51 protein-coding genes, 1 tRNA gene, 1 rRNA gene, 1 other RNA gene and 2 riboswitches are annotated in these 53,159 nt (G+C 48.0%); of the genes, 15 read left to right on the top strand and 39 right to left on the bottom strand.

The genetic code is table 11. The features are described 5' to 3' along the window. Window positions 1–244: 244 nt before the first annotated feature. From ACFQ3W_RS24200 to ffs, 6 genes are all read right to left on the bottom strand, one after another. The gene (locus ACFQ3W_RS24200; protein ID WP_379321799.1) at window positions 245–508 is read right to left on the bottom strand and encodes a pro-sigmaK processing inhibitor BofA family protein; all 264 of its coding nucleotides are present in this window, start codon (window positions 506–508) and stop codon (window positions 245–247) included. 24 nt (window positions 509–532) lie between these two features. Then, the gene (locus ACFQ3W_RS24195; protein WP_379321802.1) at window positions 533–751 is read right to left on the bottom strand and encodes a DUF2508 domain-containing protein; all 219 of its coding nucleotides are present in this window, start codon (window positions 749–751) and stop codon (window positions 533–535) included. Window positions 752–963: 212 nt separating this feature from the next. Continuing rightward, window positions 964–1,563, bottom strand: coding sequence for a recombination mediator RecR (gene recR / locus ACFQ3W_RS24190; protein WP_379321798.1), 600 nt, complete (start codon window positions 1,561–1,563; stop codon window positions 964–966). Between the two features lie 26 nt (window positions 1,564–1,589). Next, window positions 1,590–1,901 carry a YbaB/EbfC family nucleoid-associated protein gene (locus ACFQ3W_RS24185; protein ID WP_379321797.1) on the bottom strand — a complete coding sequence of 104 codons (312 nt, stop codon included), beginning with the start codon at window positions 1,899–1,901 and terminating at the stop codon, window positions 1,590–1,592. Between the two features lie 68 nt (window positions 1,902–1,969). Then, window positions 1,970–3,727, bottom strand: coding sequence for a DNA polymerase III subunit gamma/tau (gene dnaX / locus ACFQ3W_RS24180; RefSeq protein WP_379321796.1), 1,758 nt, complete (start codon window positions 3,725–3,727; stop codon window positions 1,970–1,972). A 165-nt stretch (window positions 3,728–3,892) separates the two neighbouring features. Further along, an RNA gene (gene ffs, locus ACFQ3W_RS24175) (signal recognition particle sRNA large type) lies at window positions 3,893–4,160 on the bottom strand. A 184-nt stretch (window positions 4,161–4,344) separates the two neighbouring features. Between ffs and ACFQ3W_RS24170 the strand changes: the two genes are divergently transcribed. After that, window positions 4,345–5,598, top strand: coding sequence for a stalk domain-containing protein (locus ACFQ3W_RS24170; RefSeq protein ID WP_379321795.1), 1,254 nt, complete (start codon window positions 4,345–4,347; stop codon window positions 5,596–5,598). 523 nt (window positions 5,599–6,121) lie between these two features. On the opposite strand, the gene rpmE is transcribed toward ACFQ3W_RS24170, so the two are convergent. The 8 genes from rpmE to rpoE form a co-directional block, all read right to left on the bottom strand. After that, a complete protein-coding gene (rpmE, locus tag ACFQ3W_RS24165; RefSeq protein WP_379321794.1) occupies window positions 6,122–6,319 on the bottom strand; it encodes a 50S ribosomal protein L31 in 198 nt (65 codons plus the stop codon). Between the two features lie 130 nt (window positions 6,320–6,449). Further along, a complete protein-coding gene (locus ACFQ3W_RS24160) occupies window positions 6,450–7,718 on the bottom strand; it encodes a radical SAM protein (RefSeq protein WP_379321793.1) in 1,269 nt (422 codons plus the stop codon). Between the two features lie 80 nt (window positions 7,719–7,798). Beyond that, window positions 7,799–9,154 (bottom strand): transcription termination factor Rho, encoded by a 1,356-nt coding sequence (gene rho, locus ACFQ3W_RS24155; RefSeq protein WP_379321792.1) that lies wholly within the window; start codon window positions 9,152–9,154, stop codon window positions 7,799–7,801. A 123-nt stretch (window positions 9,155–9,277) separates the two neighbouring features. Next, window positions 9,278–10,531, bottom strand: coding sequence for a UDP-N-acetylglucosamine 1-carboxyvinyltransferase (locus ACFQ3W_RS24150; RefSeq protein WP_379321791.1), 1,254 nt, complete (start codon window positions 10,529–10,531; stop codon window positions 9,278–9,280). 213 nt (window positions 10,532–10,744) lie between these two features. After that, window positions 10,745–11,599 (bottom strand): class II fructose-1,6-bisphosphate aldolase, encoded by an 855-nt coding sequence (gene fba / locus ACFQ3W_RS24145; RefSeq protein ID WP_379321790.1) that lies wholly within the window; start codon window positions 11,597–11,599, stop codon window positions 10,745–10,747. Between the two features lie 271 nt (window positions 11,600–11,870). Beyond that, the gene (locus tag ACFQ3W_RS24140) at window positions 11,871–12,248 is read right to left on the bottom strand and encodes a response regulator (RefSeq protein WP_379321789.1); all 378 of its coding nucleotides are present in this window, start codon (window positions 12,246–12,248) and stop codon (window positions 11,871–11,873) included. A 156-nt stretch (window positions 12,249–12,404) separates the two neighbouring features. After that, entirely contained in the window at window positions 12,405–14,006 is a 1,602-nt protein-coding gene (locus ACFQ3W_RS24135) for a CTP synthase (protein WP_379321788.1), read from the bottom strand. Window positions 14,007–14,308: 302 nt separating this feature from the next. Further along, window positions 14,309–14,884, bottom strand: coding sequence for a DNA-directed RNA polymerase subunit delta (gene rpoE, locus ACFQ3W_RS24130; RefSeq protein ID WP_379321787.1), 576 nt, complete (start codon window positions 14,882–14,884; stop codon window positions 14,309–14,311). A 460-nt stretch (window positions 14,885–15,344) separates the two neighbouring features. Between rpoE and ACFQ3W_RS24125 the strand changes: the two genes are divergently transcribed. Then, the gene (locus tag ACFQ3W_RS24125; protein ID WP_379321786.1) at window positions 15,345–16,496 is read left to right on the top strand and encodes a S8 family peptidase; all 1,152 of its coding nucleotides are present in this window, start codon (window positions 15,345–15,347) and stop codon (window positions 16,494–16,496) included. A gap of 100 nt (window positions 16,497–16,596) precedes the next feature. Here the strand turns inward: ACFQ3W_RS24125 and argS are convergent, their stop codons facing one another. The 5 genes from argS to ACFQ3W_RS24100 all read right to left on the bottom strand — a co-directional run bounded on the left by argS (window position 16,597) and on the right by ACFQ3W_RS24100 (window position 21,798). Next, window positions 16,597–18,276, bottom strand: a complete 1,680-nt coding sequence (gene argS / locus ACFQ3W_RS24120; RefSeq protein WP_379321785.1) for an arginine--tRNA ligase — start codon at window positions 18,274–18,276, stop codon at window positions 16,597–16,599. Between the two features lies 1 nt (window position 18,277). After that, entirely contained in the window at window positions 18,278–18,697 is a 420-nt protein-coding gene (locus tag ACFQ3W_RS24115; protein ID WP_379321784.1) for a DUF1934 domain-containing protein, read from the bottom strand. Between the two features lie 174 nt (window positions 18,698–18,871). Beyond that, window positions 18,872–19,921, bottom strand: coding sequence for a hypothetical protein (locus tag ACFQ3W_RS24110; RefSeq protein WP_379321783.1), 1,050 nt, complete (start codon window positions 19,919–19,921; stop codon window positions 18,872–18,874). A 602-nt stretch (window positions 19,922–20,523) separates the two neighbouring features. Then, entirely contained in the window at window positions 20,524–21,351 is an 828-nt protein-coding gene (gene speE, locus ACFQ3W_RS24105; RefSeq protein WP_379321782.1) for a polyamine aminopropyltransferase, read from the bottom strand. 171 nt (window positions 21,352–21,522) lie between these two features. Next, window positions 21,523–21,798: a hypothetical protein gene (locus ACFQ3W_RS24100; protein WP_379321781.1), complete on the bottom strand. Its 276-nt coding sequence runs from the start codon at window positions 21,796–21,798 to the stop codon at window positions 21,523–21,525. Between the two features lie 238 nt (window positions 21,799–22,036). On the opposite strand from ACFQ3W_RS24100, the gene ACFQ3W_RS24095 reads away from it, so the two are divergent. Next, entirely contained in the window at window positions 22,037–24,124 is a 2,088-nt protein-coding gene (locus ACFQ3W_RS24095) for a transglycosylase domain-containing protein (protein ID WP_379321780.1), read from the top strand. A 73-nt stretch (window positions 24,125–24,197) separates the two neighbouring features. Continuing rightward, window positions 24,198–24,878: a DNA-3-methyladenine glycosylase gene (locus tag ACFQ3W_RS24090; protein ID WP_379321779.1), complete on the top strand. Its 681-nt coding sequence runs from the start codon at window positions 24,198–24,200 to the stop codon at window positions 24,876–24,878. A gap of 304 nt (window positions 24,879–25,182) precedes the next feature. On the opposite strand, the gene ACFQ3W_RS24085 is transcribed toward ACFQ3W_RS24090, so the two are convergent. Beyond that, window positions 25,183–25,410 carry an Imm74 family immunity protein gene (locus ACFQ3W_RS24085; protein WP_379321778.1) on the bottom strand — a complete coding sequence of 76 codons (228 nt, stop codon included), beginning with the start codon at window positions 25,408–25,410 and terminating at the stop codon, window positions 25,183–25,185. Window positions 25,411–25,769: 359 nt separating this feature from the next. On the opposite strand from ACFQ3W_RS24085, the gene ACFQ3W_RS24080 reads away from it, so the two are divergent. Then, window positions 25,770–25,910, top strand: coding sequence for a hypothetical protein (locus tag ACFQ3W_RS24080; RefSeq protein WP_379321777.1), 141 nt, complete (start codon window positions 25,770–25,772; stop codon window positions 25,908–25,910). A gap of 208 nt (window positions 25,911–26,118) precedes the next feature. Here ACFQ3W_RS24080 and ACFQ3W_RS24075 read toward each other — a convergent pair whose 3' ends face one another. Continuing rightward, complete coding sequence (locus tag ACFQ3W_RS24075; protein WP_379321776.1) at window positions 26,119–26,631, bottom strand: YwhD family protein; 513 nt, start codon at window positions 26,629–26,631, stop codon at window positions 26,119–26,121. A gap of 183 nt (window positions 26,632–26,814) precedes the next feature. Here ACFQ3W_RS24075 and ACFQ3W_RS24070 point away from each other — a divergent pair, with 183 nt between their 5' ends. The 6 genes from ACFQ3W_RS24070 to ACFQ3W_RS24045 all read left to right on the top strand — a co-directional run bounded on the left by ACFQ3W_RS24070 (window position 26,815) and on the right by ACFQ3W_RS24045 (window position 32,716). Then, complete coding sequence (locus tag ACFQ3W_RS24070) at window positions 26,815–28,818, top strand: M1 family metallopeptidase (protein WP_379321775.1); 2,004 nt, start codon at window positions 26,815–26,817, stop codon at window positions 28,816–28,818. Window positions 28,819–28,866: 48 nt separating this feature from the next. Then, window positions 28,867–29,697, top strand: a complete 831-nt coding sequence (locus ACFQ3W_RS24065; protein ID WP_379321774.1) for a hypothetical protein — start codon at window positions 28,867–28,869, stop codon at window positions 29,695–29,697. A 221-nt stretch (window positions 29,698–29,918) separates the two neighbouring features. Further along, a riboswitch (cyclic di-AMP (ydaO/yuaA leader) is annotated at window positions 29,919–30,056 on the top strand. A gap of 4 nt (window positions 30,057–30,060) precedes the next feature. Next, a complete protein-coding gene (locus ACFQ3W_RS24060; RefSeq protein ID WP_379321773.1) occupies window positions 30,061–30,552 on the top strand; it encodes a C40 family peptidase in 492 nt (163 codons plus the stop codon). Between the two features lie 248 nt (window positions 30,553–30,800). After that, window positions 30,801–30,941: riboswitch (cyclic di-AMP (ydaO/yuaA leader) on the top strand. A 4-nt stretch (window positions 30,942–30,945) separates the two neighbouring features. After that, window positions 30,946–31,428, top strand: coding sequence for a C40 family peptidase (locus tag ACFQ3W_RS24055; RefSeq protein ID WP_379321772.1), 483 nt, complete (start codon window positions 30,946–30,948; stop codon window positions 31,426–31,428). Window positions 31,429–31,693: 265 nt separating this feature from the next. Further along, a complete protein-coding gene (locus ACFQ3W_RS24050; protein WP_379321771.1) occupies window positions 31,694–32,182 on the top strand; it encodes a GNAT family N-acetyltransferase in 489 nt (162 codons plus the stop codon). 171 nt (window positions 32,183–32,353) lie between these two features. Beyond that, window positions 32,354–32,716 (top strand): c-type cytochrome, encoded by a 363-nt coding sequence (locus ACFQ3W_RS24045; protein WP_379321770.1) that lies wholly within the window; start codon window positions 32,354–32,356, stop codon window positions 32,714–32,716. 79 nt (window positions 32,717–32,795) lie between these two features. Here the strand turns inward: ACFQ3W_RS24045 and ACFQ3W_RS24040 are convergent, their stop codons facing one another. After that, window positions 32,796–33,095, bottom strand: coding sequence for a 4a-hydroxytetrahydrobiopterin dehydratase (locus tag ACFQ3W_RS24040; protein ID WP_379321769.1), 300 nt, complete (start codon window positions 33,093–33,095; stop codon window positions 32,796–32,798). Window positions 33,096–33,346: 251 nt separating this feature from the next. Continuing rightward, window positions 33,347–33,640, bottom strand: a complete 294-nt coding sequence (locus ACFQ3W_RS24035) for a hypothetical protein (RefSeq protein WP_379321801.1) — start codon at window positions 33,638–33,640, stop codon at window positions 33,347–33,349. Window positions 33,641–33,833: 193 nt separating this feature from the next. Between ACFQ3W_RS24035 and motA the strand changes: the two genes are divergently transcribed. Then, entirely contained in the window at window positions 33,834–34,637 is an 804-nt protein-coding gene (motA, locus tag ACFQ3W_RS24030) for a flagellar motor stator protein MotA (protein WP_379321768.1), read from the top strand. Continuing rightward, window positions 34,621–35,427 carry a flagellar motor protein MotB gene (gene motB, locus ACFQ3W_RS24025; protein ID WP_379321767.1) on the top strand — a complete coding sequence of 269 codons (807 nt, stop codon included), beginning with the start codon at window positions 34,621–34,623 and terminating at the stop codon, window positions 35,425–35,427. The genes motA and motB overlap by 17 nt, the downstream gene beginning before the upstream one ends. 79 nt (window positions 35,428–35,506) lie before the next feature. Here motB and rluF read toward each other — a convergent pair whose 3' ends face one another. Together rluF and ACFQ3W_RS24015 are read right to left on the bottom strand one after the other, a co-directional pair. Continuing rightward, window positions 35,507–36,211 (bottom strand): 23S rRNA pseudouridine(2604) synthase RluF, encoded by a 705-nt coding sequence (gene rluF / locus ACFQ3W_RS24020; protein WP_379321766.1) that lies wholly within the window; start codon window positions 36,209–36,211, stop codon window positions 35,507–35,509. A gap of 42 nt (window positions 36,212–36,253) precedes the next feature. Next, window positions 36,254–38,149 (bottom strand): ATP-binding protein, encoded by a 1,896-nt coding sequence (locus ACFQ3W_RS24015; protein WP_379321765.1) that lies wholly within the window; start codon window positions 38,147–38,149, stop codon window positions 36,254–36,256. 364 nt (window positions 38,150–38,513) lie between these two features. Between ACFQ3W_RS24015 and tadA the strand changes: the two genes are divergently transcribed. Together tadA and ACFQ3W_RS24005 are read left to right on the top strand one after the other, a co-directional pair. Next, window positions 38,514–39,005 carry a tRNA adenosine(34) deaminase TadA gene (tadA, locus tag ACFQ3W_RS24010; RefSeq protein ID WP_379321764.1) on the top strand — a complete coding sequence of 164 codons (492 nt, stop codon included), beginning with the start codon at window positions 38,514–38,516 and terminating at the stop codon, window positions 39,003–39,005. A 99-nt stretch (window positions 39,006–39,104) separates the two neighbouring features. Beyond that, the gene (locus ACFQ3W_RS24005; RefSeq protein WP_379321763.1) at window positions 39,105–39,749 is read left to right on the top strand and encodes an SGNH/GDSL hydrolase family protein; all 645 of its coding nucleotides are present in this window, start codon (window positions 39,105–39,107) and stop codon (window positions 39,747–39,749) included. A gap of 103 nt (window positions 39,750–39,852) precedes the next feature. Here ACFQ3W_RS24005 and ACFQ3W_RS24000 read toward each other — a convergent pair whose 3' ends face one another. From ACFQ3W_RS24000 to rrf, 14 genes are all read right to left on the bottom strand, one after another. Next, window positions 39,853–40,926: a DUF6612 family protein gene (locus ACFQ3W_RS24000; protein WP_379321762.1), complete on the bottom strand. Its 1,074-nt coding sequence runs from the start codon at window positions 40,924–40,926 to the stop codon at window positions 39,853–39,855. A 103-nt stretch (window positions 40,927–41,029) separates the two neighbouring features. Continuing rightward, a complete protein-coding gene (locus ACFQ3W_RS23995) occupies window positions 41,030–41,989 on the bottom strand; it encodes a YitT family protein (RefSeq protein WP_379321761.1) in 960 nt (319 codons plus the stop codon). A gap of 215 nt (window positions 41,990–42,204) precedes the next feature. Then, entirely contained in the window at window positions 42,205–42,363 is a 159-nt protein-coding gene (locus tag ACFQ3W_RS23990; RefSeq protein WP_379321800.1) for a small acid-soluble spore protein P, read from the bottom strand. A gap of 133 nt (window positions 42,364–42,496) precedes the next feature. Then, window positions 42,497–43,375 (bottom strand): alpha/beta fold hydrolase, encoded by an 879-nt coding sequence (locus ACFQ3W_RS23985; protein ID WP_379321760.1) that lies wholly within the window; start codon window positions 43,373–43,375, stop codon window positions 42,497–42,499. Window positions 43,376–43,380: 5 nt separating this feature from the next. Then, the gene (locus ACFQ3W_RS23980) at window positions 43,381–44,010 is read right to left on the bottom strand and encodes a TetR/AcrR family transcriptional regulator (protein ID WP_379321759.1); all 630 of its coding nucleotides are present in this window, start codon (window positions 44,008–44,010) and stop codon (window positions 43,381–43,383) included. 160 nt (window positions 44,011–44,170) lie between these two features. Further along, window positions 44,171–44,259 (bottom strand) — tRNA-Ser (locus ACFQ3W_RS23975). 61 nt (window positions 44,260–44,320) lie between these two features. Continuing rightward, the gene (gene serS / locus ACFQ3W_RS23970) at window positions 44,321–45,604 is read right to left on the bottom strand and encodes a serine--tRNA ligase (RefSeq protein WP_379321758.1); all 1,284 of its coding nucleotides are present in this window, start codon (window positions 45,602–45,604) and stop codon (window positions 44,321–44,323) included. A 185-nt stretch (window positions 45,605–45,789) separates the two neighbouring features. After that, window positions 45,790–46,368, bottom strand: a complete 579-nt coding sequence (gene pdxT / locus ACFQ3W_RS23965) for a pyridoxal 5'-phosphate synthase glutaminase subunit PdxT (protein ID WP_379321757.1) — start codon at window positions 46,366–46,368, stop codon at window positions 45,790–45,792. Between the two features lie 117 nt (window positions 46,369–46,485). Next, window positions 46,486–47,367: a pyridoxal 5'-phosphate synthase lyase subunit PdxS gene (pdxS, locus tag ACFQ3W_RS23960; protein ID WP_379321756.1), complete on the bottom strand. Its 882-nt coding sequence runs from the start codon at window positions 47,365–47,367 to the stop codon at window positions 46,486–46,488. Between the two features lie 90 nt (window positions 47,368–47,457). After that, window positions 47,458–48,882, bottom strand: a complete 1,425-nt coding sequence (locus tag ACFQ3W_RS23955) for a D-alanyl-D-alanine carboxypeptidase family protein (protein ID WP_379321755.1) — start codon at window positions 48,880–48,882, stop codon at window positions 47,458–47,460. 122 nt (window positions 48,883–49,004) lie between these two features. Continuing rightward, window positions 49,005–50,462, bottom strand: a complete 1,458-nt coding sequence (guaB, locus tag ACFQ3W_RS23950; RefSeq protein ID WP_379321754.1) for an IMP dehydrogenase — start codon at window positions 50,460–50,462, stop codon at window positions 49,005–49,007. Window positions 50,463–51,057: 595 nt separating this feature from the next. Beyond that, complete coding sequence (gene clpP / locus ACFQ3W_RS23945; RefSeq protein ID WP_379321753.1) at window positions 51,058–51,660, bottom strand: ATP-dependent Clp endopeptidase proteolytic subunit ClpP; 603 nt, start codon at window positions 51,658–51,660, stop codon at window positions 51,058–51,060. Between the two features lie 18 nt (window positions 51,661–51,678). After that, window positions 51,679–52,461: an RNA polymerase sigma factor gene (locus ACFQ3W_RS23940; protein WP_379321752.1), complete on the bottom strand. Its 783-nt coding sequence runs from the start codon at window positions 52,459–52,461 to the stop codon at window positions 51,679–51,681. A gap of 611 nt (window positions 52,462–53,072) precedes the next feature. Further along, window positions 53,073–53,159, bottom strand: a 5S ribosomal RNA gene (gene rrf / locus ACFQ3W_RS23935); the annotation flags it as partial.

Here is a 53,159-nt window from a genome sequence, read left to right as displayed (position 1 = left end):
ATTAGCTCATTTCGTACTGACGAGAAATTAATTCTCTTTTAATACTCACTCGTTGTTCAGTTTTCAAAGATCAACTTCGTTTTCGCCGCCGCATTTTCGTTTCAGCAGCGACCTTTATAATATATCATCTTGCCTTCTCTTTAGTCAAGCTTTTTTTTCGAGGAAGTTTTTTTCTTCAATGCTTGGCTTGTCCTATCGGAGAAGCGATTTATAATGTACCATACACACAATTCTGCGTCAACAGTTAGATAATGGCTAATTTTAAGGCTAACAGTAAAACAACGCCAGGCAGCCCCAGCAGGAGCACCGTACTCATTGTTACAGGGTTTAAAGGAATATAAACTTCGGTAAGCAAACCGGAAAAATTAATGAGATAAATTCCTAAAGCCGCAAGTACAACATGAAGCCCTAACCTTGTAAGCCAAGCGAATCCGGCTTTTCGCGAAAACACAATATAAAGAAGCAGTATAAGCGATACAATTAGGATACCAGCTAGCACAAGCCTCATACCTCAGTTCCTCCTATGTTCAGACTAGTTCATAAAAGAACCTTGCCTAAAAACATCCCATTCTAGTTTTGCCTGTTTAGCCGCCTTTAGCTGGATCTGATATCTTCGTTCAGCGGCTTCCAGTGTGTATATCGCGACATCGACCTCATCATGACCTACAGCTTCTTGAAAAGCATTATAGGCTCGCTCCCATTCTTTAAACGCAATCATGACATCTTTATAAAGTAAACGTTTGTATTCCATCGCTTCCTTCAACTGTACCGCCCTGGCACGCTGCTCAAGCCGAAGCTTCCACCATTTCAACTTATATCCCCTCCTTAATAGCCTGTCTATTTCATGTGTATCGGGGAAAGGACAAACTTAGAACTAGTCGCAGAAAATGAAAAAAGAACTTTGAAACCCAAATCAATTGGGATTCAAAGTTCTTCTATTCTTAGTCGCTATTTACCCGGATATCAATTCAGTTCCCGTCGCCCCTCCAGCGCTTTGGACAGCGTAACTTCATCCGCATATTCCAAATCTCCGCCGACCGGCAATCCGTGAGCGATCCGGGTCACGCGAATATCAAAAGGCTTGACGAGGCGAGAAATATACATAGCCGTTGCCTCACCTTCGATATTCGGGTTGGTCGCTAATATCAGTTCCTTGACGCGTTCATCGCTAAGGCGGTTAAGCAGTTCCTTGAGCCGGATATCGTCTGGGCCAAGTCCCTCCATTGGCGAAATAGCCCCCTGCAGCACATGATAATAACCATCAAACTCTTTTGTCCGTTCCATCGCCACTAAGTCTTTGGGCTCTTGCACCACGCAAATGACAGATGGATCGCGGGTCTTATCTTGGCAAATTCGGCAAGGATCGGTGTCTGTGATATTGCAACAGACAGAGCAATAATGAAGATTGCGCTTAACACTCACCAACGCTTTCGCAAAGTCGATGACGTCATCCTCTTTCATGTTCAGCACGTGAAAAGCCAGCCTTGCTGCCGTCTTCGGCCCAATGCCGGGCAGATGGGTAAATGCATCGATCAGCTTTGCGATCGGTTCGGGATAATACAATGGGGCCTTCTCCTTCAGTCAGTAAATTAGAACAGGCCAGGAATCTTCATTCCGCCTGTAAATTTGCCCATATCCTGATTAGCAAGCTCTTCAGCTTTGTTCAGGGCATCGTTAACAGCGGTCAGGACCAAGTCCTGTAGCATTTCTACGTCATCCGGATCTACCGCTTCAGGTTTGATAGTCAGGGACAGCACCTTTTTATGTCCATTGACTTCAACGGTAACTACACCGCCGCCTGCGCTTCCTTCCACCGTTTTACTCCCTAGCTCTTCCTGGGCCTTTAGCATTTGCTCTTGCATTTTTTTCACTTGTTTCATCATTTGGTTCATATTGTTCACGTTGTTCACATCTCCTTTAATTGATTTTATATTATGTCACAGATTGCGAAGCTGGTAAATCAATTCACTCATTCCTTGATAACGACTAAATCGTCACCGAATATCTGGATAGCCTCGTCAACCCAAGGCTCTTTGCTGCCCCCCCCATCCTCTGGCAGGGGTTCCAGCTCAAATGGCTCTTTAGGTGCTTCAGCGGCCCCTTGAATGGCATCGTTCCAATCCTTCAGCATCATCGTAACTAGATGGTACGGCGCACCGAGCTGACGCTCCAGTACGCTTTCGATCAGCTGTTTGTTGGCCGGCTTCTCCGTCGTTTCACGGTGGATGTCATTCTTGAAAGCAACGAGTACGGAATCATCCGAAGCAGAAACCGGCTCTCCGTTCATAAACCAGGCGTGAATCGTAACCTTCTCCTCTTTGACGGCCTGTAGGATCTGGTTCCATTTATTCTGGATTGTGATAAAAGACGGGCTATTTCGCTCGGCAATATAGCGATCCATACCGGCAGGTATTTTCGCCTTGGATGCAACCCTGGGAGTCGAAGCACGACTCGCACGCTGGTTGGATGAGTTCGCTACAGCGGTTCCCGAGCCGCCTGACGCTAGTCCTGCCTGCAGCGCCCGGTCCAGCTTGGCCTCCAGCTCGGAGACCTGGCGACGAAGCTGAGTTACCTCGGCAGCCCCTGCAGCCGCTCCTGAGCTTTGACTCTGAGCAGGTTCATGGGCGGTGGCATCTTCCTCATTTGTAATGGTACATAGCTTTAGCAGAGCCACTTCAAACAAGGTTTGCGGCTGCAGCGCGTACTTCATCTCTGTCTGATAACGATTCAGCGTTTCGATGATTTGGAACAGCTGGGTACGGGAGAAGTCTTTCGCGATCTCTCCAAAATCCTGCGGATCAAGGACTCGTTCCGTCAGCTTGTCCGCTTTAGGCACCATCTTGATCATCAACAGATCGCGGAAATAATACAAGAGGTTCTCCATGCATTTATCGGCACTTTTACCTTCCTGCATAAAGCCGTCGATCATCTGCAGCATGCTACCGATGTCGCCCTCGAGCAGCGTTTTGGCCAGCTCGGCGAACTGCCGGGAAGCAATTCCTCCCGTCATCTCCAGAACCTGCTGATAGGAAACCTTCCCTCCTGAAAAAGAGGCTATCTGATCCAAAATACTCAGCGCATCGCGCATTCCGCCGTCGGACAACCTGGCGATATACCCGATAGCATCATCCTCAGCCTGGATTCCCTCTTGCTCGCAAATAAACTTCAGCCGCTCACTTTGCTCCTCCAAAGATACTCGGCGGAAATCGAAGCGTTGACAACGCGATATAACGGTAGCCGGCAGCCGATGAGGTTCGGTTGTCGCCAAAATAAACATCACGTGAGGCGGCGGCTCCTCCAACGTTTTTAACAGCGCATTAAATGCTTCCGTCGTCAGCATGTGAACTTCATCAATAATATAAACCTTCTGCCGCACTTCCGTTGGGGCGTACTTTACTTTTTCGCGGAGATCGCGAATTTCTTCAACCCCCCGGTTGGAAGCGGCGTCAATTTCAAGCACATCCATTACAGCGCCCGCAGTAATCCGTCGGCATGAATCGCACTCGTTACACGGCTCCACCGCCGGGCCTCTTTCGCAGTTCACGGCTTTGGCCAATATTTTCGCGGCACTCGTCTTACCGGTTCCACGGGGTCCGCTAAACAGATAGGCATGCGACAATCGCTGTTCGCGAATCGCATTCTGCAGCGTGCGGATGATATGCTGTTGACCAACCATGTCCTGAAACGACTGCGGCCGCCAAGCACGGTACAGCGCAATATGCTCCATATGCGGCACCTCTTTCTTTCCTTCAAAAACATCTGTCGTTTCCTTATTATACTATACTCCCGTGATGAGCAAAACTTCTATTCGCGTTTGCACCCTATTCCACTTTTTGCCCATAAAAAAACATCTCTGTCCAAGGACAAAGATGTGTCTGTTATCTAGTATAAACCGTGCACCTGTTATTGATCGTTGCGATCCGGGCGGCATCTTTACAGCACGACTCGGGACAGGCAACCCTCCGGCACAAGAGTAACACTGCTTATGGCTGCTTCCTTCCGGACCTGACCAGGTTCACAGGTACTCCTTGCGGAGGACCCGTCCGTCAACATCTGCTATAAATGCCAGACCCCACATCGGCAAGACCTCTAACAGGACTTCAACCTCGCTACAGCGGATTGCGAGTTACAGGGCACCGCTACCTCCCCATCTAGCACGGTGAAACTAAGTATATCTCATGCTTGTTTAAAATGCAACCGAGGGGAAGAAGTTGGCTATCAGCCCGCAAAAATCCTCCATATAAGTTAGCTATTGGCCCATCCTCGCATGCAACCCTATTGATATTTTGGTATATTAATAGAATAGAAATAGACATGGAGATCATAGAATGAGAGGAGAAACGAATGAAACATTTGGGGAAAGTAGTTCTGGCCGCTTCTATTCTTATTGGAGGATTCACCGGACTTCAACCTATACAAGCAAAAGCGGCGCCTTCTGTGCAGATCCTATTAGATGGATATCCAATGTCATTTTCAGGACAACCTGTCGTTATCAATGGAACCACGATGGTTCCCTTCCGGTCGATCTCTGAGGCTTTGGGCATTCCTGTAACCTGGAACCAGGCTGCAAAAACTATTTCTGCTGTTAAAGGCGAAGGTCCTGATGCAGTTCGTGTTCAATTAAAATTAAACAACAAAGTCGCAACTGTTAATAATACTTCAGTGAAATTAGCGGTAGCTCCGCAATCGATTGCCGGAAATACGCTGATTCCGCTTAGCTTTTTCAGCCAGCAATTCGGGGCAAAGGTAAGCTGGGATCAAGTATCCCGAACGGTTACCATCGCATCTCCGCAAAAAAGAATGTATACACTCGGCTTCTATGCGATTTCCTCCTATTCGGAAGCATCGGCTATTCCGAGCCTGGATTCCGTAGCCTTTGGTTGGAGCCGAATCGATGAGAACGGGCAATTCACACTAACGGGCAAAGATTTTAAAATGCCGCAGCCAGCCGGAGATGTTACAGCTGAAAGTCTGGTCAGCTCCGCTGCAGAAAGCCATACTTCGCCATATCTCATGGTATATTCCAGCGACAGTAAAGGCGAATTGACCAAACTGCTCAGCAGTTCCGAATTACGTCAAAAAGCGATCAGCGATATGATTTCCGCCGCGACGGAAAAATCATTTCAGGGCATTATGCTCGATTTCGAGGGCCTCGGACTCACGACAGATAGAAAAACGACGCAGGACTCTTTTACCGCATTCGTTAAGTCGCTTGCCAAGGAAACCGATGCTGCCGGTCTCAAGCTATCGCTCGCCCTTCATCCGCTGAATTCGTCGTATCATGGGTATGATTATAAAGCGCTTGGCAATATTGCTGATGAACTCGTTATCATGGCCTATGATTACCAGGCAGGACAAAGCGCAAAAACGCCGGAGCCCACTAATAAAGTGGATGAAGCAATCCGTTTAGCGTTAAAGGAAACGACTAAGGATAAGCTTATTTTGGGACTTAACCTTAATAATGAGGACGGAAACTCCGTAACGACGCTGGCCGGTCTCGCCAAGCGGTATGATTTGAAAGGAATCGCGCTTTGGAGACTTGGGCTAATTCAAGCCGAAGAATGGACTAGCCTGAAGCAGAGCGTTGAATTTAAGTAATAGAAAAAATGGCCTGGCGGCATTCAATGATCGTCAGGCCATTTTTATGCGAAGTGGTCCCATATTGAGTTAACCGTCCTGATGACCGTTCAGGCGCTCCATATTGTGGAGTACCGCCTGTGCTTATAAAATATGAATCCCTCATCCTACGTGATTTTTGAGGAGGCCTAGGAAACTGAGTTTAGTTGTATTTTCTACATCTAATTGATGGATTTATATCGCTTTTGTTCGTTTAGTTGTAGAAAATGCATCTAAACCAACTCAAAACTATAGGTTGCATCAATTTACCTCGATTTAGATGCACTTTTTGCAATTATTTACGCTATATGGCCTAAATGGTTAAAAATAAATGTAATAAATACATTTAAATTGCCGCGCTGCTGATCCTGCCAACGCCGACACCACTGGATACGACGAGAAACAGAATCCCTTGTACAAAGCACACCGCAGCTCGGAGCCACTAGAAGTTATTTATTCACAAAAAACCCCTGCTCGTAGGAGCAGGGGCTCTTCACTTATAACCTTACAGACCAAATTTCTTCTTGAATTTATCCACACGTCCACCAGCATCCAGGAATTTCTGCTTACCTGTGAAGAATGGATGGCAGTTGGAGCAAATTTCAACGCGCAGGTCTTGTTTTACGGAACCAGTTTCAAACGTGTTACCGCAAGCGCAAGTCACCGTAGTCACGTGATATTTCGGTTGAATAGCTTCTTTCATCACTTTCACCTCTTTCCGCCCTGGGCCTCAATCGTGCACAGAGTTATAATGACACATAAACGCATTATAGCACGGCCAATGCAACTTTTGCAATTGGATGTTTCCAGAAGAGATAGGCGCCGATTTCCGTTTAACCGCGCACCTTCACTCGCGCCAACTCCGTGGGAGGAACATGTGTATAAGAACCGATGACGACATCCGGTAGCTCCTCCTGGAAAATCTCAATCATCTGCTTCATGCCGAGAATATCGCCCTTGGCCTTTGGAATAAGCTCCAAATAGCTCTCGGGATCGATGTTCAAATTGCGGAGCTGAATCAGCTTCAGCTTGCTGCGTCTCGCGAATTCGATCATCGCCTCAACTTCCTCCTCACGGTCGGTTACGCCAGGGAAGATCAGATAGTTAATCGAGGTATAGACCCCTTGCTCCGAAGCATAACGCAAAGATTTCTCAACGTTAGCGAGCGTGTAACCCCGAGGTTTATAGTAAGCATTATAATGATCGTCCAAAGCGCTGATCGTACTCACTCGCATCAAGTCCAGCCCGGCATCGACGATGCCGCGAATATGATCGGTCAGCCCGGCGTTTGTATTGATGTTGATATACCCCATATCGGTCTGGCGCCGAACCTCGCGGATTGACTCGATGATAAGCTTGGCCTGGGTGGAGGGCTCACCTTCACAGCCTTGCCCAAAGCTAATGATCGATTCCGGCGTTTTTAAGTGCTCCAGCATCACTTGGACTAACTCCTCAACACGAGGCCGAAAATTCATCCGGGTCTGGGGCGATACAAACCCGCTGTCATCCGGTTGTTCGGAAATACAACCAAAGCAGCCGGCGTTACAGGAATAGGAAACAGGTACCGCGCCTTCCCAACGGTTCAAAAATGTGTTGGAAGCCGTCAAGCATTCGTAGCCAAGCGCACAATTGGATAAGTGCTCGTAAAGCCGGTTTTCCGGATAACGGGACGTAAAATCTTTAACCTGTTTTTTCAATTCAAGCGGATCACAGTTAAGCGGGTTCCACTTCTCAGGATCGTCCGACAGCCGGGCGGTCACATAAAATTGACCATCCTTCCATACAACAGCCGAATACCCGAATAGCGGCAGCTTATATTCCTTATCCGTTTTGACGTAACCTGGCAAACAAAGCCGGGTGTATCCTTGCGGCAGCAGAGCCCCAACAGCCTGCACATTCCCGGGGAGCGGCTTCATTTCACCGGTGTCCGGATCCATTCCAATCGGCCTGGTAGAGGGTAGACCTACCAATGTAGCCCCCTCAGGGAGCGGAATAAGCTCGTCTTCCATAATCTCTACAATCATATCCGCACTGCGCGCTAAACCATACAAAGACGGATGATCGTAAACTTGTCCTTGTTCATCAGCATATACTAATTGCATGTCATTCTCCTTATTCGCTTAAAAAGGGTTATCCCTTAAATCCAATGAGCCTGTTTAAAGTTACCTTACGAAACTGTTATCTAAACGCCAGATCCAGGTGTCGTTCCTGGACTCTTTGAAGATCCAGTCCGCGGAGCTGAGGATGCCGAGCGAACCGGACGGCGCGTAGTTCCTGTGCTTTCGGCCGCATTCCCTGCGGTATCGAACGAAGCCAGGAACTCTGCATTCGTCCTGCTGTCACGCAGCTTTTTCAAGAATCCTTCCACAAAATCGTAGGAATCATTCATATTTTTACGAATCGACCAGATTGTATCCAGCTCTTCCTTCGTCAGCAACACTTCTTCGCGGCGCGTACCGGAGCGGCGAATATCGATTGCCGGGAAAATGCGGCGTTCCGCCAGCTTCCGATCCAGATGAAGCTCCATATTGCCCGTACCCTTAAATTCTTCGTAAATGATATCGTCCATACGTGATCCTGTATCTACTAGCGCTGTCGCCAAAATCGTCAGGCTTCCGCCCTCCTCTACGTTACGAGCCGACCCGAAAAACCGCTTCGGACGGTGGAATGCCGCCGGGTCAATCCCCCCGCTCAGCGTGCGGCCGGATGGAGGAACAACAAGGTTGTACGCCCGGGCCAACCGAGTGATACTATCCAGCAAAATCACGACATCCTTCTTATGCTCGACTAGACGTATAGCGCGCTGTAGTACGAGTTCAGCCACTTTGATATGATTTTCCGGAAGCTCATCAAACGTGGAAGCGATAACCTCCCCTTTGACCGACCGCTGCATGTCTGTAACCTCTTCAGGACGTTCGTCGATTAGCAATACGAATAACTCGATCTCGGGATTGTTGGTGGAAATGCTGTTGGCGATTTCTTTAAGAAGTAGAGTTTTTCCTGCTTTAGGCGGCGCCACGATCAAACCGCGTTGTCCGAGTCCGACCGGGGCAAGCAAATCCATAATGCGAGTGGATAAATGATTTGGGGATGTTTCCAGCACTAGCTTCTTCTGCGGATAAAGTGGAGTAAGGGCCGGGAAATGCAGCCTTTCTGCGGCTATGGCAGGATTCTCTCCGTTAACAGCATTGACCTGAAGCAGTCCAAAATATCGTTCATTTTCCTTCGGCGTTCTACACTTTCCGGAGACCAGGTCACCGGTACGCAGGTCAAATTTGCGGATTTGCGAAGCGGATATATAAATATCTTCCGTGCTGGGCAAATAGTTGATCGGCCTTAGAAAACCGTACCCTTCCGGTAATATTTCGAGCACGCCCTCCATAAACATGAGTCCGCTTTGCTCGGCTTGCGCTCTTAGAATAGCAAAAATCAATTCTTTCTTTTTCAACTGACCGTAATATGGAATTTGATATTGCTTCGCCAGCTTGTACAGCTCGGTGAGCTTCATCCCTTCCAAATCGGCGATTTGAAGATCCATAATAAAATAACCACCTATTCGATTTTTTTCACTTTAATGCAATCTATGAAGTACAACCGATTTTGATAGACTTACTGGCATAGTATTCCCTTTCTCAGGCAACTTATGCGAAAAATAGCGTAGTTATTCTGCCTGACGCCAAACGTCTGCACCTAAAGCCCGTAAGTTCGGAACCAGGTTGTCATATCCGCGATCGATCAGCTCTACGCCCGATACCTCGGTAATGCCTTCCTGAACCGTAAGCCCGGCAACAACAAGTGCTGCACCGGCGCGCAAATCCGCGGCCTTTACTTTGGCGGCGTTCAGCGGTCCACCCTCGATAATTGCAGAGCGACCTTCTACCCGGATTTTTGCCCCCATGCGAATTAGCTCGGGTACATGTTTGAATCGGTTGCTGTACACAAAATCGCTTAATACACTAACGCCACGTGCTTGAGTAAGCAAGCTGGTCATCGGTGATTGAATATCGGTAGGAAACCCTGGATATACTAAAGCCTTGACATCGACATGTTCATAATTTGAATGGCCGATGACACGAATGCTTTCATCCAGCTCCTCAACGCCAACACCCATTTCCAGTAACTTGGCCGTAAGCGCCTCCAGATGTTTAGGTATAACCCCGTCGATCAGTACATCGCCGCGCGTAGCCGCTGCCGCAATCATATAAGTACCGGCCTGGATCCGGTCGGGAATAATAGAGTGGCGGCACCCTTTAAGTTCAGATACCCCTTCAATCCGAATGGTCTCTGTTCCGGCACCTTTAATGCTTGCTCCCATAGCATTTAACAAAGTCGCTACATCTATAATTTCAGGCTCTTTGGCCGCATTTTCGATCACTGTTGCACCTTTGGCTCTTGTAGCCGCCAGCATAATGTTTATCGTTGCTCCAACGCTACTGACATCCAAGTAGATCTTGGCGCCGCGCAGCTCATCCGCGTGCAAATGAATAGCCCCGTGCTCATTGGTCACAGTAGCTCCAAGCGCTTCAAATCCTTTGATATGCTGATCAATCGGACGAGGCTCAAAATTACAGCCTCCCGGCAATCCAACCGTTGCTTCTTTAAACCGCCCTAGCAGAGCCCCCATCATGTAATAGGAAGCACGCAGCTTTTTCACAGGTCCATTCGGCATTGGAACCGATACAATCGCGGAAGGATCAATTCTCATTTGACTGCCTTCCCATAAAACACGAGCGCCGAGCTCCTCCAAAATTTCCGAGTAAACAGCCACATCACTCAGAATTGGCAGATTATCAAGCACTACTTCAGATTCAGCCAGGATCGCGGCCGGAATCAAAGCTATCGCACTATTCTTAGCGCCGCTGATCGATACGCTGCCGCGCAGCGGACGTCCGCCGCGGATCATTAATTTCTCCATAAGTCCAAAGATCCCCCTACGTGTTTTGCGTCGGCAAGCGAGTTGCGCCACGTTGTTTTAGCGGTGAAAATGGAAAGACACCGGCTAAGCGGTGTGCTCTCCATTCACCCTATTCAGATGGACAGCCCGGTTCCCCTGATCTGTCCTAAACTACAATTTCATACAATCCAATTCTCTAGCCTATTGTACTCGAAAAACGAGCAAATTAAAAACTTAGGCTTTGTTATTGGAACCGAACTCGCGGATTTTGCCAGCAACGGTTTGTTTGATGGCGTCGCGGCCAGGAACGATGTATTTACGTGGGTCATAAGCGTCTGGTTTTGCAGCCAGTACTTCACGAACCGCTTTTGTGAACGCGATTTGGTTTTCTGTATTCACATTGATTTTGGAAGTTCCAAGCGAAATGGCTTTCTCGATGTCATGAGTTGGAATGCCTGTCCCCCCATGAAGAACGAGTGGAAGTTTCACGGCATCGCGAATTTCTTCCATTTCTTTAAAGCCCAGGTTTGGTTCGCCATGGTATGGTCCATGAACGGAGCCAAGTGCCGGAGCCAAAGTATCAAGACCTGTTTCCTTAACGATGCGAACGCACTCGTTCAAGTCAGCATATTTGATGCCGCCAACTACGTCGTCTTCCTGTCCGCCTACAGTACCTACTTCAGCTTCAACGGAAACGCCTTTGGAATGAGCGTATTCAACAACTTTCTTCGTCATTGCAATGTTCTCATCGATTGGATGGTGAGAACCGTCGATCATTACGGAAGTAAATCCGGCATCGATCGCTTCTTTACATTTATCAAAGCTTGAACCGTGATCCAAATGGATTGCAACCGGAACAGTGATTTTCATATCGTGCATAAGGCCTTCCACCATTTTAACGATGGTGTAGAATCCGCCCATATGACGAGCAGCACCTTCGGAAACGCCGAGAATTACTGGTGATTTCTCTTCTTCAGCAGCGCCAAGAATCGCTTGAGTCCATTCAAGGTTGTTGATGTTGTATTGGCCTACTGCATATTTGCCTGCGAGGGCTTTGTTCAACATGTCTGTCATTGATACTAATGGCATAGGTTTCAATCCTCCTAAGGATGTTGGATTTATCTGATTTAGCCGACATTCACACACTTTCTTATTATACCACAACCTGTCAAAATTACTATTCATGCTTTACAGGCTGTTGTGAACGGGATGTGTTAGATTTGAGGACAAAAATAAACCTCCTTCTAGGAGCGATGGAATTCCACCAAAGCCCTAAAAGGAGGCACTCATTTATTCTTGGAAGAAAAAGTTTAAATTATAATTCGGAGCTGCAGGAATTCATGATGCACCCTCAACTTAACTAAAGAACGGCCCCGCCCTTCAGTTGCATATTGACGGCCATTCGCATCTCATCGATATCAAACGGCTTCGTAAAATGCATCAGGGCGCCTAGATCGGTCGCTTCCTTAATCATGTCGAGTTCACCGTACGCCGTCATCATAATTACCTTGATATCCGGATTGACCTCTTTAATATGCTTAAGGATTTCGAGTCCATCCATGCCCGGGATTTTCATGTCGAGAAGCACTAAATCCGGCGAATCACTGCGAACGATTTCCAAGGCCATTTTTCCATTGGCGGCTTGAAACGTCTTATATCCTTCGCTGCTAAACACTTCCATTAATAAAATGCGAATACCATTCTGATCGTCAACGATCAATACTTTCTTCTCTTCCACCGAAAAACCCTCCTACTGACTCCACCATATAATCCTGGTAATAATTAATACTTCGCCCCCAATTTGGAAATCCCTTCTAAATGGCAGAAGAGATTTTAAAAATCGTTCGGGGCCGGATCACAGAGGAGAAGTGAAGCTGCAATCGGCTTCGGAAGACTATGACAGGTGCTCAAGCGAAGCTTTGACAAATTCACGGAACAAAGGCTGCGGACGGTTCGGGCGGGAGGTAAACTCCGGATGGAACTGAACCGCAAGGAACCAAGGGTGGTCCGGAAGTTCAACGATTTCAACCAAACGTCCGTCCGGCGAAGTACCGGAAATTCGCAAGCCCACTTTTTCAATCGCTTCACGGTATGCATTATTGAATTCATACCGGTGACGGTGTCTTTCATAAACCAGCTCATCATTGTAGCACTGCATCGCAAGCGATCCCGGTATAAGTTTGCAAGGATATAGACCAAGTCGCATCGTACCGCCAAGATCCTCGATATCCTTCTGTTCCGGAAGCAGGTCGATTACTGGATATTCGGTTGACGGATTGATCTCCGAGCTATTTGCGCCTTGCAGCCCTGCAAGGGAACGAGCGATTTCCACAACGGCGACCTGCATGCCTAGGCAAATGCCGAAGAACGGGATTTTGCGCTCTCTAGCAAATTTAATCGTTGTAATTTTCCCTTCGATTCCCCGGTCGCCGAAGCCGCCCGGTACGAGAATACCGCCAACACCGCGAAGAAGCTCATCCACATTCTCTTCCGTAACTTCCTCCGCATTCACCCAGCGGATTTTCACGTCGGCATTAGCGTCAAATCCGGCATGAGAAAGCGACTCGACTACACTCAAATAAGCATCGTGTAAAGCGACGTATTTACCTACAATCGCAATTTCAACGGTTCTTTCCAGTTTGTTGATCCGTCCAACAAGATTCTCCCATTCACGCATATCCGGTGCCGGAGTCGTCAGTTTAAGGTGATTCACAACGATTTCATCCAAGCCTTCGTCGCGCAGGTTTAACGGCACTTCATACAGCGTATCGGCATCCCGGCACTCAACTACCGCATTGGCATCGATATCGCAGAACAAGGCGATCTTCGCCTTCATGTCATCCGACAGCTCATGTTCGGTACGGCAAACGATCACATTCGGCTGAATCCCGATGCTGCGCAGCTCTTTAACACTATGCTGTGTCGGCTTCGTTTTCACTTCACCAGCGGCTTTGATATATGGGATGAGCGTGACGTGGATATACATTACGTTCTCGCGTCCGATATCGCTCTTAATTTGACGAATGGCCTCCAGGAATGGAAGGCTTTCAATGTCCCCTACGGTTCCCCCGATTTCCGTAATTACGACATCGGAGCCCGCTTCACGGCCGGCGCGAAATACACGCTCTTTGATTTCATTCGTAATATGCGGAATAACCTGCACCGTACCGCCTAGGTATTCCCCGCGGCGTTCTTTGCCAATGACGGAGGAGTAAATTTTCCCGGTCGTTACATTGCTGTTCTTCGACAGGTTGATGTCAATAAACCGTTCATAATGGCCCAAATCCAAGTCTGTCTCGGCGCCGTCATCCGTAACGAACACTTCCCCGTGCTGATACGGACTCATCGTTCCCGGATCGACATTGATATAAGGATCGAATTTCTGGATCGTTACCTTCAAGCCTCTGTTCTTCAGCAGCCTGCCGAGTGAAGCTGCCGTGATTCCTTTCCCTAAAGACGATACGACTCCGCCTGTTACGAAAATATATTTTGCCACTGATAAAAACCTCCTAAGTAGTACGTGTTCAAATAAGTCAGATTCCAGAAATTCAGGTAACTTCAGTTCATTAGCCTAACCCATTGTTCGGTAAAACATAGCCGAATGGGCCTAAAAAAACAAAAAAGTGACACCCGAATAAGCCGGGGCACTTTTTAGAAAATTCATATTTTATAGTTTGAATCAAAAGCCCATGCAATAGTTTACTCGTTACCCCTGTTCGTGTCAAGGAGGAACAAATTCTTTATCTAAACAAAATATCGCACGGGCATCTGGCTGAAATTAGCCTGCAAAAGCTCGGATCAATCGTCGTCGCCGTCACTGTCGTCGTCAAAATCCTCGTCGGCGTCCGCGTCATCTTCATCCTCGCCTAGATCTTCCTCTTCATCCAGGTCCTCGTCGTCGAGCAGACCTTCGTCTTCCACTTCCTCAACTTCGTCATCGTCATCATCCGGGAACAGCTCGCCATCCTGATCCTCATCGATGGCATCGAAATCATCATCATCCGAGGAGTACGTATCTTCCTCTTCCGTGAAGTCCTCATCTTCCAGATCGTCATCATCATCATTGATAATGCGCGGACGTTTGGCGTTGCCAACCGGATCCTCGTTACGGTCAACCGGATACCAGCGTTTCAGGCCCCACAGGTTGGTGCCTACGCAAGCAAAACGACCATCGATATTAATTTCCGTATAAAGTTGAGCGATAGCCTCATTGATCTCTTCCTCGGACATGCCGCGGAGCTGAGCTACTTCATTCATCAGGTCACGGTAGTAATACGGCGTATTTGCCGCTTTCAGAATCATAAAGGCCAAGTCGACCATTGGAATTTCCTGGACCTTGTCCGGGTCGATTTTTAAATTCAGCGGGGTACTCAAGTTACGGACACTTCCTCTCACGCAAAGTTACATTATAGCAAAGATAAAATCTATCCTTAGGATCGATTTCCTTCACTAACATATCCATATCACACCTAAGTAAAACCTATTTGGAACTAAATTGCAAGTTATAAAAAATAAACAGATGACCCCGCTAGGTATCACCGCATCGATTGCCTTTTTTCATCAAGCAAAAGGAAAGAGACGGAAAAAGCCTATCGCCTCTCCCGCCCCTTGACTGTATCCTCCCCAAGAGGGCGCACACGTCCTCTGAGGTTAGCGAAAGCCCCACAAGGCTCTCCCTTCATCCTATGTCCAGAATCTCGCTTTGACACGCTGTTTCCAAGCCTATATTCAGCTCTCGGCCCATTTCCCGGAAAACAGGGCCCCTTCCCCATTCCGGGGTTGGAGGTTTGTCATAGTATACTGCAACACGCTTCGTCAGGAGGGGCTACAATAAATGGACTACTCCGGATTTTTACGTTATTTAAACGACCATGTCGACACCTCCGGAAAAAGCGGACGCTACATTATCCGCTTCTCGCATCCGGCTGAGTACGCCGAGTGCGTTCGTCAGCTATTCAAGCACAAACGCCAGCATCCCGCACTGCGGCAGGTGAGAACGTCTTATCTGCTGCAGGCCCTCATATGTCCCTTGGGCTTGCGCGGGAAAACCGCTACCTCAAGATTCGGACTTGCGGTTGAAGAAGATGCGAGAATCTGCGTGCATAGTTCCGCTCCCGAGAGCAAAGGTCAAGGCACTGGAATTCCCTGGGGAGTAAAACGGATCGGGGCACCGGAAACTTGGTCCGTATCGACGGGATACCGAATCCGTATCGGGGTGATCGACACAGGAGCTGACTTTGGGCATCCTGACCTACGCCATTCCCTGGCACGGGGAATCAATCTGCTCAATCGCGTGAGCCTCCCATACGACGACAACGGACACGGTACACATATAGCAGGAACGATCGCCGCCTCCGGTGGATCGCAAGGGATGATGGGGGTAGCCCCCCGATCCCTCATCTTCCCCGTCAAGGCGTTTGACCATAATGGATCGGCTTATGTCTCAGACATTATCCTCGGCATCGACTGGTGTGTCCGAAATCGGATGCACATTGTGAATATGAGCTTCGGCATGAAAAGCAACAGCCAATCCTTGCAAAATGTTATCCGGAAAGCCCACAGCGCCGGAATTATTGTCGTCGCCTCCTCAGGCAATGACAAAAAAAGCCGGGGCGCCGATTATCCGGCTCGTTATCCGCAAACTATTTCCGTTGGCGCCACGGGAAAAGACGGCAAAATTGCCTCCTTCAGCAACCATGGCCCGTACATTGATGTTTATGCCCCCGGCGAAAAGATAACCTCTGCCTGGGTCGGGGGAGGCTACCGCGAGATGAGTGGTACATCGATGGCGACGTCCCATGTCAGCGGGGCCGTCGCCCTGCTGCTCGCACTGCGCCCGGATCTGAAGCCGGGCGACATCAAGCGCCGGCTGCGGCGCACGGCGCGGCCGCTGCCCGCCAGCATCTCCCTGGCCAGAGCCAAGGGAGGTGCTGGCGAGGTCAGCGCGGCGCGGCTGCTTCGCGCGGGGCCGCGGCGGCGCAGCTAGCGCGCAGGCGGCCGGGCAGCCCGCGGCGCGTGCAAAAACCCGCCTCTCCTTTACGAGAGGCGGGTGAATGGTCACTCCCGGCGATAGCCCGGGAGTGTTTCTACATCTTTTCCGGCGCGGACACGCCGATCAAAGCAAGCACGTTGGCCAGTCCCGTGCGGACTGCGCCAAGCAGTACAAGACGCGCCGCGGTTTGCTCCGCGTCTTCTGTGATGACGCGCTCGGCCCGGTAGTAGCTGTGCAGCAGCGCGGCCAACTCATACACGTAACGCACCAGACGATGCGGTGCGTAGTTGTCTGCAGCTACAGCGATTTCCTCCGGCAGCTCGCCGAGCTTGCGTAGCAGGTCGAATTCGTGTTCGGCCGTCAGCTTGGTAAGGTCGACGTTTTCCGGTGCAGGAATTGCAATCCCTTGCTCCTCGGCTTGACGGAAGATGCTGCAAATCCGGGCGTGCGCGTATTGCACATAATAAACCGGGTTTTCATTGGACGTCGAAATGGCGAGGTCCATGTCAAAATCAAGATGCGAATCCATACTGCGCATCGTAAAGAAGTAACGGATCGGATCGACGCCTACTTCATCCATAAGGTCAACCATCGTTACGGCTTTGCCCGTACGTTTGGACATTTTCACCTTCTCGCCGTCCTGGAATAGGCTGACCATTTGGGCGATCAGCACGGTGAGCTTCTCAGGGTCTTTGCCGATGGCTTGCATAGCCGCTTTCACACGAGGGATGTAGCCGTGATGATCGGCGCCCCAAATGTTGATAATGCGGTCAAAGCCGCGGTCGTATTTATTCCGGTGGTAAGCGATATCCGGCGTCAAATAAGTATAGGTTCCGTCATTTTTCACCAGTACGCGGTCTTTGTCATCGCCATATTCGGTCGTCTTCAGCCAGGTCGCGCCGTCCTGCTCATAGATTTGCCCTTTGGAGCGCAGCTCTTCGAGCGAGGCTTCGACTTGTCCGTTCTCATACAAGGAGGTTTCGCTGAACCAAACATCAAAGCCCACCCGGAAACGGCCAAGGTCGCGCTTGATCTTCGCGAGTTCCTTCTCGAGTCCAAATTTACGCAAGAAGGCTGCCCGTTCCTCCGGCGACATCGTAAGGAGCTTATCGCCTTGCTCAGCGACCAACTCTTTTGCGAACCCTTTGATGTCTTCCCCGTGGTAGCCATCCTCCGGCATTTCGGCGTCCTGCCCCAGTTCTTGAAGGTACCTTGCTTCAATGGACTTGCTCATGTTGACGATTTGGTTCCCGGCATCGTTAATGTAGTATTCACGTGTAACGTCATAGCCGGCAAAATCCAGCACATTACAGAGCGCATCGCCTACGGCCGCGCCCCGGGCATGTCCCAGATGCAGGCTGCCGGTCGGGTTGGCGCTGACGAATTCGACCTGAACTTTTTTACCCTGTCCTTGCTCGGTCCGCCCGTAATTATTACCTTCACGGTAAACCTGCAAAAGAATCGGGTACAGATAGCTTTTGCTGAGTGTGAAATTGATAAAGCCCGGGCCGGCGATTTCCGCCTTTTCGATGCCCGCTTTCGTATAGTCGAACTTTCCAAGGATCTCCTCGGCAATTTGACGCGGATTTTTCTTTGCGATCCGTGTCAGCTGCATGGCGGCATTGGTAGCAAAATCTCCATGTGCTTTGTCCTTCGGCACTTCCAGCACAATGGCCGGAATCTCCTCACGCTGGGCAAGCCCGGCTTGAACGATCGCTTCGAGGATCGCGTCCTTCAGCGTCTGACTCATTTGTTCCAATGGATTTTGTGGCATTCTAAACTTCCTCCTGTATATGTAAACTGATAACAAAATGTCCCGATAACTCACCGTAAACGTACAAATCGTATTCCCAAGTCACCATGCCGGACACGCCATTCAATCGGGACTCTAGCGCCAGGGTATCGGTGGACAAGTGAAAACGGGTCAATGCGGAACGGTAAAACCCAGGAAGCTGCTGTCCGCTACGAAATGTTTGCTCCGACTCCACGACCCCGTGACGCATAATTTTGAGCTCATGATCGGTTATTTTCACCATCGCACGTATCACTCCGCCGTCCGTCCCCTCCTCGGGTTCCGTATACCGGATGTACACGGTGTCCTTACGCAGCGCGGCTTCCCCGTGAAAAGACTGTACCGTCTCTTCCTCTCCCTGACGGCTTGTCAGCACGATTAGGACCGGGCTCATCTCCGGCATAACATCCATTCTCCATTCTTCTATTGAGATGGTGATCGCTCACCGCACTCTTTATTACAATCGTTCCTTACTGTACTACTATATCCAGTTCGTCCCGCCAATTCAATACGCGAAGCCTTAAGACAAAGCCTTACATGCACAAAAAACGCCGCTACTATAGCGGCGCTCTTCATATCACAGCGGCTGGGATATCGCGATATATTTAACCTTTTCGTCCTGGAAATAGACATGGAACCGATAATAATCGCCAACTTTGTATCTCCATCTGCTGGCTACTTTCAGTCCCTTGGAGCCTAACTTATCCTTCACGCTCTCTTTGGTTAATCCTACCTTGACCCCGGTTGCCGTTTGATGGTTAGACTTCGTGAATACGATCAACCGATTTAGCTCCAGTACGCCGTCCTTATAGATTCGGGCCTTTTTCACTTGCCCCATTCCGTCGTCGTAATACGGCATTTCCCAAACGATATCATTCGATGATTTCGTTTCCGCCAGCTGCTTCTCCCAGCTCTCGTAGTCCAACCCGTCCACCAGAGCCTGACTGGCTTCCAAACCTTCTGTTTCGGCGGTAGTATTGCCAGTCTTTCGTTCCTCAGCCTGAGCCCTTTCCTGCAAAGTACTCAGTGTCACAACTTCAGACTGTTCTCCGGACAAGCTTTGCATCAGCAATAGAACCTGGTCATCGGCATAATAGGTATGCCCATCATACTCGAACGAATTGTTGGCTAGGTTGTAAATGAGATCAAAGCTTGTACTGTTCTTGTTCAAAGTAAAATGCAGTTGGGCTTTCTTCGCAGCTTCTCCAGAAGGAGCCGCTTCAGCAGCCGCGGCCTTCATATCTGTAAGTCGAAGTGATTGCAGAACAGAGTGTTGCCCTTCCTCGGGCAATTTTTTACTCGAACCTTCCATTTTTACAGTTATGACCTTTACTTCATCCTCCTTAAACGGAAGATGATCCAACAAATACGGGGATTTAACTTCACCTTGATCCGTTTCCTTTGCCGCAGAATCCGTTGGAGATTTCTCCGGCAATGCTGTATTATTGGAGGCATTTTCTTTTTCCTCATTTGTTGCGATTGCGGTTGCGGTCGTCTTCACCGTTTTGGAACTTTCCGAGGATGAGCCCGATTTATCCTCAGAAGGTCCGTAAAAGAGCCAAGAGGAAACCAAAACGACTACAAAAATCATAAACCACGCAAGGACGTTGCGCGACGATCTGTTCATATTTATAAGGACACCTACCTTAAATTCATCGTTCGTGACATAAATCATACTATCATAATTTGATTATTGAGCTCATGGTGCAAATGGCATGTTTTCCTCCTTACGACTTATTCAAAAAGTCCTAGGCACTTATTTGCGGCTGAATAGAAATAAGGGTATTTATTGGCCCTATTTCACCCCTTTGACACTATATTCGAAAAATAAGGGATATTTATGTACCTATTCACCGCCATGCGCCTGAAAGACGTCTCATTTCCTACCTATCTGCTAAAATAGGGCCAAAAAACTCTCCTATTTCAGCTAGCTGCCTCTCTATTCGGCAAATAGGGCCATTTTTTACCTCTATTTTAGCAGTCACTCGAATTTCGCCACAAAGAAGCACCCGAACGCCCTACAAAGGTCATAACGGGTGCTTCTTTTACGTGTTCATGTGCTTATATCTGTACGTTCTAATGCCGCACGGGTCCGTAATCGTTCGTCTCACTCCACAAATCCGAGCAGTATTTCGCAGATCAGCTTGGCCGCGGCGATTTGTGTTTGCTCAGTAGGATCTAAACACGTTGCCGGAATATGCTTGATCCAATTTCATTTGGCAGTTTCCCCTACTTTACAAGGTCTTCCACAAATTTAGGCAGCGCAAAAGCCGCTTTATGTATCCGTGAGGTGTAGTACTTGGTATCCAGTTCAGGAATTTTCGTTTCGTCCACTTCAAGCGGATCATAGGTTTTGCTGCCCATTGTGAATGTCCAAAGTCCGCTTGGATAGGTTGGAATGTTGGCGCCATAAACCCGAACGATCGGGAAGATCTCCTTCACGTCTTTGTTTACTTTTTGAATCAAATCCGCCTTAAACCAAGGGTTGTCGGTTTGCGCGACAAAAATGCCGTCATCCTTCAGCGCTTCGTAAATTCCTTGATAGAACCCGCGTTCGAAGAGGGGCGCAGCCGGTCCTACCGGTTCCGTAGAATCGACCATGATGACGTCGTATTTATTTTTGCTTTCAATAATATGCATGTAGCCGTCGTTCACTTGCACTTCAACCCTAGGGTTGTCCAGTTCACCGGCGATTTCCGGCAGGTATTTTTTCGAATATTCAATCACTTTCCCGTCAATTTCGACGAGTACCGCTTTTTCGACCTCAGGATGCTTGATCACCTCACGAATCACCCCGCCGTCGCCGCCGCCAACGACAAGCACTTGCTTCGGATTCGGGTGCGTAAAGAGCACTGGATGTGTCATCATTTCATGATAAACGAACTCATCCTTAATCGTTGTCATGACCATGCCATCAAGGACAAGCATGCGGCCGAACTCCTCGGTGTCGATCATGGCCAAGTCTTGGTACTCTGTTTTTTCCGTGACCAACGTTTCGCGAATTTTTGCCGTAATGCCAAAAACAGGGGTCTGCTTCTCCGTAAACCACAATTCCATCGTATGATTACCTTCTTTCCGATTATCTTGTATCGTGTTTCAACCGTCATATTCAACCCACAGCCTCAAGCTATGGGGGCTTTTTTCCGATTCACATCTCGCCGAGTTTCACATCCTATATTGTACCAAAGAACATCGATAATATCACAAAATGGGAAGGGGGTGGTAGCCCTACTCGGGGACCGTCGTAAAAGATCCAGTGTAAGCACTGTAACCCGTTTGCGTGACCCGGTTAATCAACGATATGCTGCCTGAATTCGTGTCCTTCTTTTCTGTAACCCTAGAGTCTGTACTGTTCTTCATAGCTTGGTAGGGCAAATGATTTGGCACTTCAGTAATCTGTGTTCGCGTCTGCAGCCAAGGTGTATGATCGCATGCAGTTATAGCAGTTGTTAGTGAAATAATGATTAGCGAGACAGCAAGAGCCACCTTATTTCTTTTTTCCATCGCATTTAGGCCACCTTTACCCAAATAAAATCAAATAATTCCCCCGTTGATATTACTACTTATACATAATTTTCCTAATTGCTGCAACAGTATCGGTTCATCCCTCTAGCTCTTTATGAATGAGTTGACCCAAACTTTCCCATACTAAAAAGACAATGAAGCTCGTTGCCCTTTGATCTGCCCCTTGCGACAGGTTTGACCTGTTATGACAAGGTGGCTGCGCTTCACACCGCTTCGGATGGAAAGGAGGGACCCTTTCGTGCAAAAACTCGCTCGGAGTGATAAATACCATCACCGAAAACCACGCCGGCTCGTGCGCCTGTTTAAGTTTATGCTGGGTGCCGGGCTTCTTGGTCTATGTGCCGCCGGGATCTTGCTGCTCTATTTGTACCAGGCCGACCTACCGCTTGCGGACTCGGACCGGAATTCACTGCTCATCGACAGCAAAGGAGACACGATTGCGGTTTTCTCCGACGGAGGCCGGAACCGTGAAAATGTGGATCTCGAGCAAATCTCTCCATGGCTGATCAAATCGACGCTTGCGACAGAGGACCGGCAGTTTTACAAGCATTTTGGTTTTGATCTCAAAGGCATGACCCGCGCGGTTCTTGTCAATCTCAAGGAAATGGGTAAGGTGCAGGGAGCTAGTACGCTGACGCAGCAATTAGCGCGCAACCTGTACTTGTCGCATGAGCGTACGTGGTCTCGGAAGATGAAGGAGGCCATCTACACCGCCCAGCTTGAAATGAAGTACAGTAAGGCCGATATTCTACGTATGTATTTGAATGAAATTTACTACGGGCACGGAGCCTACGGGATTGAAGCGGCTGCAAAAATGTATTTTGGCAAACACGCGAAGGATTTAAGCCTTGCTGAAAGCGCCATGTTGGCTGGAGTACCCAAAGGACCCACCTATTACTCGCCCCTCAATCATATGAAAAATGCGAAGGATCGCCAGCGCACGGTGCTGTCGGCGCTTGTCGATACGGGAGACATTACCCAGGCAGAGGCTGACCAGGCCTATAATGAAATGCTTAAATTTCAATCTCCCAAACAGCGCCCACCCGTGGACAAGGCTCCTTACTTTCGCGATTATGTGAAAAATATCGTTATTGGAGACCTCGGCTTTGATGAAGCGATGCTGGAACATGGCGGATTAAACATTTATACAACGCTTGACCCGGATGCGCAAAAAGCCGCCGAGGCCGCAGTTTCTTCGGAGCTCGCCAGTACGCCGGAGCTCGAAGCCGCCCTGATCTCCATCGATCCGAGAAACGGCCATATCCGGGCGCTTGTAGGCGGCGCCAACTACACGGAAAGCCAATATAATCATGTATTCGCCAAAACACGCCAGCCAGGCTCAAGCTTCAAACCGATCATGTATTTAACGGCTTTAGCATCAGGGAAAATGACGGGCGCCAGCAAGTTCAGCAGTCAGCCGACGCTGTTTCACTATGACGATAACCGGAAAACGTACAGTCCGAAAAATTTTGGTGACAAATATTTAGGTGAGATCGATATGCGCCAAGCGATCGCTGCCTCGGACAATATTTATGCCGTAAATACCATTTTGACCGTCGGTGCGGAAAAGGTGATTGAAATGGGGCGAAAAATGGGCATCACCAGTCCGATGCAGCCGGTACCTTCCCTCGCGCTGGGCACGTCCCCGATCAGCCCGTTTGAGATGGCTACGGCCTTTGCCGTGATCAGCAATCAAGGCCGGAATGTTAAGGCGGTGGCCGTGCTCAAAATCACCGACGAAAAGGGTCATGTGCTGTATGAGGCCGAACCGGAGAAATCCGAACAAATTGTGCCGCCAGCCGCCGCGTACGTGCTGACGCGCTTGATGGAGAGCGTATTTGAAACCGGTGGTACGGGGAACCGGGTCTCTAACGAGATCAAACGCCCGGTTGCCGGCAAAACCGGTACGACCAGCACCGATGCCTGGCTGGTTGGCTTTACGCCGGAGCTTTCCACAGCCGTATGGGTCGGATACGATAAGGGAAAGACGCTCGGTACGACGGAATCGCGCAAGGCTGCACCGATTTTCGCCAAATATACCGAGCAGGCGCTCGAAAAGGTGCCGCCGAAAATTTTCCCGATTCCCGATGACGTTGTGAGCGTGTATATCGACCCGGAAACTGGCAAGCTGGCGACAGCGGACTGTCCCGAAAAGAAGCTGGAGGTCTTTGTACGAGGAACAGAACCGACGCAATTTTGCGAGGAACATGGTAAAGGTAAGGCGGAGCCTGTACCGGTGCCAGTTAAGGACGAGAAGGAAAGCCATTCCTGGTGGAGCGATCTGAAGCGTTGGTGGATGGACTAAATCGCCGGAGTTTTATACGATAATGGCAGGGTTCCATTTTTCCAATTTCCACTGAAGGGGATACGTTCGAAGTATGATTGAATTTGTTGGAATGACGGCAGGGCAACCCTTGCCGCCGGACTTTTATCGTCTCACAGCCTTGGAGGCTGCGCCTTTGTTGCTTGGGCATACGCTTGTCCGCCGTACGGAAAGCGGGGACATTCGCTGCCGCATCGTGGAAACGGAGAGCTACGGCGGCGTAGAGGATAAAGGCAGCCACGCTTTTGGGGGACGGCGAACCGCACGCACGGAAATTATGTTCGCCGCGGGCGGCGTCGCTTACATCTATTTGATTTACGGCATGTATAACTGCCTGAATGTAGTCATGGGCGCGGCGGATGACCCGCAGGCGGTATTGATCCGGGCCGTGGAGCCGCTAACTCCGGCCGACGAGGCGCTGATGCGGGAGCACCGTGGCACACCGGCCCGAAGGCCGGTCGACTTATCCGGCGGTCCCGGCAAGCTGTGCCGGGCGCTTGGCATCGACAAGTCCCTGAACGGCCAGCCGCTCACGGTGCCCGGCGCACCGCTGTGGCTGGAGGCAGGGGCCGGAGCGAAAGCGGGGGCTGGCGCCATAATGCAGGCGCCCCGGGTCAACATCGCCTACGCCGCCGAGTACGCGGCCAAGCCGTGGCGTTTTTACCTGCGCGAAAGCCGCTATGTATCGATCATCGATAAGCAGGCTGAGGTTTGGAATGAGCTGGGTGGGGAGTAGTCTGGAAAAGTTGCTCGAATGGCATTTTTCAATACAAGGTATTTTTCACATGTAATTTGTCTATTACCTTTGCCGCGATCCGCATACCTGTGTACGATAAATGTAAAAAGTGCATCTAAATTGCCCGAAATCCCGAAACTTGCTCGACTAATTGTAAAAAGTACATCTATTCGTGATTAACTCCGTGTCTACAATCCTAATGTGACCATTTAGCTGTACTTTTTGCATTTACTCTTCCGAAAACCAAGTATGGGCGTGAAATAAATGTATAAAATGCAATTAACTCAAACTGGGGAAATTAATTTTACTCAAACACAATTACGAAATTGGAGTCCTTTGTTTTACTAACCACTCGCTTAATTAACTCCTCCCTTATTTCCACACCTATCGGCTCTCCATAAGGCTCCTCCCACTCTGTAATTGCATCCTTGTAGGCAATAAATCCCCCAACTATCATTTCACCAGGAATCTTTACTACTTTTCCATCCATTTGAACTTTGATGTATGAACGTGTACCCGTTATTTTGACCATACCTTGCACCTCCTTTTAGGTAAATGCCATTCACCGTTTTAAGCGCTGATATTATCATCCTGGTAACAAATTATCAGTCATTCTAAAATAGTCGACAATACTAATCGAAATGCAGGAGGAAATTCAGTGGCTGGACTACGGTCAAGACGCAGCACTTCTATATAATAGCTGAGGGCTGCTCATTCATTCGGCCGTTGATCTCCAGCGGGTGGCCCCGTGCAATCAAAATCTCCAGACAAGCAAACAAATTTTTAATTAAATTCCATATTGTGGCACAACTTTTCGATCTCTGCTCCGTCTAAATCTACGTAGTATTTCGCACTTATGTGTAAAACACGTGATTTAGGAGGCAATGAAAGTTGAAGCACTCGAAATCTTTTGCCAAAGTTGCGGCAGCCGCTCTCGTCCTGTCCCTGGCAGTCACCGCAGGAGCCGTTCCGCCTCTGCGTCCTGCAGCTACAGTCGCTGCTGATAAAACGAAACAAGAGCCCGTTGAGTAATACTTGGACGCGATGGCTCCATCCTGAAATCTGACTGGAAGGCCATCGGATCAAGCAAAGTTGTCCACAAGACGTTTGATATGTCCAAGTAACCGTCCACTTATCAACAACTTACAAAAAAGCGATAACCCGCGGCTTCATGCCAGCGAATTATCGCTTTCTTTTTTTCTAACATTCTATTCCCAACACTCTAACTTCATCCGCACGCTTAGGACTCCAGAGCCGCTTTCAGCGCATCCGGGGACCGTTCCCACCATTCGCTATTCGTCTCCGTCAGCAGACGCTTTAGCCCGGCTTTTTGCTCACTCGTCAACCCATCCAAGATGACTCTACGTTTGAGAGCGTAATCCATTTTGTTTACATGGTCGGCAAGAATTTTCCAGCCCCGCCGCGCTTCCGTATCGATCCACATCTCGCAGGCCGTCATGCCGCCGTAAAACTGGCCCTCTTCCCCGCGATCCACAGCGACCCATACGAGCCATACCTGCCGTCCGCCTGGCACATCCTCGCGATTCGTCGAGAACTTAATTCCTTTCTCTACTTTACTCTTCGCGTGCATCGCCCCGATATCGATGTAAACCTCATCCCCGTCGATAATAACCGGCGACATGCTGTTCAAATCGATAGAGCCGGCGCCAAATCCTTTGTGCTTGCTTTTTTCCTCGTTGCTGATGATATTTAAGGAAAATATCTTTTTCCCCGTTTTCGGTGATTGATCCATAATTCCCTCCAATTTCCCACAGACCTGCAATTTGCAATTGCACCTCTCCTTGCAGAGCGGCTATTTACCTGCTGTAGCTAGACTCTTTTTTTCGATTTTAGATTAATTCAATTTTAGCTAATAATCTGCCAAATGCAAACATATACATGCTGTAGATGCTTGTCAACGGGAGGTATCCATTGTATGACCCGACGTACTATAACCTACAGTATTTTCGCTATTGCCTTATGCCTCACCCTCGGAACGATCGGTTACCGCTTATACGCCGGGCCTGAATCCCAGTCTTCGTTCGCTCCGGATAAGGTCAAGCCCAAGGCTGTCCAGAAAACTGGACAAACACCGCCGCCAGTGCCGCAAACAGAAAGTATCCAGCTGCCAAAAGCGGAGATACTCAGCAACCGGATTGCCGAGTATCACATTGATGTGAAACTGGATGAGAGCAAGGATACACTGACCGGCTGGGAGACGTTAACCTGGAAGCACCCCGGCAAAAAAACGATTAACGAAGTATATTTTCATCTGTACCCTAACGCCTTTGCCTCCTCTGATACGACATTTATGAAGGAATCCGGCGGCAAGCTCCGTGGTGACGTCATGCCCAAAGACGGCTTTGGCTCTATGGAAATTACCGAGCTGCGAACGACCGACGGAATATCCCTGCTCCACCGGATTCAATATGTACAGCCCGACGACGGCAACACGAAGGATAAAACCTTAGCCAAGGTTCGCCTGCCCGTTTCGGTTCAAGGAGGCGACAGTCTAACCCTTCGGATGAAATTCACGGTCAAGCTTCCGAAAATTTTTGCCCGTATGGGGACAGCTGGGGATTTTGTAATGGCAGGGCAGTGGTTTCCGAAGATCAGCGTCTATGAGCCTGTGGGAACGCGTGGAAGAACGACGGAGGGCTGGAACTTGCACCAATATCACGGGAACTCCGAGTTTTATTCCGATTTTGGCATATACAACGTGAGGATCAATGTGCCGGATACATACATCGTGGCCGCCACCGGTTTTCAGACGAAAAAAGCTGCAGTCAAGGACGGACGCAAAACGGTACAGTATTACGCCGACGATGTTCATGATTTTGCTTGGTCTGCTTCGCCTGACTTTATCTACGCGGAAGAGCCGTTCTCCTCTCCAGAGGTTCCGGGCGTACGTATCAAGCTATATTTGGACCCCGCCCATAAGGATCTAAAGGAACGTTATTTCTACGCTGCCAAGGTTGCGCTGTCCAACTTCAGCAAATGGTACGGCCGCTACCCATACTCTACGCTATCCGTCGTTGTCCCGCCTGCTGCGGGGAACGGAGCTGGGGGCATGGAATATCCGACGCTCGTGACCGCCTTTGGCGCAAACAGTGACTCCCCCGGCTACGACGAGTTAGAGCGAACGGTCATTCACGAAATCGGGCATCAATTCTTTTACGGAATGATCGCAAGCAACGAATTTGAAGAGGCATGGCTGGACGAAGCTTTCACCTCCTACGCTGAAGATAAGTTGATGGAGCAGGAGTTCGGATTAGCCCCGAATCTGCCAATCCAGGCGGCCCTGATCTCCTCGCCGGCTCCGCTGACCCAGAATGCCTGGAAATATAGCCAGGATAACTATGCTAAAAACGTCTATTACCGCGGCAAATTGATTCTTCTCGATATCGAGCGGCAAGTTGGAAGCAGTACAATGAACAGGATTCTTTCTGCTTACAGCGGCAGATATCGGTTCAAGCACCCTACGACGTCCGATTTCCAGCGTGTCGTCGAGCAGGCGACGGGGCGCAGCTGGAAGTCCTATTTCTCGCAATACGTCTACGATGGTAAGATGGCCGATTTCTCTGTTGATGCTATCAAGGTGTCCCCTATTCGCCAACAAGAGGGCGGGCAAATCTATGAATCGAAAGTCATCATCTCGCGTAAAGGGGCTACTCACCCTAAGGTTCCGCTGCTCATTACCTTCAAGGATGGGCATAGCGTCCGTAAGCAGTGGAACGGGGAGAACGACCGCGTAGAGCTGAAGCTGAAGTACAAGGAACCTGTAGCTTGGGTACAGATCGATCCCAACTATACGCTCGTCGTTGAAAATAAACACATCAACAACTACTTAAAAGCCGAGATCCCTGAGCCGACCCGTTCCCGTTCCAATATGAGTGTCTCCAAGCTGCTTGAAGCTCTACTCGGGACGCTCCTATGGTGATCTGCTTTTCAATGCAAGCTCAATCTTTTTAGGAGGGCAGGAAAAAAAATGACCTATATTCGTCAAGGTTTGGGCTTGGTAAAAAGCCAATTTCCCTCTGTCATCATACTGTTCTTGTACCAGCTCCTTTGGGGACTGTTCCTTTACCGACTTGTCGATACCGCCGTAACAGCACTGCTGCAAAGATACCCAGACCCTCCCCCAACGGGGCTCAGCCGGATTCTGTTCTTATTAGAGGGGGAGATTAATTTGAGTAGCAGCCCGGAAATTCGTCTTTACCTCGGGCTTTTGATTGGGATGGCTATACTTCGCCTGCTGCTAACCCCTCTTTTCCAGGCCGGGATTCTCTACGGGCTTGTTCCTGCGGAGAGCCGGGCGAACGGCCTTCCCCTCTTCCAAGGGATGAAAAAATGGTGGAAACCTGTTTCACTGTTCTACTTGATCGAGCTCGTCTTGATTTTGTTACCGGCCCTTTGGGTAGTACCTGGATTAACGTCCCTTTGGCCAAAAATTCTGAGCACTAACAGCAGTGCCACTCCATGGCTCATTGCCCTTGCATACATTTTGGGGTGGCTCACTTATGGCTGGGTAGTCCGCCAGTCCCTGCTTTTCGCCCAGTTCGGCTATTTGTTTAAATCCGGAATCTGGAACTCTTTAATTCTCTGTTTTAAGCATATTCTTGAGGGAATCGGAATTTCACTCCTTCTTTGCGCCTTCGGTCTTCTTCTCTTTCTGCTGTTTGGTGCGGCCTCATGGTTCTGGACCGGAATGCTCGCATTAATTCTTCAACAGACCTATCCTCTCTTTCGAAGTACCTTTAAAATTTGGCGAGTAACCTCTCAATATCAACTTTGGCAAGCAAAGACACAAAATAGTTAATTTTTTTTCATCATTTCCAATCCTAATAAACACAAGGCCTTCGCTAATTTGCGGGGGCCTTGTGTTATATTTTGGTCTCAAAATCTTGTAAATTAACCATTGCCAAAAGATACCTGGCTTTGTTACAATAACAGCAACACAAATTCAGTAACAGTTTTGTAATTAATTTTGTCACCTTTAGCAGGAATTTAGCATTGGGTGTCGAATACTTAATTTCAGGTGTGAAATCAGAGCCGAATTCCCTACACCGGGGGAAACGGGGGAACCACTTTGGGTGAATTGATCTCGTAATAGAGGGATCATAGGGGACCTTCAACCGAATCCTTAAGCTAACCTCGTAGGCATTGGAAGGAGCATAACTTCTTGAAAAAGCGTTTAACCGTAGCTGCAGTAAGTTTTGCCTTGCTTTTCACCATCGGAACTGGTAGCGTTTTCGCGGATTCTAAATTGGACAATGTCGTTAGCTCAGCAATTGGTACCGATTATGTTTCCGGCGGAACGAGTACATCCGGGTTCGACTGCTCTGGATTTACGAAGTATGTATTTTCTCATCTCGGTATTAAACTTCCTCACCAATCCGGCTCTCAATATAAAATGGGAACTGCCGTATCCAAAGATGAGTTGATTGCTGGCGATCTGGTATTCTTTAATACTTCCGGCAAAGGCGTTTCCCATGTTGGTGTATTCGTCGGCGATGGTAAATTTGCACATGCCTCTTCTTCGAAAGGCGTAGTGATCAGCAATCTCAGTGACAAGTATTACGTTGAACGTTATGTTGGTGCTAAAAGAATTATGAGTACCGACAAATACGAAGACGTGGCTACAGACGGCGGAGATCAAGATAACGTAGAGTAAAAGTAACACCTACATAAAGCCCGTAGAGATGATTACAACAATCGTCCCTGCGGGTTTTTTCGTTATATTTTTTTATTATTTAAAATACGTTAACCGGTTTTTCGATATTTGAAACGAGGACAAGAATTTCCTTTTTCTGCATAAATATTATTTTGCCTTGTCAATTCTGGACGACCCTGGTAAAATAACCAGAGTAAATAGTAACAACTTTGTAATTAGTGTTAGCGACGTCGTTTTGGGGTGCATACTACACGAAACTGCCGAATTCCTACGCACCCGGGGAACGGGGGAACCATACACCAGGGTGAATTGATCTTGCTTCAGAGGGATCATAGGGAACCTTCAACCGAACCCTTAAGCTAACCTCGCAGGCCTTGGAAGGAGTTTGACATCTTGAGAAAGACTTTGACAGCAGCGGTAACGAGTTTGGCTATTTTATTCAGTATGGGAGCCGGTAGCGGTTCTGCGCACGCTTCATCAACACCATTAAGCAGTATCGTCGATTCCGTGTATGGAACGCCTTACAAGTGGGGTGGAACCAGTACTTCAGGATTTGATTGCTCCGGATTTACCAGATATGTGTTTAGTAAAATGGGGATCAAGCTCCCACGCGTATCGACTGCCCAGTTCAAGCAAGGAACCACAATATCCAAAAGCCAGCTGAAAGCAGGCGATCTCGTCTTCTTTAAAACGCAGGGCAAAGGAAAAATATCGCATGTAGGTATTTATGTCGGAGACGGAGAGTTTGCACACGCCTCGGCCTCCAAAGGGATCCGAATCGATAAGCTAAATAGCAAATATTATAAGATACGCTACGCTGGTGCTAAACGTGTTCTGAGCAAATACGGATATTCCGTCTATGCATCGGAGCTGTAATTTCTTGAATAAATGGACCTACTCATGAACCGAAAGCCGCAAGGTGATTCTCCTTTGGAATCGCTTGTGGCTTCTTTTTTTATCAGCTCCGACTATATAACGCAGAAGGGCTTAGAAAGGTTGCTGGAAACTTACGGTATTTAACCTAAATCCTTGTTAGTCCTCTCTTTCCAAACCTTTACAATAGGGGTAATACCCGTTACAGTGAGGTTAAGGAAACCAGCGGTTGTATCATCGTATTCCTACTGGTCAAAGGAGGAGAAAAATGAATAAACCGACTCTAACGTTTCACATCGTGCCCATGGAGGAATCCCACGGCGCGGAAATTTGCACCTGGCGCTATCACTCTCCTTATGATATCTATAGTTGGCTCCCGTGGGAACAAATGAAAGCGCTCGACGTAGAATTCGGCAATCCCGTAATAAGATCGGAGCAATATGTGTCCGTAGTGGATGAGAATGATATTCTCGCCGGATTTGCTCAATATTTCCCTCTGGAGGGCGTTACCCGGCTTGGCATCGGGATGAAGCCTGAGCTTTGTGGCTATGGGTGGGGTAAGGATTTTGTGCAAGCTATCGTCGAGGAAGCGCTGCACCGAACGCCTGACAATGAAATAGACCTCGAAGTGTTGACCTGGAATACACGAGCGATCCGCGCTTACCAAAAAGCAGGTTTTATGATCACTGATCTATACGAGAAAATGACTCCCGGAGGCATTTCTAAACCTTTTTACTGCATGGTGTACCAAAAATAGTTTGACTAACCAGAAAAGCTAATAGCAACGTTATCGTAGCGTCTATGATTTTTAATACAATTTTTGTGAATTATGGGCTAAAATCGTTCCTTATTTTGACACAAAGGCTATGATCTGACGGCATGTTCCGTTATAATGGAAAACGTAGCTTACATAGGAGGGGCGATCGGAATGCAGAAATGGATCATGAGCGGACTGTTCTTTGCGGCGTGTGCTTTGGCCATCGTATTAATGTTCACCTTACCTAGCCGGGAACAGGCCGAGCAAGAAGCTAAACCGACATTGCCTGAAATTACGATGAATGCCGCAGGGGCGGAAGCCACGGTTAAAGCAAACTGCATCTCGTGCCACGGCGACGCGTTGCAGGGAGCGATAGGCCCGAATCTCCAAAAGATCGGCTCTCAACTGTCGGCTGAGCAACTGTACGGAATCATCACCAAAGGCAAGAGTGGCGGATCGATGCCTTCTTTCAAGGATCGGCTGAAGGAAGAAGAAATTGCTAACGTCGCTATGTGGCTTGCAGACAAGAAATAACAACATAAGAGAAAATGCCCGCCGAGAACTTTACAGGTTCCCGGTGGGCATTTTTACTGAAGAATGACTCCTTGGCTTGTTAGTCGGCAGCGCGCATTTTCTCAAACGCTTCGTTGTACTGCTGCGCTTCCTTTATATCTACTGCTGTAATTCCTCCGTCTTCCCAAGAGGTCAGCCGAAGCGTTACCGTTTTATAATCAATCGTAATAAAGGGATGGTGGTTGAAAGCCTCCGAGATTGCAGCCACCTCATCGACAAATGCAATCCCTTTCATATAATTGGAGAACATATACTTACGGACAATCCATCGGCCTTCCTCGAGCTCCCAACCGTCCAGCTTTTCCAAATGAGCTTCTACTTCTTGTGATGTAAACGGCATAATTCTTCCTCCCCGTTCTCTTCAAAAAAACTGATGATAAAGGATTCGTTAGCGCACTAGGACATGAAGATTCATCTTCCGGCTACGTCCTCGTTTTATTGTATTCCTATGCTAATCCCTTCATGCTTCTACGGTGGTTACAGACATGCCTGCCAGAAACGCACCCGTTTATCAAGACCCTCGATATTCAGTATTTTACCATGGAGAAGAGTACAAACAAAATCAGAATAAGACTAGCTGTTCTAAGCAGATTATATTAAAGTAACGGAGGTTAACTCCTCCTCACCGATCAGAAAATTGATACGGTGTCCCTCCGGATCATAAATAACCATAGCACTGCCAACCTCAATCATTGGCTCTGTCCCTAAGGCAAAGAATAAATCCTCTGCAAGTGCCTCCTGCACCTCCAGTCGGTCCTTGTTTTGCAGTACTTCCCACTCCAGGGGATCCATCTCAAAAAATAGATAGCTATCGGAAATTCGGCCAACCGCTTCTGTCAAATCAGCCAAAATAAATTCATAATCTCTTCCATGCTTTACGCCCACTGCGGTTTCCTCCCTTTCAGCCATCATCATCTAGGCTTTGATCCTATTATACCGGAAAAAACCACTTAAAAAAAAAGGCAAATCTGTCGATAAAGTAGATAAATCGTTTTTTAGGCAGGAAGTGTTGCCGCTTCTCCGCAAGGATGCGGATAGGCAAAGCAAGGTTCAATCTATCTCAAGGACGAGGTGCATAATGGAAATTTCAACAATTATTGGACTTATTCTCGGAATAGTCTCGCTCATTTTAGGGATGTTTCTAAAAGGGGCGCCGATTCACAGCCTGATCTCCAACCCTGCGGCCTTTGTCATTATATTCGTCGGGACCGCGGCTACGCTCTTCATGGCCTTCCCGATGGCCGAGCTGAAGAAATTCCCTATATTGCTCAAGATGACATTCGTGAAGCAAAAGATGATCACCAAGGCCGAGCTTATCACGCTGTTTACGGAATGGGCGACCATTACCCGGCGCGAAGGCTTGCTTGCGCTCGAAGCCAAGGTCGAGGAAATCGACGATGATTTCCTTCGCGGCGGCATGCGGATGATTATCGACGGTAATGACCAGGAGTTTGTCCAGGATGTGCTGACGGAAGACATCGCAGCCACAGAAGAACGTCATAAAGTCGGAGCGTTGATCTTCTCCCAAGCCGGGATGTACGCGCCTACCCTCGGTGTTCTCGGTGCGGTTGTTGGTCTGATTGCGGCCCTCTCGGATATGAGCGATATTGCGAAGTTGTCCCACGCTATTTCCGGAGCATTTATCGCAACGATCTTCGGTATTTTCACAGGTTATGTTTTGTGGCACCCGATTTCCAATAAGCTGAAGCGACTCTCCAAGAAAGAGATGGAGATTCGTTTAATGATGGTTGAGGGATTACTCTCGATTCAATCCGGCGTCTCCACCATCGCCATCCAGCAAAAGCTGGCTGTATTTTTAACCCCTGCCGAACGAGCGGAGATTCTAGAAAAGGGGGCGGGTGAGGGTGAGCAAAAAGAATAAAAAGCACCAGGATCACGAGGAGCATTCCGATGAGAGCTGGCTGCTGCCGTATTCCGATTTGATGACACTGCTACTCGCAATGTTCATCGTATTGTTCGGTATGAGTACCGTCAACGTACAGAAGTTTCAAGAAATGGCTGAAGCGTTCAATAGCGTACTCACCGGCGGAAGCGGTGTCCTTGATCAAAGTTCTATGAGTAAGAGCACAAGCGACGCGAACACGGAAAGCAAAACCACTAAATCAGCCTCAAGTGATCTCATCACCAAGAAGAACCAGCTGGCAAAGAAAGAGCAGGAGGATCTGGAGGCTCTCAAGAAACAACTGGATACCTACATCAAGAACAACGGGTTAACTGACGATCTTGAAACCAAACTGAATCAGTCTCAGCTCATGATCACCATTAGTGATAAAGCCCTATTCCCTTCCGCGGAGGCAGATGTGAAACCGGACGCTCGGATGCTGGCCAAAGCGATTTCGACGATGCTCCAGAAGTTCCCGGACTATGAAGTGATCGTATCCGGCCATACGGACAACGTGCCGATCGATAACTATGAATTTCCATCCAACTGGGATTTAAGCTCGGTTCGGGCACTTAATTTTATGAAGGTATTACTCCTTAACGAAAAGCTTGACCCGAAAAAATTCAGCGCCATCGGATACGGGGAATATCATCCAGTCGCCAGCAACGATACGGCCGAAGGCCGAGCGCAGAACCGCCGGGTTGAAGTTTCTATCATCCGCAAATATGTGGATAGTGATCAGCAACTTGGCGTCACCGTGGCACATTAACAGGAAAGCTTAAATACAAAGGGACAAGCTCTCATGAGAGCTTGTCCCTTTGTTAAGTAGGCCTATGGCCAATATACTGTTAGATCAGCTTGTAGTTCAGCGCCTCACCAAGCTCTTTCTTCTCCGGCTCAGTTAGCTCGCGCCACGTACCAACCCTTTGGTTGCCTAAATGAATGTTCATGATGCGGATCCGCTGAAGCTTCCGAACCTCGTATCCCAGTGCACTGCACATTCTGCGGATTTGACGGTTTTTCCCTTCCGTTAAAATGATCCGGAACACCCGGTCCGTGATTCGATTAACCTTACACGGCAGGGTCATCCCCCCTAATATTTTCACACCTTCGCTCATGGCCTTGAGAAAGCTCGGTGTAATCGGTCGATCGACGGTAACGATGTATTCCTTCTCGTGTTTGCCCTCTGCACGTAGAATTTTATTCACAATATCCCCGTCGCTGGTGAGTAGAATTAATCCTTCGGAATCCTTATCTAAGCGTCCGATCGGAAAAATACGCTCTTCATGTCCGATAAAGTCGATAATATTCCCCTTAACGTGGTGCTCCGTTGTACTTGTAATGCCAACAGGCTTGTTTAGAGCAATATACACGTGCCCGGAGCGTTTCCCCTCAATAGATCTTCCGCTAACCCGCACATCGTCCCCTGGCTCAGCCTGACTGCCGAGAACAGCCGTTACTCCGTTGATCGTCACCTTCCCGGACTCAATGAGCTTGTCCGCCTCCCGCCGAGAGCAAAAGCCTGTTTCACTAATAAATTTATTAATCCGCATATTTTACCTAATGTCACCCCGTCAGTTTATGTTCATACAAGCTTAACCTGCAATATGATCTGATTTTGCCGCTTCCGCTAGATTTCCAATGGGAAGCCTAATGGTTACGGTTGTCCCTAGTCCCAACTCGCTTTCGATAGCCAGTGTTCCCCGGTGCCCCTCAATGATGCGCTGGCTGACCATTAGGCCGAGACCGGTGCCCTTTTCTTTGTTCGTATAGAAAGGCTCGCCTAGCTTGTGCAGCCGCTCCTTCGCTATACCTTCTCCCTCGTCGACGATCCTCAAAATAGCTTGCTTACCTACTTGGTCTGTCTCCAGCCGGAGCGTAACAATGCCGCCTTTCGGCATAGCTTCCATCGCGTTCTTCAGAATATTGATGAATACTTGCTTCAATTGATTCTCTTCACAGTGTACCAAAACCGGCGCTTCAGGGAAAAATAATGCAAATTCTACGCTACGCAAATGCGCCTCGCTATCCAGAAATGAGATCACATCACCTAACGTAAAGCGAATGTCTTTGGTTTGATATTGTACAGCTTGTGGCTTGGCCAATATCAAAAACTCGCTGACAATCAGATTAATTCGGTCAAGTTCAGCCAGCATCACATCCGTGTGCATGGTGTTGACTTTTTGCGATCTTTGCTGCATCTGCAGGAACCCCCGAAGTGTGGTCAGCGGATTGCGAATTTCATGCGCGACTCCGGCGGCCAGCTGTCCAACCGTTGTAAGCTTTTCCGAGCGTCTCAAGAGCTCCTCAACCCTATTGTGCTCTGTCATATCTCGGGAAATGCTGATCAGTGCAGTTATTTTACCGTCTTGGTTAAAGATTGGCGACACACTTATGCTAACATCTACCCTGCTGCCATCCTTGCGCATTCTCTGCGTTTCAATCAGTACCGGGACGGCCTTGCCGAGCAATTCCGCCTCTTGATGCCATTTCGGACCGTTCTCATCCGCAAAGGAAGGGACAAAATCCAGGCTCGTACCAACAATTTCTTTGCGGCTCCATCCGTAAAGTATCTCAAAGGCCGAATTGACCTTAAGCACCTTACCTTCCATATCTGTAATATGAATTGCATCTGCAGTCTGATTAATGATTGATTCGAGGTATTCCTTTACCGAACGATTCTCTTCGCTTTTGCATTTGAGTTCTGCGGTATAGCTGCCCAGGCTGTCGGCCATAGCATTGATTTTGTTCGCAAGCAGGCCAAACTCGTCCTTTCGGTCAACCCTCAGCCGTGTATCAAACCGGCCTGAAGCTAGCTGACTAACATGGCCTAATATATTATGAATGGGGTGAATAAGCCTTCCCGCTACAACGTAGCTGGCAACCCCCATGATAATCATTAGAAAGAACGACACCGCAAACTGGCTGAGTACCTGCTTGGAGATTGCCGATGAAATCGGCTTATAGCTGGAAATAATTCGAATGACATAAGGATGCTCGGCATCAGACATAATCGGGACATAACTTTCCAGCACACGCTGTCCGCCGATTCTCGTATCTTTAAGTAGGCTGATTCCTTTTCGGAGCGCCTCCCGTGAGGCCTCTTCCACCATGGGATCATTTTTGTAGCGGTAAGAACCGAATAGAATATTATTCGTATCGAAATCTCGCGGATCAATCCCGGTAATTTCAAGGAGGCTGTTGTTTGTGCTCATAGATTCCCGAGTAATTCTCTCCGGGCTGGTCATCTCCATTATATCCTCGGTTACCCCGTGATCCATAGTTTTGCCAAGCGGAGACTTGACATAGTTATACACAGAACGACTCTGTTCTACAGTTAGTGCGATGTGTTTTGCTGTTAACAACATGTTTGCTTCGCTGTCTTTCCGCAGATTGTCCCGTGTTGTTAAATAACTTAATGAGATATTCAAAGATACTGTAATTAAAGCCAAACAGGTTATAGTCAAGGCAAGTTTTGTTTTTATTGTCAAGCTTTCACCTCACCCTCGGAAGCCTGAACATTGGATATATATGGCAATCCGTCATATTCTACTCTCATCATACCTGTTACGACAAGTTTTGCAAAGACGTTGAAATTCCCATAACCTTTCCCTACAATAAGGAAAAATACCTACGTGGAGACGATCACAATGGCAGAACAATGTCCCAAAGGGGACAAATCGATTAGTTATCCACATGTTATGAACATATTAACAAGCCTTGAGTATAATATGTGTATAAAACAGGGGATAAATAGTCACTTATACACAATGTTACCCACAACATGTTAACAACGAATGCCTGTTCGTTGGACAAACCCTGTGAATATGCTTAAAAGGAGCTGAATTTTTACATATGTCACAACCATCCACTTTGATCCCCCCTCCCTCATCTTATCCACATGAACATTGGATGGAGGAAGCGATTAGGGAAGCCTGGAAAGCCGAAGCCATTGGTGAGGTTCCAATTGGCGCTGTAATCGTTCGCGGAGATGAAATTGTCGGCCGGGGGCATAATCTGCGGGAAAGCTCAAGAGATGGAACGTCCCACGCCGAAATGATAGCCATACACGAAGCAAGCAAGGCAATTGGTGCCTGGAGACTGCTGCATTGCCGGCTTTACGTTACGCTGGAGCCTTGTCCAATGTGCGCAGGTGCGATCGTGCAATGCCGTGTCCCACATGTCATTTATGGTGCGCCTGATCCCAAGGCTGGCTGTGCAGGTACGCTGATGAATCTATTGCAGGAGCCCCGCTTTAATCACCGTACGGAAGTAACTGCTGGCGTTTTGCAGGAGGAATGCGCGACTCTGCTAACCTCTTTTTTTCGAAAGCTTCGGGGTAAGTGATTTATCATGGTTTCATCATACTTGGATATGCTTTAATCAAAGATGGTTAGCATTTATTAAAAATCATCTCTTATAAGTTGAGGAGAAGGAGAATGCGTAATGCCTGAAAAGAGAAAAATTATTTTGTTTCAAGGCGATTCCATCACAGATGGCAACCGAGGACGGGACGAGGATCCTAACCACATCATCGGTCATAGCTACGCTTTTATCATAACCGGTAAATTGGGAGTAGAATTGGCGGAACAAATGCCGCTGTTTATAAACCGTGGAATTAGCGGAAACCGGGTTTCGGATTTGTATGCACGCTGGAATGAAGACGCAATTAGTTTGCAGCCTGACGTCATTAGTATCCTGGCCGGCGTAAACGATGCGTGGGGGATCTTTTTTAATGACCCTAGAGGGGCCACAGATCGATTTGAGAGAGCATACCGCCATCTGCTCACCGAGACGAAAGAAGTGCTTCCACAGACCAAGCTGATCCTGTGTGAGCCGTTTACTTTAAAAGTTGGAGCCCCGGCAGAGAAATGGGACAACTGGAAAGAACTTATTACGAACTATCAGCGCATCGTACGGGAACTCTCGGAACAGTTTGATACCCTGTTTGTGCCGCTGCAAGAGGCGTTTGATCACGCCGCCGAAATCGCTGAGCCTAGTTATTGGATCTGGGATGGGGTCCATCCGACTACAGCCGGTCATGAGCTGATTGCAAGAGAATGGTTAAAAGTCGCAGAAGGCCTTTTCTGACCCCACTACCTATTTTCAGCAAAAAAAACACCCCACGAAAATCGTTGGATATTTCCAACCTTTCGATGGGGTGCATTTGTTTGTTTAAGGCATCCTGTTCGGATTAATATCCGTAGCTGCCCATTTCCTTTTCTAAATCTTCCAAAGTAATCGTGTCCTTCGGAATTCCAATTTCAAAGGTTTGCTTCTCGTTGATTTTGCTGAATTGGCTCTTCACTTGCATCGAGAGCTTAACCTTGCTGTTGGTTTCCGAATCGTTGACTTCAACATTGGCGTTGATGTCCTGGTAAGATGGGTAGTTCTTTTCGTCAATGGCTGTATTGGCGGTAAACTGATTGATCTTCAGATTTTTCTTCATATCATCCAGCGCCTTGCCAAGCTCATCTTGATTGCCTTCCTTCAGTTCCTTCTTCATATCAGCAATATCCTCCGGCTTCACTTGAAGCATCGAACGATATTCTTCTTTTCCGATAATATCAAGAAGATCAGGCATTACCTTGTTAACAAATATCGTCGCAGCATCCTTCACAGTATCGTTCGTAATGTAGAATTGAACGACTTGCTTTGCTTTGTAGCCTTCCGGCAAGGAAGCATCTTTAGGCTCGATATTTTTAAAGTATTTCTCCGTATCGTAAGCCCCGAAAATCGCCGCAGTCAACTCAGCTGAAAGCTTCTGGGTCTTTTGCGTATCGAACAAGTCCGCGCTGAACTCTTGACCATTTTTCTCAGCCAGTTCCTTCAGATCGAGGACAAGGAATTTACCAACCACATTTTCCGGCATCGGCAAGAACGGAACGCTCGGGATTTTCACATAAATTTTTTCCTTCGTCATCACAAAAGGAATCGTGATTGTCGTAGCTACATCTCCTGCTAGCTTGATCTCGAATTTCGCTTCCGTCTGCATCGGATCCTTTTGGTACGTTTGCTGGATATTGATTTCCGCATTTTTCAGCATCGAGAGCATGCTGCTCACTTGCGGATCTTCAGCAGAGGCCGCATCCACGGAAAAATCCAAAATTTTGACTTGATTCTTCAATACATATGAATCCATTTTCAAAGCTTGCACCGCCGCACTGCTCAGCGCCTCCTTCGGAGGTTTGGTTGAGTTGCAGCCGGATAACACCGCTACGCTCATCACCATCAGAAGCAATACGGACATCAAAAACCTTTTAGACATTAGATCTCCTCTCTCCCACCTGTACTGGCAAGTTCCCCTTTATTCTTCAAACCCTTACATATCATAAACCATTTAGATGTGATTAGGAAGATACATCTTAAATTTAATGTATTGCCTTTTTCTTGAATCTTCCGCCCTTCACATCATGGATATTTCCGACAGCCAAAAATGCACTTTCATCATAGTGGTTCACAATTTCTTTCAGCTTCGCTTCCTCCAAACGGGTAATCACGCAAAAGATAACACGCTTCGGATCCCCGGAAAACCCGCCTTCACCAGACAAATAAGTTACGCCACGGCCGAGTCGGTTCAGTATGGCGTCTCCAATCTCATCGATTTGATCACTGATGATCCACACCGATTTGGATTCATTTAAACCATCTACAACGATATCAATCGTCTTATAGGCGATGTAGTAGGCAAGCAAAGAGAAAAGAGCGCGTTCCCACGTAAATACGAACCCGGCGCTGAGCAAAATGAAGAAGTTGAAAAACATAATAATTTCGCCCACAGAAAAGGGGAGCTTGCGAGATAACAGGATGGCGACGATTTCCGTTCCGTCCAGCGATCCTCCGGCACGAATAACGATCCCGGTGCCAAGGCCGAGCAGAATCCCGCCAAATACAAATGCAAGCAGGGTGTCATGGACGAAAGCTTCGACAGGGTGGAGCAATGCCGTACCGATCGACATAATGGTAATGCCAAAAAGCGTGGATAACGCAAATGTTTTGCCGATTTGCTTATATCCGACAATAAGAAACGGGAGATTGAAGAGAAACAGAAAAATACCGAGCGGCCAATGGGAAAGATAAGAGGTCATCACGGAAACACCGGTAATGCCGCCATCGGTAATCATATTTGGAACGAGGAATAACTCCAACGCTACGGAGACGATTGCGGCTCCGGCGAAAATAAATAGCGCTTTTAACAGGATGCTGCTTAACGTCCGCTGTTTGTGCTGGCGGACCTGCTGAGTGGTAGGGACCGAAGGAACGTTGCTGTTAGGGCCAATTGAGTTCAAACGCATCACAATCCTTTCGTTTAGTATTGTTTTTTCTTTCATCTCTCCCTTTCCTATTTGGGTACGTATGTCCTAAACCCTAATTATATTATGACATTTTATCTGCTTGATGTCTTGCTTAATTCAAAATTCGGACAAGCAAGTTTGGTTCGATTCAAGATCTGTCCAAGAAAAAACCCCAACCTGCCGGTTGAGGTGATCGTTCCTCGGCAAAACCAGATCGGCCGTTCCCGATCGTGAGGAAAGGGGCTTAGGGCTTAGCTCCCTTCGGGATTGTTATGGCTAACGTGGTTCCGGTTTTTTACCTTCTTAGAGCCTGACAACGGCTCCGGCCCTCCGCCATGCTTATGCTCCCGTTGATCGGGATTCGGTCCATCATGACCTGCAGAGGTCTGGTACGTTTGCGGCTTAGTCATAGCGATTGCATCCTCCCCTTCGTTATCGGTGCTAAAGTCACCATCAGGGTTAATGTGTGTCGAATACCCCAGCATTATGCAATATCTAAGGGGAGCACACCTAATCTCCTCTTAGCGCCTCACTGTTAGGCAACTATTTACTAAAATACTCTATGAGGATCCTGTTTATTTCATCAGCTATTTCGTGGTTAATTCCATGCCCGACATCGTCAAAGAATTGAACATTCATTTGATACTTTTCCAGTACGGCCTTTCCGCCAAGCTGGGAAAAAGGATCAGCCTCCCCCACCAAATAGAGTACCTTGCTTCGTATGAGGTCAATTTGTTCATCGGTAAATCCTGTAACCTTGTGATAACCCATAGCCATATTATTATAACCCCGCATAAGGTATGTAAAATGTTCAACAATCAGCGGATTTCCAGTAAAGGCAGCGCTGTTTCTTCCGGAAAGCTTCATAAGTAACTTTTTCGTATTTTGTTTAGTCGGAAACAGTGCTTCCGGCAAAAATATTCGAAGCATCGTTTTCACGGGATTTCCAGCTGAACCGGCTGACACGCTCGATGCCATAGAAATAACCTTCCCCACGCGTTCCGGCCTCACAAGCGCATAATATTGTGCGAGGTATCCCCCGTGTGAAACACCGGCAATGTCCACATGCTCAAGTTCTAGGCAATCCAGTATGTCATCGATCCAAACTGCATCATCAAACTCTTTATTATAGCTAGTATTTGGGATGCTTTTTCCTGGACCACCAAGAGTATCAACCGCATAAAGCCGAAAATGGGGGGCAAGCGCGGCGGCATTATAAATCCACATTAAAGCAGAGTCATCACCAACACCGTGAAAAAGCAGAATTGGAGGTGCGTCTGCTTCGCCAAACATATTAACATGGGTACTGCCATAGCGTGTCATGATATCAATTTGTGATACTTCGGTGCCCCATTCGGCAAGCAAACGATCGTAGGTGGACAAGATGTTTCTCTGAGCCTTTTGCGTTCTGTAGATTTTCATTGTATCTATTTCACCTCGTTAAAATAATGAATAAAAAAACGCATTAACAAAGTGGACAGTTCCTTCTTTGCCGCTGACTTTACTTCCGATACAACCGCTTGAGGATCCGAAAAATACTTTAGAAACACAAATAGAATCATGGATTGATACTCTGCAGCAAGAGCGTCTGAGTTGTCCTCCTTGATATATCCTTTTTCCATCATTATCGAAAAAACATTTTTTTGATGCTCCAGAGGAGTAGCAAAGAGCAGTTTGTGATACATGTCTGCGGCCTCTTTATTTCGTTGTTTTTCAATGGTCAGCAGCCGAATGAACTTATAGATTCTCTCATCAAGCAAATAATCTAGGATATATGTAATACCGGCTCCAATAAACTGTTCGCAGTTGACCTTTGTAGCGAGGTACAACTTATCATTGAAATTATTTTTGTGAATCTCCGTCCATTGCTCTGTCTGTTGAAATATGGTTTGAAGGATGTCCTCCTTATTCTTGAAGTGATAATAGATTGAGCTTTCTTTGATACCTACAGTCTTGCCAATATCCCTTATAGAAACTGTAGTGTAGCCGTTTATGCAAAACAGATCCAATGCGGCGTTCAGAATTCTTTCTTTCGTGTCCTGTTCGAGATGCTCCATATGTCCCCCATATAAAATAGACTAACAACTGTTAGGTAAATCGTACCTAACAACTGTTAGTCTGTCAATGTGATTTCTATCATTTCAAGGTGTTGTAACTAAAATATTAAACAAAAAAGGACTTAAACCACGAAGGCTAAGTCCTTTGTTTCATTATGTATGGCGGAGAGGGTGGGATTCGAACCCACGTGGGCTTGCACCCTAACGGTTTTCAAGACCGCCCCGTTATGACCGCTTCGGTACCTCTCCATAGGTGAATCCGATTAGCGTAACAAATCAGATTCTACCACATTAAATTCAGGTTCGCAAGCTATTTGCGCTTGGTAATTTTTTCTACATTGCCCATGTACGGACGAAGCACCTCAGGAATGACTACACTGCCGTCCTCTTGCTGATAATTTTCCAAAATTGCAGCGACCGTACGACCTACAGCAAGACCCGATCCATTGAGCGTATGCACAAATTCCGGCTTCGATTTCGGCTCCGGACGGTAGCGAATGTTTGCCCGGCGGGCTTGGAAATCCTCAACATTGGAGCAGGAGGAAATTTCACGGTACATGCCGCTTTCCGGCAGCCAAACCTCCAGATCGTATGTTTTTGCAGCCGTAAAGCCAAGATCCCCGGTGCAGAGTGCGATTACACGGTAAGGCAGGTTCAGCAACTGCAGCACACGCTCTGCATTGTTGGTCATTTTCTCCAGCTCGTCATAAGACGTCTCTGGACGAACGATCTTGATCATTTCGACCTTGTTGAATTGGTGCTGACGAATAAGCCCGCGGGTATCACGGCCAGCCGCACCGGCCTCCGAGCGGAAGCAGGAGCTGTACGCTACATATTTGCGAGGCAGGTCTTCAGCATTCAAAATTTCGTCGCGATGGTAGTTGGTTACCGGCACCTCAGCGGTTGGAATCAGATAATAACCCTCTTCTGTCAGCTTGAACAGGTCTTCTTCGAACTTTGGAAGCTGTCCGGTTCCATACAGGCTGTCCCGGTTCACGATATAAGGAGGAAGCATTTCCTCATAGCCATGCTCGTTGCTGTGCAAATCCATCATAAAATTAATCAAGGCACGTTCCAGGCGGGCCCCAAGTCCTTTATAAAAGGTGAAGCGGGAGCCTGTTACTTTGGCCGCGGCCTCAAAATCCAAAATATTCAGATTGGAAGCTACATCCCAGTGGGCTTTTGGCGCAAAATCGAAAGCTCTCGGCTCACTCCAGCGCCGAACCTCCACATTTTCGTCTTCCGTGGCGCCGACAGGTACACTCGCATGCGGGATGTTCGGAATGGCCATCAACATCCGCTCAATTTGCTCTTCAAGCGCTCTGACTTCCTCGTCCAGCTCTTTGATGCGGTCCCCAACCTGGCGCATTTCAGTAATCAGTTCATCCGCATCTTCCTTGTTCTTCTTCCGTTGTGCCACTTCCGCCGATACGGTATTCCGGCGATTCTTCAGCGATTCGCTCTCTTGAAGCAGTTCCCGGCGCTTCTCATCCAGCGGTGGAAAGCCCGATATTAAATCCAGCGACTTTCTGCGGTTTTTAAGCGCTTCTTCAACTCGCTTGTAATCGTTTCGAATAATTTTGACATCTAACATAAAGTAGTCCCTCCTAGAATATCCCCCCCGCAGACCTGCCGAATGAGGAAACGCTCGGAAGGGCTGCTTTCGGAAAACGCCGGAAAACATAATTCAATTGAGGCCGGCTTAATCACTCAGCACAGCGACCATCTCTTTTAAAAACAGATAAAACCTTAACCCATCAACGGAGTCAAGGTCTCTGGTTACGGCTGCTTGGCTTGCTTGATCATCTCTACAAAATACGCATGCAGTGAATAATCATCCGTAAGCTCCGGATGGAACGACGACACGAGCAGATGACCTTGCCGAGCCGTTACGATTTCATCCTCGTACTTAGATAGTACCTCTACCCCATCCCCTACTGCAGTAATGAGTGGGGCTCGGATAAATACCGCCCGAAGCGGATTATCTAATCCCTTGACAGTCAAGTCGGTTTCGAAGCTCTCACGCTGGCGACCGAAGGCGTTCCGGGATACCTTGATGTCCATCAAACCGAGGTGCGCATCTTCACCGCCCTCAATTTCCTTCGCCATAACGATCAAACCGGCGCATGTTCCAAATACCGGCTTCCCTTGTCCGGAAAAATCGCGAATTGCTTCAATAAAATTGTATTTTCTCATCAGCTTGCCGATCGTCGTACTCTCTCCGCCAGGAATGATCAATCCATCCAGCTCGCTGAGCTCCTCGGAATGCTTTACGGCGACTCCTTCGACTCCGGCGTTCTCTAAGCTTCGAATATGCTCGGATACGGCGCCCTGCAGCGCCAACACTCCTACTCTCATGACAAACCTTCTTTCTGCTGGAGCTTAGCCGCGCCCGTCCTGGCTCCTATGCCTAAAGCAAAAGTGCCCGGGACGGCATCAGCTAAAGCTTCAATTCATCAGCTGCTTCGTTTCTTATTACCAACCGCGATCAGACATACGTTCAGACGCGGACAATTTAGAGATTTCGATCCCCTTCATCGGAGTTCCAAGGTTTTTGGAAACTTCGGCAATGAGTTTATAGTCGGTATAGTGTGTTGTTGCTTCCACAATGGCACGTGCAAATTTCTCAGGACTATCGGATTTAAAAATACCGGAGCCTACGAACACACCGTCTGCACCAAGGTGCATCATCAGTGCCGCATCGGCCGGGGTCGCTACGCCACCAGCAGCAAAGTTAACGACCGGCAGTTTGCCCAGTTCGTGAACTTCAAACAGTAAATCGTAAGCTACGCCAAGATTTTTGGCTTCAGCATACAATTCGTCTTTAGACATATTCTGAACCTTGCGAATTTGGCTGTTGATGAGACGCATATGCCGAACTGCTTCTACGATATTGCCAGTTCCCGGTTCGCCTTTCGTACGAATCATCGATGCGCCTTCGCTAATCCGGCGCAATGCCTCTCCAAGGTCCTTTGCACCGCACACGAACGGTACAGTGAAATCCCGTTTATCAATATGGAACACTTCATCCGCTGGGGTGAGCACTTCGCTCTCATCCAAATAGTCTACCCCGAGCGATTCGAGAACTTTCGCTTCTACATAATGGCCAATCCGTGCTTTCGCCATAACTGGAATGGAGACGACCTTCATGACTTCTTCAACAATCGTAGGGTCTGCCATACGAGCGACGCCACCGGCTGCCCGAATATCCGAAGGAACACGTTCCAATGCCATAACGGCTGTAGCACCGGCCGCTTCTGCAATTTTGGCCTGCTCTGCATTCATGACGTCCATAATAACGCCGCCTTTTTGCATTTCAGCCATACCTCTTTTTACACGCGATGTTCCTGTTTCCATATTCACGCCTCCCGATAATAATCTAACTTGATATTTTACAATATTCGCCTAAAATATACAACCCGTTCACTCGGAATTTATGCATCTACTTTAAAAAAGATTCTTTATCCCATTGAACAGATCTCTAAAGAAATCCCCGATCGCACGCATCAGCAGCTTGAACCAGCCCGCTTTCTCGGCATCTTGGGCCGTAATCAAATTCACGGTCTTCTCCAGCGTTTGCTCCAGCCCTGGCGCCTTAAAGGAGTATGTCACCGTACCCACCTTGGTTCCTTGCTTCAGCGGCGCTGTCAGGCTGCCCTCCTCGGCCAAGGCAACCTTGGTTTGAATCTTCGTTGTATCTACACCCTTCGGCACAACAAAGCTAACAGCTTGGTCAGTGACTACTGGAATAGAAGTATTTTTCGCTTTCTTAACGGTAACATTCTCCGCACCGGTAACCGTCGTTTTAGGTGGAACGATTTGTTTAACTTCAAAATTGTTGAATCCGTAGTCAAGCACTTTGCGGCTTTCAACAAAACGGGCTCCTTCTGTTTTCGCTCCCATAACTACGCTGATCAACCGCGTTCCGTTGCGAACAGCCGTCCCGGTAAAGCAGTTGCCGGCATTTTTGGTATGTCCGGTCTTCAAGCCGTCCAGCCCTGGATAAGCATATTGCTTAAAATTTGTTACGTTTTTATTGGCTTCCAGCATCCAGTTCCAGTTAACCATCGGTTTTGTGTCACGCTTGCGGAATTTATAGTTTTGAATCGTCGTAAACTGGGTAAAATCCGGATGATCCGTAACGATGTATTTTGCCAAAATCGCTGCATCCATCGCGGACATCACAGTCTCCTGATTCCCTGGAGTCCGGAATTCTTTCGGCATGTCGGCAATGTCAAGTCCGGTAGAATTGGCGAAGTGTGCCGTCTTCATGCCCATCCGCTTTGCTTCGTCATTCATCATCTTGACGAAAGCTTGCTCGGAACCAGCAACATGCTCGGCCAAAGCAACCGTAGCATCATTCGCCGAGCCTACCGCCATGGCGATATATAACTCTTTTATAGTATGCTGATCTCCCTCAGCCAGAAAAATCCGTGAACCGATCGTTTCGGAGGCGTTTTTCCCAACCGTTACAACATCATCCCATTTAAATTTGCCCTTTTTCACAAGGTCTGCAACGATATATTCTGTCATCATTTTTGTCATACTGGCTGGAGGCAGCGCCTCGTCGCCATTCACATTTAAGAGAACTTGTCCCGATACAGGCTCTATTAAAACAGCCGATTTTACTTGTAGGCCCAGTGATTGAACCGAAGGAATTGAGGTGGTCGCAGCTTGTGCTGCCGCAGGTTTCGTCGAAGCAGCTCCTGCTGCCTGATTTGTCTCTGCCATAGCCATAGCCGGCACTAGGGAGAAGCACAACATATTCAGCAGCATGACGGAAGCTACGCTCTTGCGCAGGAAACGCCGTTTTGATGTAGTTTGTTTACGTATTGGTGTTTTGAGTTTCAATGCCCTTAAAGCTCCCCTCATATTCTCTTTCATTTGCTTTATCTATTCTATCACAGGGTATACTGCAAAAAAAGACAAGCAGGGCGGAAATCGCCCTGCTTTGTGTGGAAAATTATGGTGAGTATTGGTAGATTGTTGATAGATTACAGAGAGTAGTTCGGTGCTTCCTTCGTAATTTGCACATCATGTGGATGGCTTTCGCGCAGGCCAGCGCCCGTAATCCGAATAAACTGCGTATCGTTCCGCAGCTCGTCGAGCGTCTTCGTACCGCAGTAGCCCATTCCAGAGCGAAGTCCACCGATTAATTGATGAATCGTATCGGACAACGGTCCTTTGTAAGCAACCCGGCCTTCAATCCCTTCCGGAACGAGCTTCTTGTCATCGTCCTGGAAGTAGCGGTCCTTACTGCCTTGCTTCATGGCCGACAACGAGCCCATACCTCTGTACACTTTGTACCGGCGTCCTTGGTATATTTCCGAATCGCCAGGGCTTTCTTCCGTGCCGGCAAACAAGCTTCCGAGCATGACGGCATGAGCGCCTGCTGCAATTGCTTTTGTGATTTCGCCTGAATATTTAATACCGCCGTCAGCGATGATCGGCACACCGTATTCACGAGCCACCGTCGCACAATCGTATACGGCAGTGATTTGCGGAACACCGATACCGGCAATGACGCGAGTTGTACAGATCGAACCCGGACCGATACCGACTTTCACGACAGAGGCGCCCGCTTCGATCAGCGCTCTTGTCGCATCCCCGGTCGCTACGTTGCCAGCAATGATTGTCAAATCCGGATAAAGTTTGCGGAGCTTAGCCACTGCCTCAAGAATATTGATATGATGACCATGTGCGGAGTCTAATGTAATAACATCGACACCTGCTTGAACCAAAGCCTCGGTCCGTTCAATCATATCTTTGGAAATGCCGACTGCTGCACCGACAAGCAACCGTCCTTGAGCATCCTTGGCCGCATTCGGGAACTGTATCGCTTTCTCGATATCCTTAATCGTGATAAGTCCCTTCAACACATTATTCTCGTCCACCAAAGGAAGCTTCTCTATCTTATGCTGCTGCAAAATAATTTCTGCTTGCTGCAGTGTCGTCCCTACGGGTGCAGTAACGAGCTCTTCGCGAGTCATGACTTCACTAATTTTGATGCTGTAATCGTGAACGAAGCGAAGATCGCGGTTCGTCAAAATCCCGACCAGTTTGTGCTCTTCATTCACAATCGGAACGCCAGAAATCCGGAACTTGCCCATCACTTGCTCCGCGTCAGATACCAAATGGTCCGGTGTTAACGAGAACGGATTCGTAATAACTCCGCTCTCGGAACGTTTTACCCGATCCACTTCCTCGGCTTGTTGTTCGACCGGCATATTTTTGTGGATAATTCCGATGCCGCCTTCCCGTGCAATTGCAATGGCCAAAGCCGCTTCCGTTACCGTATCCATCCCAGCGCTGATCAGCGGAATATTCAGCTTCACCTTGTCGCTAAGTCTTGTCGATATATCGACTTCTTTTGGCAGTACCTCCGATTTGCGCGGAACTAGAAGCACATCATCAAACGTTAAGCCTTCCTTGTCAAATTTACTTTCCCACACCGTAAATGATCCTCCTTAATTGAATTTGAATAGCCGGTTTTCTTCATGACACTCCAATAAGAAAAACGTCAAGCGACGACTCTCACTGCAAATAAAAAGCCCGCTTAAAGCGGAAGCATGGTTCTTGGCATATAAGGAAGCAGAGGCTCAGATGTAGAAACTTGGGGTCTGTCATCGTCTTTAGCTCAGAACCCTTTAATTCATTTTCCAGAAGCATTATGGAAGCTTGTCTTCTTCTCAATCAATGCCTCGTACTGAAAGACGACTTATTAAACAAACCTTATACAACAAGACCTAAAACGTCACTTACAAAAATATATTATTGCCATCTTAGCAAAGGCCCCATGGGCTGTCAAGGAAAAGCGGCTGTAAAAAGTCAAGCGACTTTCTACGGAAAACGAATGTCTTTTCACCGTGAACATAGCTTAAATTTTAGGCTTTTGGACTTATTTTACTCGTTTGTAGTGCTTCCCTAATATGATTAAATCGATTCTCAAATGATAAGTATAGCACAAAAAAACGGAGACAGAGCGGGCTACAAATCCGTTATCCGGTTTGACCCATTCTGCCTCCGTATTTATAAGTCGCTGATTATTTAACTGGAAGCCTTTTGATGCTCATTGTAGATAACCCGGTCGATCACCCCATAAGCCAGTGCTTCCTCCGCCGTCATGAAATAATCGCGATCCATGTCCTTTTCGATCCGTTCCAGCGGCTGTCCGGTAAATTCAGCAGCAATAGCGTTCAACTTCTCCCGCGTGCGTATTATACGTCTTGCACTAATTTCGATATCACTCGCCTGTCCTTGGACACCACCATGCGGCTGATGAATCATGATCTCACTGCTAGGCAGGGCACATCGTTTCCCCTTCGCCCCCGCTAAAAGCAAAATCGCAGCAAAGGATGCAGCCATCCCCGCGCATATCGTCTGAACATCCGGCTTCACATACTGCATCGTATCATAAATAGCAAAGCCGGCTGAAGTAGAACCTCCTGGACTATTGATATAAAAATGAATGTCCTTCTCCGGGTCCTCAGCAGCCAAAAATAACATTTGCGCGATAATACTATTCGCAACCTGGTCATCTATAGCCGAGCCGAGAAAAATAATTCGGTCCTTTAGCAAACGTGAATATATATCATAGGACCGCTCCCCCTGCCTTGTCTGCTCGATGACATAAGGAATCACTGAACTCATGGATACTCCTCCTTTGGGTTAGGCAGCTAATGTCATAACCATTAAAGAATGGCTGCTGTGATGGGATTGGTGTAGACCGGAAACAAGATTTCTCTTGTTTCTGCGGTAAGATTGCAACGTCATCGTCGGAATCAGCTCTTGTGGCTGATTAGCATTGAACAACATGGCCAATGCCATTGTATCTTGCTGGCGAAAAGCCTCCATGTAAGCATATACGATATCCTGATTAAAATCGTCATGCCCCTTAGGCCCCTGAGACGTCCCGCTCAGCTTCCTGTCTACATGCTCGGATCGACCCAAAGAGCTGCGCAGCTTCACCCGCGCGCGATGGAGAGCTGCCTTAACGGCCCCTTCCGTCGTTTGGATTAACTCCGCCGCTTCCGCAGCCGTATATTCAAATATATCCACCAGCAAAAGCGCAACCCGCTGTGAAGAAGTCAGTTGCTTGACTAACGTCTCCATGGCGGACCATACGGTAACCGTATCGATCTGTGGATCTGGAAGTTCATCTGTAGGCCAGGAATCGGCCAGGATTTGTTTTTTCCGATGCCGATCAATCCATGCGTTCCGGGCCGTCCGATATAAATAAGCACGGGATATCGTGATGCCGTTCCGACCGCGAGCAACTGACCACACCTTGAGCCAGGTATCCTGTGCCAAGTCGTCGCCTTCCCATGCTGATCCTGCTAGCTGACGGCAATATCGGCGAAGCGCCTCCTGCTGGGTCTGGATCCATGCGGAAAAGTCAATTTCATCCGATACCCTATCCAAGGTCCGGTGTTTCACAGATATTCTGGGCACGACTACACCACCTCCTTTTGTTAGCAACCAGTTGTTTTTTTGCCTCACTGTAATAAACGAAATTTTGAACTAATTCGATACGGTGTATATAAATATTCTCGCCTCAAGGTTGAGATGATGCAAACATATTCAGCTTATCCTTAACCTTTTATACTGGTACTCACAACATTCGCATAAAAAAAAGAGGGCACCGATGATCCGGCAGTGCTCTCGATCGCTTGATGTGTCTTACATTATTCTTTGGCCCCATCCTCTACAGTACCTTAACGCCGACACTGGAAAGTTTTCGTTTTCCGAAGAATGCTGGTTTCTAGTCACTCTATGCACGAACAGCCAAATAAATGCAAAAAGTACATCTATTTGGCCCCACATATCTCATTTTTGAACTTTAGTTGTAAAAAGTGCATTTAAAACAAGCCCACTACCGCCTACTCCGCCATTTCGGCTCATTTAGCTGTACTTTTTACACTTACTTTCTCTCACTCTGCAAAAACCGAAAAAATAACTGCACGAAATACAGTTAATCCCTAGCTCTAACGTGGCACCGCCCAATACTTACACCGTTTAGCCAAAAAAAGAGCACCACCGTGTGATCGGCAGTGCTCTTTATGGCTTGGCGGCGTCCTACTCTCCCAGGACCCTTCGGTCCAAGTACCATCGGCGCTGGAGGGCTTAACGGTCGTGTTCGGGATGGGTAC

The organism is Paenibacillus puldeungensis (assembly GCF_042678945.1).
In the GTDB taxonomy this organism is placed as follows: Bacteria; Bacillota; Bacilli; order Paenibacillales; family Paenibacillaceae; genus Fontibacillus; species Fontibacillus puldeungensis.
Note: the sequence above shows the minus strand (reverse complement) of the source record. Positions and strands in the feature narration are given on the sequence as shown.

Bases quoted from the DNA above. Each gene is read 5' to 3' on its own strand.
- ACFQ3W_RS24200 (WP_379321799.1), bottom strand. From the start codon at position 508: ATGAGGCTTGTGCTAGCTGGTATCCTAATTGTATCGCTTATACTGCTT.
- ACFQ3W_RS24195 (WP_379321802.1), bottom strand. From the start codon at position 751: ATGGAATACAAACGTTTACTTTATAAAGATGTCATGATTGCGTTTAAA.
- dnaX (WP_379321796.1), bottom strand. From the start codon at position 3,727: ATGGAGCATATTGCGCTGTACCGTGCTTGGCGGCCGCAGTCGTTTCAG.
- ACFQ3W_RS24170 (WP_379321795.1), top strand. From the start codon at position 4,345: ATGAAACATTTGGGGAAAGTAGTTCTGGCCGCTTCTATTCTTATTGGA.
- rpmE (WP_379321794.1), bottom strand. From the start codon at position 6,319: ATGAAAGAAGCTATTCAACCGAAATATCACGTGACTACGGTGACTTGC.
- ACFQ3W_RS24160 (WP_379321793.1), bottom strand. From the start codon at position 7,718: ATGCAATTAGTATATGCTGATGAACAAGGACAAGTTTACGATCATCCG.
- rho (WP_379321792.1), bottom strand. From the start codon at position 9,154: ATGGATCTTCAAATCGCCGATTTGGAAGGGATGAAGCTCACCGAGCTG.
- ACFQ3W_RS24150 (WP_379321791.1), bottom strand. From the start codon at position 10,531: ATGGAGAAATTAATGATCCGCGGCGGACGTCCGCTGCGCGGCAGCGTA.
- fba (WP_379321790.1), bottom strand. From the start codon at position 11,599: ATGCCATTAGTATCAATGACAGACATGTTGAACAAAGCCCTCGCAGGC.
- ACFQ3W_RS24125 (WP_379321786.1), top strand. From the start codon at position 15,345: ATGGACTACTCCGGATTTTTACGTTATTTAAACGACCATGTCGACACC.
- argS (WP_379321785.1), bottom strand. From the start codon at position 18,276: ATGCCACAAAATCCATTGGAACAAATGAGTCAGACGCTGAAGGACGCG.
- ACFQ3W_RS24115 (WP_379321784.1), bottom strand. From the start codon at position 18,697: ATGCCGGAGATGAGCCCGGTCCTAATCGTGCTGACAAGCCGTCAGGGA.
- ACFQ3W_RS24110 (WP_379321783.1), bottom strand. From the start codon at position 19,921: ATGAACAGATCGTCGCGCAACGTCCTTGCGTGGTTTATGATTTTTGTA.
- speE (WP_379321782.1), bottom strand. From the start codon at position 21,351: ATGGAATTGTGGTTTACGGAGAAGCAGACCCCTGTTTTTGGCATTACG.
- ACFQ3W_RS24100 (WP_379321781.1), bottom strand. From the start codon at position 21,798: ATGGAAAAAAGAAATAAGGTGGCTCTTGCTGTCTCGCTAATCATTATT.
- ACFQ3W_RS24095 (WP_379321780.1), top strand. From the start codon at position 22,037: ATGGAAAGGAGGGACCCTTTCGTGCAAAAACTCGCTCGGAGTGATAAA.
- ACFQ3W_RS24090 (WP_379321779.1), top strand. From the start codon at position 24,198: ATGATTGAATTTGTTGGAATGACGGCAGGGCAACCCTTGCCGCCGGAC.
- ACFQ3W_RS24085 (WP_379321778.1), bottom strand. From the start codon at position 25,410: ATGGTCAAAATAACGGGTACACGTTCATACATCAAAGTTCAAATGGAT.
- ACFQ3W_RS24075 (WP_379321776.1), bottom strand. From the start codon at position 26,631: ATGGATCAATCACCGAAAACGGGGAAAAAGATATTTTCCTTAAATATC.
- ACFQ3W_RS24070 (WP_379321775.1), top strand. From the start codon at position 26,815: ATGACCCGACGTACTATAACCTACAGTATTTTCGCTATTGCCTTATGC.
- ACFQ3W_RS24065 (WP_379321774.1), top strand. From the start codon at position 28,867: ATGACCTATATTCGTCAAGGTTTGGGCTTGGTAAAAAGCCAATTTCCC.
- ACFQ3W_RS24050 (WP_379321771.1), top strand. From the start codon at position 31,694: ATGAATAAACCGACTCTAACGTTTCACATCGTGCCCATGGAGGAATCC.
- ACFQ3W_RS24045 (WP_379321770.1), top strand. From the start codon at position 32,354: ATGCAGAAATGGATCATGAGCGGACTGTTCTTTGCGGCGTGTGCTTTG.
- ACFQ3W_RS24040 (WP_379321769.1), bottom strand. From the start codon at position 33,095: ATGCCGTTTACATCACAAGAAGTAGAAGCTCATTTGGAAAAGCTGGAC.
- motA (WP_379321768.1), top strand. From the start codon at position 33,834: ATGGAAATTTCAACAATTATTGGACTTATTCTCGGAATAGTCTCGCTC.
- rluF (WP_379321766.1), bottom strand. From the start codon at position 36,211: ATGCGGATTAATAAATTTATTAGTGAAACAGGCTTTTGCTCTCGGCGG.
- tadA (WP_379321764.1), top strand. From the start codon at position 38,514: ATGTCACAACCATCCACTTTGATCCCCCCTCCCTCATCTTATCCACAT.
- ACFQ3W_RS24005 (WP_379321763.1), top strand. From the start codon at position 39,105: ATGCCTGAAAAGAGAAAAATTATTTTGTTTCAAGGCGATTCCATCACA.
- ACFQ3W_RS24000 (WP_379321762.1), bottom strand. From the start codon at position 40,926: ATGTCTAAAAGGTTTTTGATGTCCGTATTGCTTCTGATGGTGATGAGC.
- ACFQ3W_RS23995 (WP_379321761.1), bottom strand. From the start codon at position 41,989: ATGAAAGAAAAAACAATACTAAACGAAAGGATTGTGATGCGTTTGAAC.
- ACFQ3W_RS23990 (WP_379321800.1), bottom strand. From the start codon at position 42,363: ATGACTAAGCCGCAAACGTACCAGACCTCTGCAGGTCATGATGGACCG.
- ACFQ3W_RS23985 (WP_379321760.1), bottom strand. From the start codon at position 43,375: ATGAAAATCTACAGAACGCAAAAGGCTCAGAGAAACATCTTGTCCACC.
- ACFQ3W_RS23980 (WP_379321759.1), bottom strand. From the start codon at position 44,010: ATGGAGCATCTCGAACAGGACACGAAAGAAAGAATTCTGAACGCCGCA.
- serS (WP_379321758.1), bottom strand. From the start codon at position 45,604: ATGTTAGATGTCAAAATTATTCGAAACGATTACAAGCGAGTTGAAGAA.
- pdxT (WP_379321757.1), bottom strand. From the start codon at position 46,368: ATGAGAGTAGGAGTGTTGGCGCTGCAGGGCGCCGTATCCGAGCATATT.
- pdxS (WP_379321756.1), bottom strand. From the start codon at position 47,367: ATGGAAACAGGAACATCGCGTGTAAAAAGAGGTATGGCTGAAATGCAA.
- ACFQ3W_RS23955 (WP_379321755.1), bottom strand. From the start codon at position 48,882: ATGAGGGGAGCTTTAAGGGCATTGAAACTCAAAACACCAATACGTAAA.
- clpP (WP_379321753.1), bottom strand. From the start codon at position 51,660: ATGAGTTCAGTGATTCCTTATGTCATCGAGCAGACAAGGCAGGGGGAG.